The 57671-nt window shown below is 57.8% G+C and carries 54 protein-coding genes (2 of these 54 only partly in view); 29 read left to right on the top strand and 25 right to left on the bottom strand.

The window, feature by feature from the left end; genetic code table 11:
* Both AC0IXH_RS21800 and AC0IXH_RS21805 read left to right on the top strand, forming a co-directional pair.
* Positions 1-888, top strand: partial view of a PTS sugar transporter subunit IIC gene (locus AC0IXH_RS21800; RefSeq protein ID WP_471720998.1) — the 3' portion only. It extends 378 nt beyond the left edge of the window; only the last 888 of its 1266 coding nucleotides appear in the window; its start codon lies off the left edge, out of view; its stop codon occupies positions 886-888.
* Positions 889-898: 10 nt separating this feature from the next.
* Positions 899-1204 (top strand): hypothetical protein, encoded by a 306-nt coding sequence (locus tag AC0IXH_RS21805; protein ID WP_013203798.1) that lies wholly within the window; start codon positions 899-901, stop codon positions 1202-1204.
* 201 nt (positions 1205-1405) lie between these two features.
* On the opposite strand, the gene AC0IXH_RS21810 is transcribed toward AC0IXH_RS21805, so the two are convergent.
* On the bottom strand, positions 1406-1624 hold the full coding sequence (locus AC0IXH_RS21810; RefSeq protein ID WP_013203797.1) for a helix-turn-helix domain-containing protein: 219 nt from the start codon (positions 1622-1624) through the stop codon (positions 1406-1408).
* Between the two features lie 125 nt (positions 1625-1749).
* On the opposite strand from AC0IXH_RS21810, the gene AC0IXH_RS21815 reads away from it, so the two are divergent.
* The gene (locus tag AC0IXH_RS21815) at positions 1750-1962 is read left to right on the top strand and encodes a helix-turn-helix domain-containing protein (RefSeq protein WP_013203796.1); all 213 of its coding nucleotides are present in this window, start codon (positions 1750-1752) and stop codon (positions 1960-1962) included.
* Between the two features lie 79 nt (positions 1963-2041).
* Here AC0IXH_RS21815 and AC0IXH_RS21820 read toward each other — a convergent pair whose 3' ends face one another.
* Complete coding sequence (locus AC0IXH_RS21820; RefSeq protein ID WP_151036571.1) at positions 2042-3256, bottom strand: MFS transporter; 1215 nt, start codon at positions 3254-3256, stop codon at positions 2042-2044.
* 96 nt (positions 3257-3352) lie between these two features.
* On the opposite strand from AC0IXH_RS21820, the gene AC0IXH_RS21825 reads away from it, so the two are divergent.
* Complete coding sequence (locus tag AC0IXH_RS21825; protein ID WP_471720999.1) at positions 3353-4288, top strand: LysR family transcriptional regulator; 936 nt, start codon at positions 3353-3355, stop codon at positions 4286-4288.
* A gap of 32 nt (positions 4289-4320) precedes the next feature.
* On the opposite strand, the gene AC0IXH_RS21830 is transcribed toward AC0IXH_RS21825, so the two are convergent.
* The 9 genes from AC0IXH_RS21830 to AC0IXH_RS21870 all read right to left on the bottom strand — a co-directional run bounded on the left by AC0IXH_RS21830 (position 4321) and on the right by AC0IXH_RS21870 (position 14876).
* Positions 4321-5982: a methyl-accepting chemotaxis protein gene (locus tag AC0IXH_RS21830; RefSeq protein ID WP_471721000.1), complete on the bottom strand. Its 1662-nt coding sequence runs from the start codon at positions 5980-5982 to the stop codon at positions 4321-4323.
* Between the two features lie 109 nt (positions 5983-6091).
* The gene (locus AC0IXH_RS21835) at positions 6092-7594 is read right to left on the bottom strand and encodes a sugar porter family MFS transporter (protein ID WP_072134917.1); all 1503 of its coding nucleotides are present in this window, start codon (positions 7592-7594) and stop codon (positions 6092-6094) included.
* Positions 7595-7828: 234 nt separating this feature from the next.
* Positions 7829-10426, bottom strand: a complete 2598-nt coding sequence (pqqF, locus tag AC0IXH_RS21840) for a pyrroloquinoline quinone biosynthesis protein PqqF (protein ID WP_471721001.1) — start codon at positions 10424-10426, stop codon at positions 7829-7831.
* Complete coding sequence (pqqE, locus tag AC0IXH_RS21845; protein ID WP_471721002.1) at positions 10426-11565, bottom strand: pyrroloquinoline quinone biosynthesis protein PqqE; 1140 nt, start codon at positions 11563-11565, stop codon at positions 10426-10428. Before pqqE ends, pqqF begins: the two co-directional genes overlap by 1 nt.
* Positions 11552-11836, bottom strand: coding sequence for a pyrroloquinoline quinone biosynthesis peptide chaperone PqqD (gene pqqD, locus AC0IXH_RS21850; protein ID WP_013203789.1), 285 nt, complete (start codon positions 11834-11836; stop codon positions 11552-11554). The genes pqqE and pqqD overlap by 14 nt, the downstream gene beginning before the upstream one ends.
* On the bottom strand, positions 11836-12603 hold the full coding sequence (pqqC, locus tag AC0IXH_RS21855) for a pyrroloquinoline-quinone synthase PqqC (RefSeq protein WP_013203788.1): 768 nt from the start codon (positions 12601-12603) through the stop codon (positions 11836-11838). Before pqqC ends, pqqD begins: the two co-directional genes overlap by 1 nt.
* 10 nt (positions 12604-12613) lie before the next feature.
* Positions 12614-13525, bottom strand: a complete 912-nt coding sequence (pqqB, locus tag AC0IXH_RS21860) for a pyrroloquinoline quinone biosynthesis protein PqqB (RefSeq protein WP_053144730.1) — start codon at positions 13523-13525, stop codon at positions 12614-12616.
* 55 nt (positions 13526-13580) lie between these two features.
* On the bottom strand, positions 13581-13652 hold the full coding sequence (pqqA, locus tag AC0IXH_RS21865; RefSeq protein WP_071822147.1) for a pyrroloquinoline quinone precursor peptide PqqA: 72 nt from the start codon (positions 13650-13652) through the stop codon (positions 13581-13583).
* 183 nt (positions 13653-13835) lie between these two features.
* A complete protein-coding gene (locus AC0IXH_RS21870; protein WP_471721003.1) occupies positions 13836-14876 on the bottom strand; it encodes a dipeptidase in 1041 nt (346 codons plus the stop codon).
* Between the two features lie 175 nt (positions 14877-15051).
* On the opposite strand from AC0IXH_RS21870, the gene yghX reads away from it, so the two are divergent.
* A complete protein-coding gene (gene yghX / locus AC0IXH_RS21875; protein WP_013203785.1) occupies positions 15052-15939 on the top strand; it encodes a YghX family hydrolase in 888 nt (295 codons plus the stop codon).
* A gap of 16 nt (positions 15940-15955) precedes the next feature.
* On the opposite strand, the gene AC0IXH_RS21880 is transcribed toward yghX, so the two are convergent.
* Positions 15956-16924, bottom strand: a complete 969-nt coding sequence (locus AC0IXH_RS21880) for an AraC family transcriptional regulator (RefSeq protein ID WP_206403690.1) — start codon at positions 16922-16924, stop codon at positions 15956-15958.
* A gap of 113 nt (positions 16925-17037) precedes the next feature.
* Between AC0IXH_RS21880 and AC0IXH_RS21885 the strand changes: the two genes are divergently transcribed.
* Positions 17038-18234, top strand: a complete 1197-nt coding sequence (locus AC0IXH_RS21885) for an MFS transporter (RefSeq protein WP_471721004.1) — start codon at positions 17038-17040, stop codon at positions 18232-18234.
* Between the two features lie 40 nt (positions 18235-18274).
* On the opposite strand, the gene AC0IXH_RS21890 is transcribed toward AC0IXH_RS21885, so the two are convergent.
* A complete protein-coding gene (locus tag AC0IXH_RS21890; protein ID WP_071290346.1) occupies positions 18275-19489 on the bottom strand; it encodes an MFS transporter in 1215 nt (404 codons plus the stop codon).
* Positions 19490-19702: 213 nt separating this feature from the next.
* Positions 19703-19984: an Rdx family protein gene (locus tag AC0IXH_RS21895; RefSeq protein WP_013203781.1), complete on the bottom strand. Its 282-nt coding sequence runs from the start codon at positions 19982-19984 to the stop codon at positions 19703-19705.
* Positions 19985-20247: 263 nt separating this feature from the next.
* Here AC0IXH_RS21895 and AC0IXH_RS21900 point away from each other — a divergent pair, with 263 nt between their 5' ends.
* Genes AC0IXH_RS21900 through AC0IXH_RS21920 form a run of 5 tightly spaced genes read left to right on the top strand, consistent with a single transcriptional unit; the run spans position 20248 to position 26324 of the window.
* Positions 20248-22647, top strand: coding sequence for a TonB-dependent receptor domain-containing protein (locus tag AC0IXH_RS21900; RefSeq protein ID WP_471721005.1), 2400 nt, complete (start codon positions 20248-20250; stop codon positions 22645-22647).
* A gap of 57 nt (positions 22648-22704) precedes the next feature.
* Complete coding sequence (locus AC0IXH_RS21905; RefSeq protein ID WP_013203779.1) at positions 22705-23739, top strand: hemin-degrading factor; 1035 nt, start codon at positions 22705-22707, stop codon at positions 23737-23739.
* Positions 23736-24554 carry a heme/hemin ABC transporter substrate-binding protein gene (locus AC0IXH_RS21910; protein ID WP_471721006.1) on the top strand — a complete coding sequence of 273 codons (819 nt, stop codon included), beginning with the start codon at positions 23736-23738 and terminating at the stop codon, positions 24552-24554. The genes AC0IXH_RS21905 and AC0IXH_RS21910 overlap by 4 nt, the downstream gene beginning before the upstream one ends.
* Before the next feature lie 32 nt (positions 24555-24586).
* A complete protein-coding gene (locus tag AC0IXH_RS21915) occupies positions 24587-25552 on the top strand; it encodes a FecCD family ABC transporter permease (protein WP_404828670.1) in 966 nt (321 codons plus the stop codon).
* Positions 25545-26324, top strand: a complete 780-nt coding sequence (locus AC0IXH_RS21920) for a heme ABC transporter ATP-binding protein (RefSeq protein WP_346567125.1) — start codon at positions 25545-25547, stop codon at positions 26322-26324. Before AC0IXH_RS21915 ends, AC0IXH_RS21920 begins: the two co-directional genes overlap by 8 nt.
* Before the next feature lie 37 nt (positions 26325-26361).
* Here AC0IXH_RS21920 and AC0IXH_RS21925 read toward each other — a convergent pair whose 3' ends face one another.
* From AC0IXH_RS21925 to AC0IXH_RS21935, 3 genes are all read right to left on the bottom strand, one after another.
* Complete coding sequence (locus AC0IXH_RS21925; RefSeq protein ID WP_471721007.1) at positions 26362-28515, bottom strand: putative bifunctional diguanylate cyclase/phosphodiesterase; 2154 nt, start codon at positions 28513-28515, stop codon at positions 26362-26364.
* A 189-nt stretch (positions 28516-28704) separates the two neighbouring features.
* Positions 28705-30600 carry a penicillin-binding protein 2 gene (mrdA, locus tag AC0IXH_RS21930; protein WP_053144706.1) on the bottom strand — a complete coding sequence of 632 codons (1896 nt, stop codon included), beginning with the start codon at positions 30598-30600 and terminating at the stop codon, positions 28705-28707.
* Positions 30601-30767: 167 nt separating this feature from the next.
* Positions 30768-31280 (bottom strand): SRPBCC domain-containing protein, encoded by a 513-nt coding sequence (locus tag AC0IXH_RS21935; RefSeq protein WP_206403519.1) that lies wholly within the window; start codon positions 31278-31280, stop codon positions 30768-30770.
* A 137-nt stretch (positions 31281-31417) separates the two neighbouring features.
* Between AC0IXH_RS21935 and AC0IXH_RS21940 the strand changes: the two genes are divergently transcribed.
* On the top strand, positions 31418-32311 hold the full coding sequence (locus AC0IXH_RS21940) for a LysR family transcriptional regulator (RefSeq protein WP_013203772.1): 894 nt from the start codon (positions 31418-31420) through the stop codon (positions 32309-32311).
* A 163-nt stretch (positions 32312-32474) separates the two neighbouring features.
* On the top strand, positions 32475-33575 hold the full coding sequence (locus AC0IXH_RS21945) for an NADH:flavin oxidoreductase/NADH oxidase (protein ID WP_134822722.1): 1101 nt from the start codon (positions 32475-32477) through the stop codon (positions 33573-33575).
* A 95-nt stretch (positions 33576-33670) separates the two neighbouring features.
* Here AC0IXH_RS21945 and AC0IXH_RS21950 read toward each other — a convergent pair whose 3' ends face one another.
* From AC0IXH_RS21950 to AC0IXH_RS21960, 3 genes are all read right to left on the bottom strand, one after another.
* Positions 33671-33934, bottom strand: coding sequence for a hypothetical protein (locus AC0IXH_RS21950; protein WP_346595795.1), 264 nt, complete (start codon positions 33932-33934; stop codon positions 33671-33673).
* Between the two features lie 558 nt (positions 33935-34492).
* On the bottom strand, positions 34493-34834 hold the full coding sequence (locus AC0IXH_RS21955) for a hypothetical protein (RefSeq protein WP_134822720.1): 342 nt from the start codon (positions 34832-34834) through the stop codon (positions 34493-34495).
* A 104-nt stretch (positions 34835-34938) separates the two neighbouring features.
* On the bottom strand, positions 34939-35859 hold the full coding sequence (locus AC0IXH_RS21960) for a DMT family transporter (RefSeq protein ID WP_471721171.1): 921 nt from the start codon (positions 35857-35859) through the stop codon (positions 34939-34941).
* A gap of 259 nt (positions 35860-36118) precedes the next feature.
* On the opposite strand from AC0IXH_RS21960, the gene AC0IXH_RS21965 reads away from it, so the two are divergent.
* Genes AC0IXH_RS21965 through AC0IXH_RS21975 form a run of 3 tightly spaced genes read left to right on the top strand, consistent with a single transcriptional unit; the run spans position 36119 to position 38655 of the window.
* Positions 36119-36958, top strand: coding sequence for an ABC transporter substrate-binding protein (locus tag AC0IXH_RS21965; RefSeq protein WP_013203764.1), 840 nt, complete (start codon positions 36119-36121; stop codon positions 36956-36958).
* A gap of 9 nt (positions 36959-36967) precedes the next feature.
* Positions 36968-37672: a 5-oxoprolinase subunit PxpB gene (pxpB, locus tag AC0IXH_RS21970; protein ID WP_471721172.1), complete on the top strand. Its 705-nt coding sequence runs from the start codon at positions 36968-36970 to the stop codon at positions 37670-37672.
* Positions 37669-38655 (top strand): 5-oxoprolinase subunit C family protein, encoded by a 987-nt coding sequence (locus AC0IXH_RS21975; protein WP_346567121.1) that lies wholly within the window; start codon positions 37669-37671, stop codon positions 38653-38655. The genes pxpB and AC0IXH_RS21975 overlap by 4 nt, the downstream gene beginning before the upstream one ends.
* A 59-nt stretch (positions 38656-38714) precedes the next feature.
* Here AC0IXH_RS21975 and AC0IXH_RS21980 read toward each other — a convergent pair whose 3' ends face one another.
* The gene (locus tag AC0IXH_RS21980) at positions 38715-39917 is read right to left on the bottom strand and encodes a pyridoxal phosphate-dependent aminotransferase (protein WP_471721173.1); all 1203 of its coding nucleotides are present in this window, start codon (positions 39915-39917) and stop codon (positions 38715-38717) included.
* 353 nt (positions 39918-40270) lie between these two features.
* Here AC0IXH_RS21980 and nac point away from each other — a divergent pair, with 353 nt between their 5' ends.
* From nac to AC0IXH_RS22045, 13 genes are all read left to right on the top strand, one after another.
* Positions 40271-41194: a nitrogen assimilation transcriptional regulator NAC gene (gene nac, locus AC0IXH_RS21985; RefSeq protein WP_013203760.1), complete on the top strand. Its 924-nt coding sequence runs from the start codon at positions 40271-40273 to the stop codon at positions 41192-41194.
* 103 nt (positions 41195-41297) lie between these two features.
* Positions 41298-41729 (top strand): acetyl-CoA carboxylase biotin carboxyl carrier protein, encoded by a 432-nt coding sequence (locus AC0IXH_RS21990; protein WP_471721008.1) that lies wholly within the window; start codon positions 41298-41300, stop codon positions 41727-41729.
* Positions 41726-42523 (top strand): LamB/YcsF family protein, encoded by a 798-nt coding sequence (locus AC0IXH_RS21995; protein WP_134822716.1) that lies wholly within the window; start codon positions 41726-41728, stop codon positions 42521-42523. The genes AC0IXH_RS21990 and AC0IXH_RS21995 overlap by 4 nt, the downstream gene beginning before the upstream one ends.
* Positions 42524-42640: 117 nt before the next feature.
* Positions 42641-43393, top strand: coding sequence for an SDR family oxidoreductase (locus AC0IXH_RS22000; protein WP_471721009.1), 753 nt, complete (start codon positions 42641-42643; stop codon positions 43391-43393).
* Between the two features lie 26 nt (positions 43394-43419).
* Positions 43420-44115 carry an amino acid ABC transporter permease gene (locus AC0IXH_RS22005; protein ID WP_013203756.1) on the top strand — a complete coding sequence of 232 codons (696 nt, stop codon included), beginning with the start codon at positions 43420-43422 and terminating at the stop codon, positions 44113-44115.
* 4 nt (positions 44116-44119) lie between these two features.
* Complete coding sequence (locus tag AC0IXH_RS22010) at positions 44120-44869, top strand: amino acid ABC transporter permease (RefSeq protein ID WP_013203755.1); 750 nt, start codon at positions 44120-44122, stop codon at positions 44867-44869.
* Positions 44870-44882: 13 nt separating this feature from the next.
* Entirely contained in the window at positions 44883-45620 is a 738-nt protein-coding gene (locus AC0IXH_RS22015) for an amino acid ABC transporter ATP-binding protein (RefSeq protein WP_013203754.1), read from the top strand.
* Between the two features lie 180 nt (positions 45621-45800).
* A complete protein-coding gene (locus tag AC0IXH_RS22020; RefSeq protein WP_471721010.1) occupies positions 45801-46889 on the top strand; it encodes an ABC transporter substrate-binding protein in 1089 nt (362 codons plus the stop codon).
* A gap of 84 nt (positions 46890-46973) precedes the next feature.
* Entirely contained in the window at positions 46974-48743 is a 1770-nt protein-coding gene (locus tag AC0IXH_RS22025; protein WP_013203752.1) for an ABC transporter permease, read from the top strand.
* Positions 48736-49806: an ABC transporter ATP-binding protein gene (locus tag AC0IXH_RS22030; protein WP_013203751.1), complete on the top strand. Its 1071-nt coding sequence runs from the start codon at positions 48736-48738 to the stop codon at positions 49804-49806. Before AC0IXH_RS22025 ends, AC0IXH_RS22030 begins: the two co-directional genes overlap by 8 nt.
* 912 nt (positions 49807-50718) lie before the next feature.
* Positions 50719-51003: a hypothetical protein gene (locus AC0IXH_RS22035; protein WP_471721011.1), complete on the top strand. Its 285-nt coding sequence runs from the start codon at positions 50719-50721 to the stop codon at positions 51001-51003.
* The gene (locus AC0IXH_RS22040; protein ID WP_471721012.1) at positions 50931-53918 is read left to right on the top strand and encodes an autotransporter outer membrane beta-barrel domain-containing protein; all 2988 of its coding nucleotides are present in this window, start codon (positions 50931-50933) and stop codon (positions 53916-53918) included. Before AC0IXH_RS22035 ends, AC0IXH_RS22040 begins: the two co-directional genes overlap by 73 nt.
* Positions 53919-53993: 75 nt before the next feature.
* Positions 53994-54446, top strand: coding sequence for a CaiF/GrlA family transcriptional regulator (locus tag AC0IXH_RS22045; RefSeq protein ID WP_471721013.1), 453 nt, complete (start codon positions 53994-53996; stop codon positions 54444-54446).
* A 182-nt stretch (positions 54447-54628) separates the two neighbouring features.
* Here the strand turns inward: AC0IXH_RS22045 and AC0IXH_RS22050 are convergent, their stop codons facing one another.
* The 4 genes from AC0IXH_RS22050 to AC0IXH_RS22065 form a co-directional block, all read right to left on the bottom strand.
* Entirely contained in the window at positions 54629-55321 is a 693-nt protein-coding gene (locus AC0IXH_RS22050; protein ID WP_105760159.1) for an amino acid ABC transporter permease, read from the bottom strand.
* A 19-nt stretch (positions 55322-55340) separates the two neighbouring features.
* Complete coding sequence (locus AC0IXH_RS22055) at positions 55341-56033, bottom strand: amino acid ABC transporter permease (protein WP_197535592.1); 693 nt, start codon at positions 56031-56033, stop codon at positions 55341-55343.
* A gap of 69 nt (positions 56034-56102) precedes the next feature.
* Positions 56103-56933 carry a transporter substrate-binding domain-containing protein gene (locus tag AC0IXH_RS22060; RefSeq protein WP_053144669.1) on the bottom strand — a complete coding sequence of 277 codons (831 nt, stop codon included), beginning with the start codon at positions 56931-56933 and terminating at the stop codon, positions 56103-56105.
* Positions 56934-56949: 16 nt separating this feature from the next.
* Positions 56950-57671: the 3' portion of an amino acid ABC transporter ATP-binding protein gene (locus tag AC0IXH_RS22065; RefSeq protein WP_013203745.1), read on the bottom strand. The gene runs 19 nt beyond the window's last position; 722 of the gene's 741 nt are visible here — the last part of the coding sequence; the start codon falls outside the window, past its right edge — the gene reads right to left on this strand; the stop codon is at positions 56950-56952.

Below are 57671 nucleotides of genomic sequence, written 5' to 3' on the forward strand. Positions count from 1 at the left end.
TCGCTGTGGATGGCGACCGTCTGTTCGGTGATTGGGTATATGGGCGGTCTGCGTGGCGTCGAGCTGATCGTGTTGGGCGGGGTGATTGCCGGAATGATGGCGGTGTTTATGCCGGCGCTGGCTCAGCCGATTGTCCGCAAGATAACCGGCGGCGATGATTTCGCGCTCGGCCATTTCTGTACTGTCGGCTATATCGTGCAGGCTGGCGTGGCCAAAGTGACCGGCGACGTCAGCAAAAGTACTGAGGATCTGGAGCTGCCGCAGGCACTCTCTTTCCTGCAGGATACCTACCTGTCGATGATGGTGGTGATGATCCCGATCTACCTGATCCCGGCGATCGTTGCCGGCCCGGAAGTGGTCGCCGCCTTATCCAATGGCGTTAACTATCTGGTCTATTCCTTCCTGCAGGCGATTCAGTTTGTGGTTGGGGTATATGTGCTGCTGTCCGGGGTGCGTTTACTGCTGGCCGAAATTGTTCCGGCGTTCCGCGGTATCGCGCTGCGTATCGTACCGAATGCCGTTCCGGCTCTCGACTGTCCGGTACTGTTCCCGTATGCGCCAAACGCGGTGATTATCGGCTTTATCTCCACCACCATCGGCTCGGTGATCGGCATGCTGCTGTTCCCGTGGGTCGGTCTGGCGATGATCCTGCCGGGCATGTTAACCAACTTCTTTGCCGGCGGGACGGCCGGGATCTTTGCTAATGCGGTGGGCGGACGTCGCGGGGCGATCATCGGTGGCGTCTTCCACGGGCTGTTTATCACCTTACTGCCGGCGCTGCTGCTGCCGCTGCTGGGGCAATACGGTATGGCCAACGTCACCTTCAGTGACTCAGACGTGATCAGCGTCGGGCTGATCTTCGGCCACATTCTCAACTTCTTCCATTAACGGAGGCGTTATGGACCAGGCAATAGACGACATCATGCAACAAGGGCTTCCGGCCAAAGAGTGCGCCACTGCGCTTAACGAGCTGGGGAAACGTTTCCAGGAACAACAGGACAGCGACCGCGCGATTGCCTGCTGGGAGCAAAGCGTGACCTGTTACGGTAAACCCGGTTTTGCTCAGGCACAGCTGATGAAAGCCTACAACGCGAAACGTCGTGAATGTTCACAGGCGGGAGACGGGGCAGGTGTGGAGTTGTATTCATTGAAGATAGACGGATTAATGCAGCAAAGTAAGGATGCCATTCGTTACGGATTTTAGTGCTGACAGAACGAGCGGCCAGCGTGCCGCTCAGTTTTTTTAAAAAAAGGTGACGGGTAAAATCCGAAAAAATTAATTATTTTCGTGAGTAAAAACTGAAAAAGGTTTTTTTAACGTGTCAGAAAGGTTTTATTTTGGCGCTTACTTGCAACCGGATGAAATAGCTCAGTATAAAAAAATAAAAATATTTAGCTTCTGCGATTAAAACTCAATCAGATTTTTAAGTTCAATTCCCAAACCTTTGGCCAGAATGGCAATCACTTCCAGCGTCGGGTTGCGTAAACCTCGCTCAATTCCAGACACATAGGTGCGGTCCAGCCCGCATTTATGTGCGAATGCTTCTTGCGACAAGCCTGCCTGCAGTCTGAGTTGTTTAACTCTTTTTCCAAAAAGAACTTTGGTGGTGTTTAGCTTTTCCATCCGCTCAGCATTGCGCTTTGCAGTCTATTAGTCCACGGACTATTAGTCACATTAGGAAAATAACGTGATATGATTGTGACTCATCGTCTACAAGTGAGACTTTTATCTGCAGGTTGGGGAAGGCAATGAACAAAGATGATTGGCATCCCGCAGACATTATTGCGGCGTTAAAGAAAAGAGGCACGAATTTGTCGGCTTTATCCCGGGAATCCGGACTGGCCTCTTCAACCCTCTCCAATGCCTTGCGCCGTCCCTGGCCTAAAGGCGAGCTGCTGATTGCCGCCGCCCTGGATGCCCGGCCTGAGCAAATCTGGCCCACGCGTTACCGAAAGAAATAACGGCCAGCGTTTTCTGACTGACCGCTTCATGTTTACCCGCAGACGATGCCTGCGAGAAAGACTCGTCCTGAATTTGCCCTCAGTCCGCCTTTTGATGTAAGCCTTTACTCATCCAGCGCACCACCATGCTGCCAAATCCGGCCAGGGTTAACAGCGCGACCACGCCCTGCCAGCCCGCATGTTCCAGAATCACACTGCCTAATGCCGAACCTGCCGCCATGCCGATAAACACCCCGGTAAACATCAGCGCATTCAGCCGGCTGCGTGCTGCCGGTTCAAGACTGAAGATAATCGACTGGTGAGACACCAGCGTGGACTGCACGCCAAAGTCGAAGCCGATGGCCGAGATCACGATCAGCGCCAGCTGATAAGGCGCAGGCAACAGCGGCAGCAAAAACATCAGCGCGAACGAGACGGTGGCGAGCCCGGTGCCGATGCGGGTGACCAGCTCCGGGCCACGGCGATCGGCCAGTGAACCGGCTAACGGCGCGGCCAGTGCACCGGCGGCACCGGCCAGACCGAACATGCCGGCGGTGGCACTGCCCAGCTGATAGACGTCATGCAGCATCACCGCCAGCGTCGACCAGAAGGCGCTGAAGCCGACGGACAACAGCGCCTGTGCCAGCGTGGCTCTGCGCAGCGGTTTGTATTCGGTCCACAGATGACGCATTGAGGCCAACAGCGCCGGATAGCTCATGGTGGTGCTGGCCGGAATGGCAGGCAGGCTGCGCCAGATCACCAGCGTAATTGCCACCACCATCACCGCCGCCGCGCCAAACATGCTGCGCCAGCCGAAGTACTCCGCGACGAAACCGCTCAACACCCGGGATAGCAGAATGCCCAGCAGCAGGCCGGTCATCACCGTGCCGACCGTTTTGCCACGCTGTGCCGCTGGGGAGAGCGTGGCGGCGGCCGGCACGATATCCTGTGCCATCGTCGCCGCGATGCCCACCGCCAGGCTGGCAACCAGCAACATGCTGATGCCGCCACTGAAGGCGCTAAGCAGCAACGCCGCCGTGAGCAGCACGCCTTTCAGAATAATGATCTGACGGCGATCGTGGCGATCGCCCAGCGGTGCCAGCAGCAAAATGCCCAACGCATAGCCAATCTGGGTCAGCGTCGGCACCAGCCCGACGGTACTGACGCCCGCATGCAGTTCGTTAACCAGGATGCCAAGCATCGGCTGGCTGTAATAAATAGAGGCGACGGAAAAGCCCGCGCCGGTGGCGAGCATCAGGACCGTGCGGCCGGTGATGCCTTTTTCGTGGGTGTCGGCAGTCTGTGTCATGGACATGGTGTTAGCTCTGTTGTGCGATGATGATCACATTTTTACCGGATCGGTGATCAAAGGGTAGTCGCCCGATCGGTAAAACTGTTATACGTTTAACGTATGAAAGAATCCCTTCTGTCAGGCATTGACCGTATAGAGTTAATGCACACCTTTGTGCGCATCGTTGAATCAGGCAGTTTGTCTGCGGCTGCGCTGCGTCTGAGCACCACCCAGCCGACCATCAGCCGTCGTCTGCAGTCCCTTGAACGTCTGCTCGGGGTCAAGCTGTTGCAGCGCACCACCCATGTGATGAAGCTGACCGATGACGGCGAACGCTGTTTTGCCCACGCGCAGGAACTGGTCGAGCGCTGGCAGGCGATAGAGGATGACCTGCGCGGCGCGGCGGAAGAGCCGAAAGGCGTGCTGCGGGTGCTGGTGCCACATGCCTTTGGTCAGGATCAGATGATTGCGCCGCTGCAGGACTATCTGCAGCGCTATCCGAAAATGACCATCGAATGGATGCTCAGCGATCGTCGCCCGGACTTTATCGCCGAAGGGATCGAATGCGCGGTGCACGTTGGCGCGCTGACCGATCCGTCGGTGGTGGCGCTGTTAGTGGCGGAGGTGCCACGCATTGTGGTGGCCTCCCCGGCGCTCGCAGGCCTTGCATCCGACACCGACTCTCCTGCGGCGCTGGCCGAATTACCCTGGGTAGCGTTAAGTACCTTTTACCGTCAGGAAGTGGTGCTGAATAGTGAACAGGGCAATACGCAGCGCATAGATATTCGTCCGCAGCTGCTGACCGACAGTTTGTATGCCTTACGCAATTCGGTGCTGGCGGGAATGGGGGTGGGGATTGCCTCATCCTGGGCGGTGAAAGAGGATATTGAACAAGGCCGCCTGCGCCATCTCTGTCCGGACTGGCATGCGGCGCCGTTACCGGTGTATCTGGTTTACCCGTATGCGCGCTTTTATCCCGCCAAGCTGCGGCAGTTTCTGGCGCTGATGCGCGAGGTGCTGCCGGTTATCGGCGGCACGCAGCGCCCGGCAAAGTAGCCGGCCCCGGAGTGAGGCCGGACTGTCACAGCTTAAAAGGTTTCCCAGTTACCCTGATCGGTGCTGACGGTCAGCGCCTTACGGGGCAGGGTCGCTATCGCTTTCACCGGCTGGCTGACGGCGGGCAACAGCGTTTGCTGACCAATTTTGAACACCGCAACCGCCTGAGACAGACGGCTGGCCTGTTCTTCCAGCGAGGCTGACGCCGCCGCGGATTCCTGCACCAGCGAGGCGTTCTGCTGGGTTACCCGATCCATCTCGGTGACCGCCAGACCAATCTGATCGATACCGCGACTCTGTTCATCGGACGCCGAGGCAATTTCACCCATAATATCGGTGACGCGAACCACCGCGTTGACGATATCGTGCATGGTTTCGCCGGCCGTTTCGACCTGCAAAGAGCCGGCATTGACGCGGTTAACCGAATCTTCGATCAACGTTTTGATCTCTTTTGCCGCCTGGGCGCTGCGCTGGGCAAGGTTACGCACTTCGCCGGCCACCACCGCAAAACCGCGACCCTGTTCACCTGCACGGGCCGCTTCCACCGCGGCGTTCAGCGCCAGAATATTGGTCTGGAAGGCGATACCGTCGATCACGCTGGTGATATCGGCAATCTTCTTCGAGCTTCCGGCAATTTCGCTCATGGTTTTCACCACGCCATCGACTACCTTGCCGCCTTTTCCGGCGGTTTCGGAGGCGCTTTTCGCCAGCTGTGACGCCTGACGGGCGTTTTCGGCATTCTGTTTCACCGTGGCGGTTAACTGCTCCATGCTGGCCGCGGTTTCTTCCAGTGACGCCGCCTGCTGCTCGGTACGGGAAGAGAGGTCGTTGTTGCCGAGCGAGATTTCGCTGGCCCCGGTGAAGATGGCGTTGGAGCTGTCGCGCACATGGCCGACGGTGACAATCAGTGACTGCTGCATCGCCGTCAGATTACTCGCCAGCATCCCCATTTCGCTGCGGCCTTCCACCACCAGGGTTTCAGACAGATCGCCCGCCGCGATGCGCTGGATATGCGCCAGCACCTGTTTCAGCGGCGTCAGCAGCACGCGTTTAATCACCACCCAGACCGCCACAACCAGCAGCAGCAACACCACCACCACGGTCGCCAGCGTCCACATCATATGGCTGAAGCCCTGCTGGTTTTCGGTCATGCCCACCGCCAGCAGCTGGCGGTTCTGCGTACGCCAGCTCTCGTAGCTGTTTTCCAAATCGTCCTGGGCTTTCTGTGCATCCAGATTGCCGTAGGCTTCATAATTATTGGCACCCAGATACTGAATCGACATTTTCATCGTGTCGTACATCTGCTGGTAATTATTGGCCACGGTGGTGGCTAATTGAGCATTCTGGCCGCTTTGCTGTGGCGCTTTCTGATAGTTGGCAAAATGAAACGCCGCATCGTCCAGCGTGGTACCGGCGGTCGCCAGCAGCTTGGTGATCCCCGCCAGTGCGGCTGGATCGGTCTGTTTTTTCAGGATGCGGATGGCGGCACGGTTAATGGTGACGCGCGTTTTAATCAGCGTCTGCCAGGCATCGCTTAGCTGCCCCTGTTGCTCGGTCAGCACGCTGGCGCGGACGAAGTTATCTTTGTCCTGGTGAATGGCGTTAAAGGAGAGCCCGCTGGAGAGCAGCAGTAACGCACTGAATACAATCAACATAATGATGATGCTGGTGACGACTTTAATATTTTTAAGCATAGCGCGCACTCTGTAGGGAAGATAAGCCTGGTAAAAGGGTTATCGGTACAAAGTGAGTTAACTTTAAGCAGCCCCTGATGCGGATTCAGGGGCTGACGGGAAGGGACTGTTATTGCTGGGAAACGGCCTTCTGCTGCTGACGACCACGCGGGTAGAAGTGTCCTTCTTTCAGCGAGGTTTCGATCGCCTCCAGCGAGCGGCCTTTGGTTTCCGGCATCATAAAGAAGATAAACAGGAAGCCAATCAGGTTAAGCAACGCGTAGAACCACATGGCGCCACCGATGCCGAGGATATTCACTGTGGTCAGCGCGGTGGCAGTCAGCAGCAGGTTCGATCCCCACAGCATCGCCGCGTGCAGGCTGCTGGCTTTTTCACGGATCCCCAGCGGATAGACTTCTGAACCGATCAACCAGCCGATCACCTGGATGCCGCCGGCGTTAAAGATCATAAAGCCAAACAGGCAGATGACGATCAGCCAGCTATGATGGCTGACCCCGCCCGCCATGCGGAACACCGCACCCAGCAGGACCAGGCTGATAATGGCGCCGGGCATCATCCACAGGGTCAGGGTACGGCGGCCAACGTGGTCAACGATCAGCTTGCCGATCACCGTCATGATCAGATAAATCGCCGCAATACCCAGCGCGGAATGCAGCGCGGCATCGCGGCTAAATCCGGCGTTGGTCAGCAGGGTTGGCGTGTAGTAGATCATCATTTCGATGCCGGAAAGCTGGGTGAATGCGGCGATCCCCAAACCGACGATAAGCGCCGGACGCAGCCACGGCTGCTTCAGCTCTTTCCAGCCTCCCTGAGATTTACGATCCACCTTGTCATGCACACGCTGAATGGCGCGGATCTCGCGGCGCACTTCAGATTCTGTTTCCCGCACGGTATCCAGTGCAATATGCGCTTCTTTCAGCCGCTTTTTGCTGACCAACCAGCGCGGGCTTTCCGGCAGACGGATCATGCCCAGCAGCAGGATCACTGCCGGGATTGCCGCCACGGAAAACATGGTGCGCCAGGTCCAGATATCCTGCAGGAAGGTGCCGACCAGTGCCGCAGTCAGGATGCCGAGGCCGATGGAGATATTGAAGAAGGTCACCAGGCGGCCACGTTTATCCGCCGGGGCCAGTTCAGCGATATAAACTGGCACAATCTGCGAGGCACCGCCCACCGCGAAGCCCAACACCAGGCGCGATACGCCCAGCCAGGTGGGGCTGGGTGACATGCCGGACGCCAGCACGCCTACCGCAAAGATGCCGGCGACGATCATCACCGTATAGCGGCGGCCTAAAACGCTGGAGAGTTTGCCGCAGGTCAGGGCACCAATTACCGCACCGACCAGAATGGCGCTGGTCACTAATTCCTGCGCATGCGGTGACAGGGCGAAATCGGCGCTTATTTGCAGTAAGGCACCGGAAATAATGCCGGTGTCATAGCCATAGAGAAAACCGGCGATAGCGGAGATCATGGTTGCTGTTAATAAAAAGGCCTCAGCGCTTAAGAAGCTGGTTATTTCGCTGGTGGAACTCTCGGAGGTCTTTTCATTATCAGCGTTTACTGACAGGACGGGATCCTGATAATTTTCTTCGGGTTTTTTTTGTAATGGCATAAGTATCCTTGCTCTTTAAGTGATTATAAATCAGTAGGGTAGCGAGGAAGGGGGCACCATTTTTTTTGCTATCTGCGTCTCTTTTATCAAAGACTGTTTATAGCTATAACATGGCAAAAACGTGATGTCACTCACAAAACGGAAAACAGAATATTATCCTGCAATAAGCGATATCTTATTTTCACGGAGTTAAGGTGGGATAATTGAATCTATTTGTTGCCAGTGTTGACACTATTATTTGGCGTTATTTAGCCAGAATCCGCGCTGAATTTCTGTAGCAAACGCGCGGTAATACTGTTGAATTTTTTCCATTGAAAGGGTGGCGAAAATACCCGCCGTTAGCGGCGGTAAATTCAGTTGCTGCTGCTGCCAGCTATCGAGCACCTGAGTATGCGACTGCGGGGCGCTGGCGGGCAGGGCATCACTCAGCATGGTGGATTTCTCCCGCAGCTCATCGTCAGTGATTGTGTCGATAACCTCGGCCATATCCGCAATAAAATCGACGATATGCTGCGTAAGCTGTTGCTGGCTTAAGGTCGGGGATTGCAGGACAAACAGTATCCCGGCCACGCCAGCAGACTGATAGAAACGGCAGCTCACGACATAGCCGATATTCAGCTCGACACGCAGCTTCTGGAAGAAACGGGGTTCAAACAGCCCCGCCAGCCATTGCCAGGCAGCGAGGCACTGCGCGCTGTTTACTGCCAGCGGACAGAACAGCAATAACGCCGCCTCGTTACTCTCTGTTGGGAAGGAAAAGGGCGGGCGTTGAGGCATAAGGCCCGGCATGAGCCCGCCATCTGGGCACGGCGTGACCCGCCTGCCATCAGGGCACGGCATGACCAGCCCGCCAGGCCAGCGAGACAGAAGCTGTGACAGCGCCAGCTGCAGATCGTTATCGCCACCGTACAGCGTTGCCTGCCAGGGCGTACCGCTCAATCCCTCCGTGGCCGCCTGCCACGGCGTGGCACTTAACCGGTCCACTGCATCCTGCGGTTGAGACGAGCCGCTCAGCACCTCCGTTGATGTCAGCGGCTCAGACTTGGAGCCGTTCAGCACCTCCGGCAGCCGTCCCAGCAGCACGCGGATGGCAATCTCCGCACGCTCTGAACGCAGCGCTTTACGGTACAGCCGGTCGCCTTGCGCGGTAACCGCAGCCGATGGAGAACTCAGCGCCTCAATTATCGCTGCCACGCGATTCTGCATCAGGCTGGCACTGCCGCTAAGTTGGATCAGCCAGATGCCCTGGCGTTGCGTCAGGCTTAGCTCGCCGCCATGGTGCTGGCAAAGGCCGATAACCGGTTGCAGCGCGGCTTCAAGCGTCGCCGCATCCCGGCGGGAAAATGGCTGACCGGCCTGCGGATTCAGCAACAGCAACGGCTCGCAGTCGGCGTTAACCCGTTGCAGCGCAGCCGTTTCAACCGGCAGTGCAGGCAGGCTGAGCGACTGGCCGGGCGCATAAAAGGCCATCCGCGGGGCGTCGCACGACGCTTCAGGCCAGCTGAGTTCGCCGCTGTCCAGCGTGAATCCCTGCACCGTTTTACGACTGACTTCCACCCCAGGCGTCACCCATAGCCGGGTGAGGGATGCCGGTTGCATCGCCGCGCGTAAGGCCCGCCAGCCTTCCAGCAGGTTTAAAGATGGCTCAGCAGGCGCAAAACCGAAGGCACGCGCGCGCAGCCGATCGAGGCCGGAAAGCTGCTCGAAATACCGCTGGGCCAGCCTGGCATAATGCGCCAGCGCGTCATGACTCAGGCTGGCCGACTGGCGTAGCCACTGATTGAATACCGCTTCAACCCTCGCCGGACTGGCCGACTCGCACAGTTCGAACTGCACTGAAATCAGCGACTGCTGCGGGCTGCGATAGGGCTCCAGCAACGAAACGCCATCGCACAGGCTGAGTTCGCTGAGCGTCGCCAGCAGGCTGCCTGCCGCTTTATCGGTTAACAGCTGGCTGAACAGCGCCAGCATCTGCCGCTCGGCAGCCGGGATGACAACGCTTAACTGCAGGCGATGGGCTGAGGGCAGGCGTAAAGCATAATGGCGCGCGGCAGTGAGCGTCAGGGGGGAAAGCGGTTCAGGCTGCTGAGGCGCAGAAATCTGCTCAGCATCCTGACGCCTGGCGGCGGGTGGTTGCGCCAAACCGCTGCGGCCGTTATCGCCGTCAGCAAGTGCTGCGAACGCGGCCGCAACCTGCTCCGCCAGCTGCCCCAGCGCGTCCAGCGACTGCGGCCCGTGCAGCCACAGTTGCAGATTGGGCGCGTGAAAAAATCGCTGATGATAGTCGCGCAGCGCCTGCTGCAGCGCGCCAATATCCTCGCCAAAGGCCGACCGATTGCCGACATGGAAATCATGCAGGCGATGCGGCGCAGCCACCGCCTGGCTCAGGGCGACCTCACACAGGCTGTCGCTATGGCGGGTCAGCATCTGGAACTCGGCGTCGATCACCGTCGCTTCCTGAGCAATCGATTCGAGGCTTAACAACGGCCTGGCGAGCATATCCACCAGCCGCCGCAACCCCGCGTCGAAGCGCGCACTGGCAATATCAAAAAACCAGGCGGTGTGATGTGCAAGGGTGGTGGCATTTAAGCGGGCACCGTTCGCCGGTCCCCAGGCCATCAGCCGGTTTTCATCCCGGTAATTTTCGCTGCCGGCAAACAGTACGTGTTCCAGCAGATGCGCCAGTCCGGGCCACTGTTCAGGGGCCTGATGGCTGCCGGCGGAGAGTTGGAGCAGAGCAGCGGCCCGGCTGGCCGACGGATCGTGGATCAGCGCGATCCGCAAACCGTTGGCTAAGGTGCGATGTTGTTCGCCGGGCGCTGCCTGACTCATCAGGCCTCAGTCTTGAAGATCAGCTGAGAGTTGGTGCGGTTACGGAACTGCAGATGGCTGATCTGCATATTGGTGCAGTTCGCCTGCTCGCGCGCTTCGAGGATCTTGCCGTGATGCGGCGATTTCGAGCACACCGGATCGGTATTGTCGGCGTTGCCGGTCAGCATAAAGGCCTGACAGCGGCAGCCGCCGAAATCCTTCTCTTTTTCAGAGCAGGAGCGGCACGGTTCCGGCATCCAGTCAAACCCACGGTATTTGTTAAAGCCGAACGAGTCGTACCAGATTTCCTGCAGCGTGTTTTCCAGCACCGACGGGAATTCCACCGGCAGCTGGCGCGCGCTGTGGCACGGCAGCGCCATCCCTTCCGGCGTGACGCTTAAGAAGATCGCTCCCCAGCCGCCCATGCAGCCTTTCGGCCGCTCTTCGTAGTAATCCGGGGTGACGAACAGCAGGTTGGCGAGGTTGCCGCTGGCGGTCATCTTCTCGCGGTACTGATGCACCAACGCTTCGGCGTTGGCGATCTGCTCACGGGTTGGCAGCAGGCCTTCACGGTTGAGCTGTGCCCAGCCGTAGAACTGACAGGTTGCCAGCTCGACGTCGTCCGCTTCCAGCTCGATGCACAGTTCAATAATGCGATCGATCTGATCGATATTGTGGCGATGCAGCACAAAGTTCAGCACCATCGGATAGCCGTGCGCCTTCACCGCTTTGGCCATCGCCAGCTTGGTCTGGAAGGCTTTTTGCGATCCGGCCAGCGCGGCGTTCAGCGTTTCGTCGCTGGCCTGGAAACTGATCTGGATATGATCCAGCCCGGCTTCGGCAAACGCATCGATCTTTTTCTCGGTCAGGCCGATGCCGGAGGTGATCAGGTTGGTGTAAAAACCGAGATCCCTTGCGGCGCGGATCAGCTCAGGCAGATCCTTGCGCACCAGCGGCTCGCCGCCGGAGAAGCCCAGCTGAACGGCACCCATCTGGCGGGCCTGCTTAAACACCTCAATCCATTGTTCGGTGGTCAGCTCTTTATCCTGCTGAGCAAAGTCCAGCGGGTTGGAGCAGTAAGGACACTGCAGCGGGCAGCGGTAGGTCAGCTCAGCCAGCAACCAGAGCGGCGGATTGACCGAAGGTTTAAGCGGGTTCACGGAAAATTATCCACTTTTGTTCGTAAGCCTGACCAAAGAACTCTTTGACGTCGTCGTCCACGCCACCGGCATCCGGAAACTGCGCGTTCAGTTCAGCGATCAGGGCAGCCACAGAGCGTACGCCATCCACCAGTTGCAGAATGGCGGTCGCGCTCTCATTCAGTTTTGCCATGCCTTCCGGGTAAAGGATCACATGGCAGTCCTGCGCCTGTTCCCACTGCAGGCGATAGCCACGGCGAAAGGCGGGGATCTGCTGTTCGGTGATGAGCATTACAGTAATCTCTCTTTGTGCCAGGCCATTTTATCGGTCACGGTGTGGTAAGGCGGGCGATGCAGCGTATAGGCCATGGTCATCGCATCCAGCATGCTCCAGAGGATATCCAGCTTGAACTGCAGGATCTCCAGCATACGTTCCTGCTTCTCAACGGTGGTGCAATATTCCAGCGCCAGCTGTAAGCCATGCTCAACGTCGCGGTTGGCCTGGCTTAAACGGCCGCGGAAATAGCCGTAGCCTTCGGCTTCAATCCACTGATAGTGCTGCGGCCAGCTGTCGAGGCGCGACTGGTGGATTTGCGGCGCAAACAGCTCTGTCAGCGAGCTACAGGCCGCTTCCTGCCAGACGGCACGGCGGGCAAAGCTGACGTAAGCATCAACGGCGAAACGCACGCCCGGCAGCACCATCCGCTCGGAGAGCAGCACGTCGCGGTCCAGCCCGACCGCTTCACCCAAACGCAGCCAGGCTTCAATACCGCCTTCGCTGGCGTCGTGACCATCGTGATCCAGAATACGCTGCACCCACTTGCGGCGGGTTTTCGGATCCGGGCAGTTAGCCATGATCGCCGCATCCTTCAACGGAATGCTGGTCTGGTAATAAAAGCGGTTGGCGACCCAGCCCTGGATCTGCTCACGCGTGGCCTGACCGTTATGCATCGCAATATGGTACGGGTGATGGATATGGTAATACGCGCCTTTGTCGCGCAGCGCCTGTTCAAAGGCTTCAGGCGTCATCGGTTGGGCCGGGAAATTATCGGGTTTCATCTGCGTCTCGCTAAACCTCAATCACCATACCGTCCCAGCTGACTTCAATGCCCAGCGACGTCAGCATCTGACGTTCCGCGGACTCTTCATCGAGGATCGGGTTGGTGTTGTTGATATGAATAAGAATTTTACGTTCTGCCGGCAGTGAGGCCAGCAGCGCAATCAGCCCCTGTTCCTCTGCCAGCGCCAGGTGCCCCATATCCTTGCCGGTATTGCGGCCGACGCCGGTGTTAGCCAGCTCATTGTCCTGCCACAGCGTGCCGTCAATCAGCAGGCAGTCGGCTTTGTGCAGCCAGCCCAATAGCTCGCTGTCCGGTTCACCCAGGCCGGGCGCGTACATCAGCGTCTTACCGGTGCGGGTGTCTTCAATAAACAGCGCGATATTGTGGCCAGGCAGAGGCTTACCGCGATACGCCGAATAGGGCGGTGCGTTGCTCAACAGCGGGATCGCCGTAAATTTTAGCGCCGGACAGACCGCCACCGAGAAGGCTTCACCCGGCGTAATGCCGTGATGGATCAGCCCGCCGTTCCAGTGGGTCAGCATGGTGAACACCGGGAAGCCGGTGGTCAGATCGTCATGCACTTCCGGCGTACACCATACCTGATGCGGGCAGCCTTCGCGCAGGCTCAACAGCCCGGCAGTATGATCGATCTGGCTGTCGGTCAGAATAATCGAACCGATAGCGGTGCCGCGCAGCACCTCTTTTTTACTCAGCGCAGGCGTGGCCGCCAGCTGATGAGCAATGTCTGGCGAGGCGTTGCACAGCACAAAATTGATGCCATCGTCACTGAGGGCAATGGAGGATTGCGTACGGGCTGAGGTTTTCAGGGTGCCATTACGCACGCCCTGACAGTTCCTGCAGTTGCAGTTCCACTGAGGGAAGCCACCACCCGCCGCAGAACCGAGAACGTTAATCTGCATGTGTAGACCAGCTAAAGAAGAGAAGATGCCCACAGCAGGCTGTGGGCATAAAGGATTAACGGTTGGAGATGTACAGCGTCACTTCCAGACCTAAGCGCAAATCAACAAATTTAGGTTTAGTCCACATGGTGGGATCCTCACGGTGTTTATGAAAAATACAGGACTCTGCTCGTTAAGTTCGGCAGGTAATACGCTTGTTGTCAAATATCGAAAGATTTGGCGCGCAAATGTTGCGCCTAAGCTTTTGCGATATCAACCCTGTAAGCAGCAGGGATATTGAGAGAACAGTCACCAGAACGTTCCAGGTGGTTCATTCTCCCCATGTTTTCCGTAAAACAGCTAACCAGTTGCGCCAGCTAATTTTTTCGATCAATTGTTGCGAATAGCCCGCAGCGCGCATGGCGTCGACCAGACGCGGCAGTCCGGCCGCATCTTTCAGCGTCTCCGGTACGCTGATGCCGTCGAAATCCGATCCCAGACCCACGCGATCCTCACCCAGCACCGCCATCAGCCCTTCAAGGTGCCGCAGGATGTCGCCGAGCGGCGTGTCGCTGTCGCGTTTGCCGTCGCTGCGCAGGAAGGCATTGCCGAAATTCACGCCGACAAAGCCGTCGCTTTCGGCAATCGCCTGCAGCTGGCTGTCGGTCAGATTGCGCGGCTGCGGGCAAAGGGCGTGCACGTTAGAATGGGTGGCGACCAGCGGCGCGCTGCTGTGTTTGGCGGTCTGCCAGAAGGCTTTCTCATTCATGTGCGACAGGTCGATCAGCAGCTTTTTCTGGTTGCAGGTGCGTAACAGCGCCAGGCCCAGCGGCGTCAGCCCGTCGCCGGTATCGGGGGAGCCAGGGAAACTGCCGGTGACGCCGACACCAAACCGGTTCGCCAGATTCCATAACGGCCCGATGCTGCGCAGACCGGCATCAATCCAGCGATCCAACTGGCTGAGCTGGTCATCCAGCGCCCCGGCACCTTCAATATGCAGCACCATCGCCAGCACGCCCTGTTCAATACAGCGCTGGATCTCGCCCGCCGTGCGGCAAATTTTTGACCGACCAGCGGACTCCGCTTCAATCCTGTGCAGCAGCGCAATCTGCGCCTCGGTGATGGCTAACGGATCGTGCACGGCCTCGCTGTAAGCCTGATTGCTTTGCTGCACAAACTCGACCGGCGGGATAAATACCGCAAACAGGCCACCGGCGAATCCGCCCTGAACGATACGCGCCATATCCAGATGACCGGGCAAGGTGCCGTGCAAAAACTGCGTCACCGGATCCTGCTCCGCAGGCATCCACAGGCGCAATAGCAAATCGTTGTGGCCGTCAAATATCGGCGTCAGGGAAGCAGTTTCAGTCATGGCAGGGCTCAATGGCGTGATGAAAAGGGGTAAACAGCTGACGATCATACGCAGTTTAGCGCCCGCTGCGTCGTTAAAAAGTGCTCTCCGGGCCGTGAGGCTTGACGAAGTGGGCAATGTGCCTGACTGTTACTGAGCATCATTTCCCCTTCTCTGGCGTGTAAGGAGCATTGATATGTCCCGTTTAACCGCGAAAGATTTCTCCCCCGAACTCCTCGAAATTTATGACTACTACGTTCACGGCAAAATAAATAAGCGCGAATTTCTGTCGCTGGCGGGCAAGTTTGCGGTGGGCGGCCTGACGGCGGCGACGCTGCTGACCTCGCTCAGCCCTAACTATGCGCTGGCCGAACAGGTTGAATTTACCGATCCGGATATTCTGCCGGAATACATTCACTATCCTTCGCCCAATGGCAATAAAACCGTGCGCGGCTATCTGGTGCGTCCGGCGAAGGCCAGCGGCAAGCTGCCGGCGGTGGTGGTGGTGCATGAGAACCGGGGACTGAATCCGTATATCGAAGACGTGGCGCGCCGGCTGGCAAAAGCCGGCTTTATCGCGCTGGCACCGGATGGGCTGAGCGTGTTGGGTGGCTATCCTGGAAACGATGAGAAAGGGCGGGAGATGCAGGCGCAGATCGATCCGACCAAATTAATGAACGATTTCTTTGCCGCCATCGAATTTATGATGCAGGACCCGCGCACCACCGGCAAGGTCGGCATCACCGGCTTCTGTTACGGCGGTGGCGTGGCCAATGCCGCTGCGGTGGCCTATCCCGAGCTGGCTGCGGCGGTGCCGTTCTATGGCCGTCAGCCGGATGCCAAAGATGTCCCGCGCATCAAGGCCCCGTTGCTGATCCATTACGCCGGGCTGGATACGCGCATCAACGAAGGCTGGCCGGCCTACGAGGCCGCACTGAAGGCCAGTAACAAGGTGTATGAAGCACACATTTACCCGGAGGTGAATCACGGCTTCCACAATGACTCTACACCGCGCTACGACAAGAAAGCCGCCGATCTGGCCTGGGAAAGAACCCTCGGCTGGTTTAATAAGTATCTGGCGTAACGCTAAAAAAAGGTATTCAGGCGGCGCCCTGCGTCAGCCGTTGCGTTTCCTCGGTGCGAAGCGCGCCGGGGGTTTTGCCAACGGTGCGCTTAAAGGCCCGGCTGAAGGCGGCCAGCGAGCCGTATCCCAGACGCCAGGCCACCGTTTCAATCGCTTCGCCATCGCGGCCGATCCATTGCACGGCCAGCTGCATACGTAATTCGGTCAGATAGCGCACCGGCGTCATGCCGGTCACCGCAAGGAAGCGCTCGGCAAACACCGAGCGGGAGCTGCCCATCTCGGACGCCAGCTGCGCCACCGTCCAGTTTTTGCCCGGCTCGCGATGCAGCGCCACCAGCGCCTTACCCAGACGCGGATCGCGCAGCGCTTCAAGCCAGCCGCCGGCCTGTCCGCATCCCGATTCCACCCAACCGCGCACGATAAACGACGCCACCACGTCCGCCAGCCGGGACAGGATCCCCGCGTAACCCGCTCTGCGGCTCAGCGATTCGCGCTCCATCGCATCGAGCATCGGCTGAACTTCCGGGTATTTGTGGATCAGCGTATCGGCCAGCAGCACTTCCGGCATCGCGCTGATGAGCATCTGCATGCCGCCCAGATCGAACTCCATGCTGCCGCTGAAAATCAGCACCGACGCGGCTTCCGGCACCTCGGACGGGCAGGCCTTCACGCAGCGAACGTTGCCGCACACCGGCGTCGATTCAAACGACCGCACGTCTTTGCACGGCACATCCGGCGAGGAGAGCAGCATATGATCGGTGCCCTGCGGCAGCAGCAGCGCATCGCCGGTATTCAGGGTATACAGATTGCCGCCCTGGGTTTTCAGCATCACTGGACCGCGGCTGACAAAGTGAAACTGTGCCTGACCTGGCGCATTAATAAAGCCCACGCCGAACGGCGCCGCCAGCTCAATCCGCTTGTACTGCACGCCCATCAGGCGCATTCCCAGCAGCAGCTCGCTGGCAAGATCGTGGGTTTCTGTGATCACGGTGGCTATCCTTCCGGACGGAGAATCAATAAATACGGATTTAACATCATAGACCATCCGGCGGCAGCCCACTACTCTGTACACTCACTTCTTCTTACGGAAAGCATGCGATGAACACACTCAAACAGGCCGGCATGGCAGAGGAAAAGCCCCAGTGGGGCGCGGTATTTTCGATGGCGCTTGGCGTGTTTGGACTGGTGACGGCAGAATTTCTGCCCGCCAGCCTGCTGACGCCAATGGCCGCCAGTCTTGGCGTAACGGAAGGCGTAACCGGGCAGGCGGTGACCATTACCGCGGTGTTCGCGCTGCTGACCAGCTTTTTCAGCGCCTCAGCTACCCGTAATCTGGATCGCCGCTGGGTGATGCTGATGTTCTCGGTGATGCTGATCGTCTCCAATCTGCTGGTGGCCTTTTCACCGAACCTGGGCTTTATCCTCGCCGGCCGCGTGCTGCTGGGGATTGCCATCGGTGGCTTCTGGACGCTGGCGGCGGCGACCACCATGCGGCTGGTGCCGGAAGCGATGATCCCGCGCGCGCTGTCGATCGTCTTTAGCGGCGTGTCGGTTGCCACTATCGTTGCCGCGCCGATGGGCAGCTACTTTGGTCATCTGATTGGCTGGCGAAACGTGTTTGTCGCCGCCTCGGTGATTGGTTTGCTGGCGCTGGCCTGGCAGGTTGCCGCGCTGCCGAAAATGCCGTCGACGCAGGTGGGCAAAAGCAGTTCAATGTTTGCGTTGATCCGCCGTCCCGGCATGCAGACCGCGTTGCTGGCGATCATTCTGGTGTTCTCTGGCCACTTCGCCTTCTTCACCTATTTGCGTCCGTTCCTCGAAAGCGTCACCGGCGTGGGCGTCAACGGGCTGTCGGTGATCCTGCTGGGCTTTGGCGTGGCGAACTTCGCCGGGACGCTGATTGCCGGCATCCTGCTGGAGCGTAACCTGCACCGCACGCTGATCGGTATGCCGCTGGCGATGAGCCTGCTCGGTGTTGGTCTGGTGGTGATGGGATCGGCTCCGCTGGTGGATGCGGTGCTGGTGGCGCTGTGGGGCATGGCGTTTGGTGCCGTGCCGGTGGGCTGGTCCACCTGGATCACCAGGACCATGCCGGATGAGGCAGAAAGCGGCGGCGGTCTGCTGGTGGCGTCTATTCAGTTAGCGATTACCATCGGTGCGGCGGCAGGCGGCGTGATCTTCAATATTACCGGGGCGAAAGGGGTATTTATGGGCAGCGCCATGGCGTTACTGATTGCCACGCTGACGATTTATGCCGCATTGCGAACCAAACCGGTTGTGGCGGAGAAAGCGTAAACAGTGAATGGCCAGGCAGGGCGCCTGGCCATTAGCAACATCAGATCAAATCGGTCGATCCCACGCCGGTATTTTTACGGTCAGCCACTTCTTTCAGCAGCGCCACCATAAAGATCATCATGCCCAGTACTGGCAGGATGGCCCCGTAGGTGGCGGTCTGCGTCATCGGATAACCCTGCTGCACCACATACGCTCCCAGGAACGCACCCAGCGCGTTGGCGATGTTAAACGCCGAATGGTTCAGCGTGGCGGCCAGCGTTTGCGCTTTGCCCGCCACCTGCATCAGACGCACCTGCAACGGTGCGCACAGGGCGAGGTTAGTGCCGACCAGGAACGCGCCAAGCATCAGGCCGGTAATGGTGCCAATCAGCAGTGGGAAGATGGTCAGCACCACCACGCTCCACGCGAGGATGCTGAAGATCGACAGCATGATTTTGCCGTCAGCCATACGGCCACCCGCCAGATTGCCAATCACCATGCCCAGACCAAATGCGAACAGCACAAACGGCAGCCAGAAGGTGGAGAGGTGCGCCGCCATGGTCAGGATCGGGGTGATATAGCTGATCACCGCAAACATGCCGCCAAAGCCAATCGCCGCAATCCCCAGCGTTAACCACAGGCGCAGGTTCGCCAGGCCACGGATCTCTTTCAACGGCGAGCTCTGCTCACGCTCTTTCTGCACCGGGAACAGCTTGTAGATCAGCAGCGCATCAATCACGGTCAGCACCGAGACGCAGGCAAATGCCCAGCGCCAGTCGAGATGTTCGCCGAGCATGGTCGCCGCCGGGTTACCCAGCAACGACGCCAGCGTCAGGCCCAACATCACTCTGCCCACCGCCTGTCCACGGCGATTCTCTTCGACCAGTGACGCCGCAGCCAGCGCGGCTACACCGAGAAAGGCACCGTGCGGCAGCCCGCTCAGGAAGCGGGAAATCACCAGCATATGCGCATTGCTGGCCAGCATGCTGCTGAGGTTGCCGACCAAAAACAGCGAGATAAAAATCATCAGCTGATGTTTACGGCACAAACGGGCGGTGCTGAGGGAGAACAGCGGTGCGCCAACCACCACGCCAAGCGCGTAGTAGCTGATAAATTTGCTGCCTTCCGCCAGGCTGACGTTCATCGCGCTGGAAACCTGCGGCAGCAGTCCCATAATCACGAACTCACTCAGGCCGATGGCAAAGGCGCCCAACGCAAGGGAAAAGAGCAGCGGGCCGACGCCACGCACGGGTGTAGCTGAATCTAATGTATCCATAGAAAAGGGTGCACTTAATTAACGATGAGAAGTTACTCCAGCCACAGGCGGGAGCGCAGGTCTTCAGGCAGGGCAGGTAAGTGAGGGGTGTTTCTTGTTATCGGGCCTGTTCCGGCCCTTGTGTCATCTTTCTGCCAGCAAGGGCAGCGATGCGGCGCTAAGTTTAGCGTGAAGCCGCCGGATGACACAAGGATGATGCCGCCCGCGCAGGGGTTATTTCGTGTCGATATGTCCCAGTTCCCGCTCCGGGAAGCAGAAGTTCCGCACGCGCTGCTTCAACTCTTTGGCTTCCGGGAAGCCGCCGTCGGTTTTACGGTCCCAGATAATGTGCTCGTCAATCAAGATCTGATAAATGCCGCCGGTGCCGGGCACCAGGCTGACCGAGGCTAAATCGGTGCTGAACGTATGCAGTAATTCTTGCGCCATCCAGCCGGCACGCAGCAGCCAGTTGCACTGCGAGCAGTAGTGAATGGTGATGGCAGGAGCGGTTTTCATCGCGATGTCCTTCTCTAAAAACAGGCGCTCATCTTCCGGCGTTGGTTGCTGCACTGTCAAGTGGGTGTTGCTGACGCTTTTTTAACATTGTGAATTAATTGTGGAGGTTGTTGATATAGAGAATCGATCTCATTATCATTCGCGTTTGACAGTCGTCATGGAATGACCTACATAGCGCCGGATGCGTATGGAGTTTTCGCAATCTTGTTGGATTGCGGCCGCAATGTATGAGTCGATACTAATAAAGAATAAAGGCTTACTAAATGCGCAAATCTTTCAATTCTCAGGGGTTTATCCAGAAGTCCGTGCTGTTCGGCACGCTGGTTACCACCGGTTTTAGCATCGCTGCTGAAACACGCACCACCGCACCACTTCCTGAAGCCAGCCATTCTGGCACGCCACTGGCGATCTCCGGCAAGAAAAGCCAGTCGGAAGCCGTCATGACGGTGACCGCGCCCGAGCCGGAAAAACAGGCGGGCAGCAAAACCACCATTACCGCCGCAGAAATGCAGCAAAAGGGCACCAACGACTTTGGCTCGGTGATGCGCTATGAGCCGTTAATCAGCGCCACCGGCGTCAGCGGCGGATCGTCCGCTGGCAAAAGCGGCTTCGACCGCAGCGGCTATACCGGCTACAACATCCGTGGTCTGGAAAGTAACCGTGTTGGACTGGACGTGGACGGCATTCCGCAGCCGGATGCCACCGGCCGCAGCTACGTCAGCCGCGCCGGATTAAACACCTTCGGCATTGGCCGTGACTATCTCGACCCGTATATGTACGGCCAGGTGGACATTGAATCCGGTGCGACCTCAACGGCGACGGCCAACACCGCCATTGGCGGCGCGGTCTCCTTCCAGCCGAAATCCGCCGACGATTACCTGTCGCCGTACAAATCGACCTACTTTGGTTATCAGTCTGATTACGACTCGGCCAACCGCAGCTGGCATAACGGCATTACCGCCGCAGCCGGCGACGAAACGCTGCGTGGCGTGTTTGTTTACAGCCGCCGTGACGGCCAGCAAACCCGCAATAACAGCGGCACCATCGATGCCTATCCGGCCAACTGGCACTCCAACGCGCTGATGACCTCGGCGATCTGGCAGCCCAATGACGAGCACAAGCTGACCGGCACCGTCGATTATTACGACAAGACCAACCACACCCATTACGACACCTGGAACTCGGCGGGCAGCAGCATTCTCGGCACCTCGCAACAGCAGAGTAATACCCGCCGCTGGGGCGTCAGCCTGAAGGATGAGTGGACGCCAGCCAATGCGTTTATCGATTCCCTCAGCAACAAAGTCTATTACCAGCAGACCCAGGCGCACGACAATACCCTGATGCCCATCAGCACCAGCAGCCAGGAGCGCGTCTACTCAAACTATGACGTCGATACCTACGGCTTCGAAACGCAGCTGAGCAAGGCGCTGGGTCGCCATGAACTGAGCGCCGGCCTGAACGGCCGTGTCACCGAGACGAAACGTCCGTTCCGGGAAGATCCGGCCCCAAGCGTCTATTCGGCGATCATGCAGCCGGAGTCCGACAGCCGCAGCTATGCGCTGGGTGCCTTTGTGCAGGATGCAATCCAGTTCGATCTGGACGGTCACGGCTTCTCAATCGTGCCGGGCGTGCGGGTGGCGCATCAGACCACCAAGCCACAAAACCTCTCCAGCCTGACCACCGGCAGCACCGTGCTGGACGAGTCCGAGCTGAACACCCTGTATGGCAAAGAGAACTCGGACACCCAGGTTCTGCCGTCGCTGAGCTTCAACTACGACATCACGCCGTCACTGATGACCTATGTGCAGTACAAGCGTGGCGCGCAGTTCCCTAACGCCAGCCAGCTGTACGGCTCGTGGAACCTCGGTTCAAACTATGCCGGTCCGGCGCAGTATGCGTTGATTGGTAACAGCGATCTGAAAACCGAAACCAGTAACAACCTGGAATGGGGCATGAAGGGGCAGGTGGTGGATGGCGTCACGCTGAAAACCGCGGTGTTCTACAACACCTACGAAAACTTCATTGCCTACACGCGTTATACCCGCGCCGGCAGCCCGGCCCGCTTTACCAACGTGCCGTCCAATATCTACACTGTTTACCAGGCAGAAAACCGCGATAAGGCGTATATCTATGGCGGTGAAGTGACCACCAAAGTGAACTTTGGCACCTGGTTTGAAGAGGTAAACGGCCTGAGCGCCACCTTCGCACTGGGTTACAGCGAAGGTAAATCGAAGTCCAGCTACTCCGGCGACAGCTACGTCGATCTGGACAGCGTCGCGCCGATGAAAGCCATTGTTGGCGTGGCCTGGGACGATCCGGCCAAACGCTACGGTGCCGCAGTGACCGCCACCTTTGTGAAAGGGAAGCAGGCCACCGCCACCAACCGTGAAAGCTACACCAACGCGGCAGGCAGCACCTTAACCGATTCCAGTGAAGAATATATGCGCGTACCGGGTTACGGTATGGTGGATATGACCGCTTACTGGCAGGCGACGAAAAACGTCAAGGTCAGCGGCGGGATCTATAACCTGACCGACCGTAAATACTGGGATTACCTCAGCAGCCGCGAGCTGACCAACACCACCAACCAGGATGCGTATGACAACGCGCTGGCGGTGATGCCTGGCCGTACCTTCCAGCTGGGTGTGAACGTCGACTTCTGATTACCCTGTTTTATTACCCATTGCCCTGCACCGCGTGCAGGGCGTCAAGGAGAGCAAATGGAACTGAATACCCTCTATCAGCGTTATCAGTCGTTAAAAGCTGAACACCCGAAAAAGTATGCCCGCGACCTGGCGGATCTGATGAACATCAGTGAAGCGGAGCTGACCCAGGCCAGAACGCTGAACGATGCGGTGGCGCTGCGTCCTGACTTCACCGCGCTGCTGCCGGCGCTGGAAGCGGTGGGCGAAACCCAGTCGATCACCCGTAACGCTTACGCGGTACATGAGCAGGTGGGACGTTATGAAAACCTGCATCTGGGCGGCCATGCCGGACTGATCCTCAACCCGCGCGCGCTCGATCAGCGCCTGTTCCCGTCCCAGTGGAAGAGTGCTTTTTCGCTGGTGGAGAAAACGGAACGTGGCGAGCGTCACAGCATCCAGATTTTTGATGCACACGGCGATGCAGTACTGAAAATTTACACCACGGCGGCCACCGACAAGGCGGCGTGGGATGCGCTGATTGCCGCATTCACCCTGGCTGAAACCCCGGCGCTGACTCTGACGCCAGCCGTGCCTGTCCAGACCAACCAGCCCGATGCGGCGGTGATCGAGCAGGAATGGCGTGCGATGACCGACGTGCATCAGTTCTTCGGTTTACTGAAGCGCCACAATATCTCCCGTCAGCAGGCGTTCCGCTCGGTGGCCAGCGATCTGGCGCTGAAAGTCGATAACGGTACGCTGAACGCGCTGCTGAAACTGGCGCAGCAAGACGGCAACGAAATCATGATTTTCATCGGCAACCGTGGCTGCGTGCAGATCTTTACCGGCGCGGTTGAGAAGCTGGTGCCGATGGACAACTGGATCAATATCTTCAACCCAACCTTCACCCTGCACCTGATGGAAAACACCATCAGCGAAAGCTGGATCACCCGCAAGCCGACCGCTGACGGCTTTGTCACCAGCCTGGAACTGTTTGCCGCTGACGGCACGCAGATTGCCCAGCTGTACGGACAGCGCAGCGAAGGTCAGCCGGAACAACGCCGCTGGCGTGAACAGCTGGCTGAGTTGACCGGTGCAGGAGAAGCGGCATGAAACTGTGGCTGATTGCGCTGTTGGCGCTGCCTTTTTCACTGCTGGCCGAAGAGCGGGTAGTGTCGATTGGTGGCGACGTTACGGAGATCATCTATGCGCTGGATGCGCAGCAAAATCTGGTCGCCCGTGATACCACCAGTCTGCAACCGGCCGTGGCGACCAAACTGCCGAATGTGGGTTACATGCGCCAGCTGAATGCCGAAGGGATTCTGGCGATGAAGCCCACGCTGGTGATCGCCAGCGAACTGTCCAAACCCTCTCTTGCGCTGCAGCAGGTTGAGCAGGCCGGCGTCAAGGTTATTACCGTCACCGGCAAGCCTGAACTGAGCGCTATCCACAGCAAAATTGCTACCATCGCCGCCGCGCTGCACCGCGAAGAACAGGGCAAACTGCTGGAGGAGAAGCTGGATAAACAGCTGGCTGGCATTTCGGACAAACCGCTGCCGGTGAAGGTGCTGTATATCCTTAACCACAGCGGAATGAAAGCGATGGGCGCAGGCAGCGGCACCTCGGCCGATGGCGCGATCCGTGGCGCCGGGCTGCAAAATGCGTTGGGCAATATTCCGCATTATCAGCCGCTGACCCAGGAAGGGATTGTGGCCAGTGCGCCGCAGCTGATTGTGATTGGCGCGGACGGCCTGAAGGGCATGGGCGGCGAAGAGAATTTGTGGAAGCTGCCAGGTCTGGCGCTGACCCCGGCCGGTAAGCAGCAAAATGTGCTGGTGGTTGATGAAATGGCGCTGCTGGGCTTTGGCCTGCAAACGCCAGGCGCGATTGCCAAACTGCGTAAAGCGGCGGAAGCCCTCGCGCAATGAACGGACAGCATATTCAGCGACGCTTAGTGCTGATGGTGGTGCTGATGGTGGCCATCGTGGTGTTTGCCGCCAACATTGGCGCGATGCGCCTGTCATTACCGATGGTCTGGCAGTCAACCCGCGACAGCATGGTCTGGCAAATCTGGTGGAACATCCGTTTGCCGCGCGTGTTGCTGGCGGTACTGGTCGGTTCGGCGCTGGCGTTATCCGGCGGCGTGATGCAGGGACTGTTTCGCAATCCGCTGGCCGATCCGGGGCTGTTGGGCATCAGCAGTGGTGCCGCGCTGATGGTGGCAATTTCGGTGGTGATCCCACTGAGCCTGCCCGCGATGTTAGCGCTGTGGTGGCCAATGCTGGCGGCCTTTACCGGCAGCCTGGCGGTCACGGTGGTGATTTTTACCCTCAGCCGTTCTGGCAGCGGTACCCTTTCACGGCTGTTGCTGGTGGGCATTGCTATTAATGCCGTCTGCGGCGCGGCCGTGGGCGTCCTCTCGTGGATCAGCAACGATCAGCAGCTGCGCCAGCTCTCCTTATGGGGAATGGGCTCGCTGGGGCAGGCGCAGTGGTCCACGGTTATCGCCAGCGCGGTGATTATCCTGCCCGCCATGGTCGCCACCCAGTGGCAGGCCCGGCGGCTGAACCTGCTGCAGCTGGGCGATGAAGAGGCGCATTATCTGGGCGTGGACGTCAAGCACACCCAGCGCATTTTGCTGGTGCTGAGCGCGCTGATGGTGGCCGCTTCGGTGGCGGTGAGCGGGGTGATTGGCTTTGTCGGGCTGGTGGTGCCGCATCTGATGCGCATGTGCATTGGCAGCGATCACCGCTGGCTGTTGCCGGGTGCCGGTCTGGCCGGGGCGATCCTGATGCTGATTGCCGATACGCTGGCGAGAACGGTGGTCGCACCGGCGGAAATGCCGGTGGGGTTGCTGACCAGTCTGCTGGGTGCGCCGTGGTTTTTATGGTTGATTCTGCGCCGCCAGGAGGGCCGTTATGACTAAGCTGCTGGAAGGGAGAAACCTCAGCTGGCGCGTTGGTCAGCGGCTGCTGATTGATGATGTCTCGCTGAGTTTGCGCGCCGGCGAAATGGTGTCGCTGATCGGGCCAAACGGTGCCGGGAAATCGACGCTGCTGCGCTTACTGACCGGCTATCTGCAACCGGCGGCGGGCGATTGCCTGCTGGAAGGCAAACCGCTCGGCAGTTGGTCGCGCGAGCATCTGTCGCAGACCCGCGCGGTGATGCGTCAGCAAAGCCACGTCGAGTTTCCTCTGCCGGTGAGGGACGTGGTGGCGATGGGCCGTTCGCCGTGGCCGGGCCAGCGCACCAAAGCGGTGGTGGACGAGGTGATGGCCTTAACCGGCAGCGATACCCTTGCCGACCGCGACTATCGCCATCTGTCCGGCGGCGAGCAGCAGCGTGTTCAGCTGGCGCGCGCGCTGGCGCAGCTCTGGCACGATGATGGGCCGCGTGGCTGGTTGTTTCTGGATGAGCCGACCTCGGCGCTGGATTTGTATCATCAGCAACACGCGTTGCGCCTGTTGCATCAGCTCACCCGCAAAGGTCAGCTGACGGTGTGCTGCGTGCTGCACGATCTGAATCTGGCGGCGTTGTGGTCTGACAGTATGCTGTTGTTGCATCAGGGCAGGTTGGTGGCAGAAGGCACGCCCGCTGAGGTGATGACCGAAGCCACCTTAACCCGCTGGTATCAGGCCGATCTGCATGTTCATCACCACAGTCAGGATGCGGTGCCGCAAATCGTCCTGCGCCGTTAATGTTACTGCCTTGTTGAGGCTAATCTTGCCGCTCCGGTTACACCGCCTCGGCGGCAAACAGCACGTCTGCGGGTTGCGGGCGGCTGAGCAGGAAGCCTTGCAGCTTATCGCAACCTGCGGCGGCCAGCGCCAGCCGCTGCTCCTCGGTTTCCACCCCTTCCGCCGTCACCGACAGGCCCAGCGAGTGGCCAAGCTTAATCACCGACGAGACGATGGTGTTGGCCTGCGCCTGAATCCCCAGCAACTGGGTAAAGCAGCGGTCAATTTTGAGGGTATCCACCGGGAACTGCGTCAGGTAACTCAGGCTGGAGTAGCCGGTGCCGAAGTCATCCAGCGCAATGCTAAAGCCCGCCGCGCGCAGCGTCTGAATGGTATGCAGCGCCTGCTGCTTATCTTCCAGCATCACGCCTTCGGTCACTTCCAGCTCAATCTGCCTTGGGTTAACGTCATGCTGCTGCACAATCTCATTCACGCGGGCAATAAAATCACCGGCGAGGAATTGCAGCGGCGACACGTTGATCGACATCTTCAGATGCGGGCAGGTTTTCGCCCGCTTCACCGCCTGTTGCAGCACCCAGTCGCCCAGCGGAATGATCAGCCCGGTCTCTTCGGCGATGGGAATAAAATCGGCAGGGGAAACCGGCCCTAACGTCGGATGCTGCCAGCGTAGCAGCGCCTCAATGCCGAGCATTTTTGTGCCGCTGATATCCATAATCGGCTGATACCACAGCGCCAGCCCGCAGGTGTTTTCCAGCGCCAGCCGCAACTCTTCTGCCAGTTGCTGACGCTTAATCAGCGCGTCGTCCAGCGCCGGTACAAACATATGGTAGCGCCCGCGTCCTTCGGCCTTGGCCGCATATAACGCGATATCCGCCTTGCGCATCAGCTCCTGGCGTTGCGTACCATGCTGCGGCGCCAGCGCAATGCCGATGCTGACCCCCACCCACAGGCGATTGCCCTGCAAGGTGACCGGCGTGGTCAGGCAGGCAATAATCTGCTGACACAGCGCGGTGATCTGCCGATCGTCCTGCAGGTGATTGACCACCACCACAAACTCATCGCCGCCCAACCTGCCCACGGCATCTTCCGGCCTTAACAGCGCCGACAGCCGCTGACCAATTTCCACAATCAAATCGTCGCCGGTGTGATGGCCGTAGGTGTCGTTAATCATCTTAAAGCGGTCGAGATCCAGCAGCAGCAGGCCAATATTTTCTCCCTCTGCGGACAGGTTGCTCAATCGCTGCGTCAGCTGTTGTTCCATCGCCGCGCGGTTGGGCAAGCCGGTCAGCACGTCGTGCAGCGCCAGCTGTTGCGCCTGCGCTTCGCTGGCTTCCAGCTTCTGCATTGATTCGGAAAGCTTCAGCGACGAGGTCCACAGCCGGCGCGTCATCTTGATGCACATCAGCGTAATCGCCAGCATCGCCAGCAACACCAGCGGTCCGGTCACCATCAGCATCTGGCTGCCGGGCCGCATCGGTTGCCAGGAGACGTAGCTGACCGGGATATTCAGATGGGATTGCAGCAGGAAACCGGCGCTGTTAACACTGTCTGGCGAGCTGGGCGTAAAGCGGAAGGCGTTCACCACGCCACGGTGTTGCAGGAAGTCGACAAAGTTATAATGCAGATAGCGCAGGAAAATCAGCTTGTTGCCGCCGCTGCCCGGCACCTCGCCTAAGGCAACTTCGGCCACCCGTCCGTTGACCCGAATAAAGTCGCCGGTAAACGCCGGGGAAGCGGTGCGGGAAAGACGTTGCAGGCTGTCGAGCCACGGCAGCAGTGAGTTTCTGACGTCGAGGTAACGCTCGCTGGTCACCCGTTCGCCTTTGAGCCACACCGACTGAGGACGGTTTTGCGCATCCAACAGGTACACTTCGTCATCACCGGCCAGGGTATTCAGCCAGTGTCCGAAGGGATTGCTCACTGCCGGCGCGGCATTCAACTGCTGCAGCAACGCAGGCCAGCCCAACAGGCTTTGATGCTGTTGCAGATATTCAGCCAGATGCTGAGCAAAAATATTGCTGATGACCTGCTGCTGTTTTTCCAACGCCTTGGTATTGCTGATGGTGGTGACCCACCAGGCGGTAAATCCACAGGCAAGGAAGGTGAACAGCACCACCAGAATCATTGGCGTGACGACATGACGGATAAAGTGGCGTCGCAGCCCGTTTAACAGGCTAAGTTCGTTAGTCATTTACTTTCCAGCAAAACCGATTCAGTCGCCATTAAACGCTGGCCTCACGAAGATAAGACATTACCTCATTGTCGTTTATCGGCAAGGGGTAACGCCTTCTTTAACGAAGATTTTATGTCTGAATGTTTTCTGGAAACTACCGGAATATATCGCCCCACCAGCAAACGCGCTGGCAGGGCAGTAAACGGCTTATTGGGCGGTAAAGTTGCTGGTCGGATCGGCGGTGACCGGCATCGGGGCCACGTCTGGTGGCAGGAAGATGTGGTCGAGAATATTCCTCGCCAGCGGCGCGGCAGTCACGCCGTTGACACCACCGTTTTCGAGGATGATCGCCATCGACACTTTCGGGTCGTTAAACGGCGCAAAGGCGGTATAGAAGATATGATCGCGCAGACGGATCGGGATCATTTTGGCGTTATACACCTGGTTTTGCCGCAGGCCGAACACCTGCGAGGTCCCACTCTTCGCCGCAATGCCGTAGGGCGCGGTGTGGAAGTATTTATAGCCGGTGCCGTTGGGCGCATTGGCCATGCCGAACATGGCGTGGCGCACCAGGCTCCAGTAAGGCGATTTGGCATCGCCAATCTGCTGCTCCGGCAGGGTTTGTTTCCACGGGGTGATGCTCTTGCCCTGTTTGGCTTCATACAGCAGGTGCGGCTGTATCACCCGACCGTTGTTGATCAGCGTATCCAGCGCTTTCACCATCTGGATCGGGGTGGCAATCCAGTAACCCTGGCCGATGCCGACCGCGACGGTATCACCCTGATACCAGCCCTTTTTATGCACCTTCTGCTTCCACTCGCGGCTTGGCAGCAGGCCGCTGTACTCTTCATTGAGATCGATGCCGCTCGGTTTGCCGTAGCCAAACTGGCTGAGCATGGTATGAATGCGGTCGATGCCCATCATAAAGGCCACCTGATAGAAGAAGGTATCCGCCGACTCCTCGATGGCGCGGGTGACATCCAGCGTGCCGTGGCCGCTTTTTTTCCAGTCGCGATACTTACGATCGGTGCCCGGCAGCGTCCAGGTCGGTGCGCCGAAGAAGGTGGTTTGCGGCGTAATGACGTGGGTCAGCAGCGCGGACATCGCCATATACGGTTTTACCGTTGACGCAGGTGGATACAAACCTTGCGTCACGCGGTTAATCAGCGGCAGGTCTTTGTTCGCTAACAGTTCTTTATAGGCTTTGTAGCTGATGCCCTTCACAAACGGATTGGGATCGTAGCTCGGGCTGGAAACCATCGCCAGCACCTGGCCATCTTTCGGGTTCTCGATCAGCACCGCCGCACGCTGACCGACCAGCTGCGTTTCGACATACTGCTGAAGATGCAGGTCCAGCGTTAAGTAGAGGTTTTTACCCGCTACCGGCGGCACTTCTTTCAGCACGCGGATCACCCGACCGTGGTTATCCACCTCCACTTCCTGATAACCGGTTTTTCCGTGCAGCACCGACTCATAATAGCCTTCGATACCCTGCTTACCGATGTTGTGGTCGGCGGCATAGTTCTCGCCAACCCCTTCTTTATCAAGACGTTTGTAATCGTTGTCGTTTATTTTCGACACGTAGCCGATTACGTGCGCCAGGTCCGGCCCATAGGGATACTGTCGGTCTTCGTAGCTGCTGACGTTAACGCCGGTAAAGCGGTACTGGTTCACCGAGAAGCGGGCGACTTCTTCATCAGACAGCTCGGTTTTCAGCACCACCGGTTTATAACGGCTACCGGCATGTAGCGCGCGGGTAAAGGTATCGATATCGTCAGGCGACAGGTCGACAATCGGCGTCAGTTCGGTCAGCAGCGCCTTCATGTCCTGGATTTTATAGGGAATGATTTCAATGTCATGCCAGGTGACGTTTCTGACCAGCGGGATGCCATTGCGATCGAAAATGATCCCTCGCGTTGGGGCGATAGGGATCATTTTGATGTCATTTTGATTGGAGCGGGTCTGGTAATACTGATTCTGCTCAATTTGCAGGTGGTACAGATTGACCACCAGCGTAATAAACCCTGCCACTACTATCCCAAAGGCGACTAAGGCCCTGCGAACAAAAAGCTTTTCTTCTTCTTCAAAATTTCTGAATTTCATTAACCGGCAATCGCATTATTTTTAGTCGTTTTCTGGTCTCATGATAGAGATTACCGGCCAAATCACGACACGAAAGATGCATATGCGGGCACTAAAGTGTGACATTTGTTGAAGATGTTACAGAAAAGACATCTTAGCTAAGGCAAACTTTAGCGCCATGTTGCTGTTTATTGGGCTTTTTGCGCGGCTGATGCCAGTCCGTCGATCCATTCCTGATGCGCATTCAGCATCGGGTTAGGGCGGGTTTGCGCCAGTTCCTGCGCGGGTTTCCCGATCTGCGTTTCCTGGGTCAGGATGCGCACGCGGTTGCCCGGCAGATCCTCAAACAGCCAGGCATGATGCACATCCAGACGCGAATCCGCGTCGCCTTCCACCCAGCCATGCCACGCAATGCGCGCCGCTTCACCGGCCACCGGCGGCACGTATTCCGTCACTTCCGCTTCAACCGGGAAGCCAAAGGTGGTGAAGCGAAAGCGTGCACCGGCGCGTAATTCCGGGCCAGAGGCATCGTGAAAACGGATATCATCGGCATTGCTGTAATAACTGGCCCACAGCGCGGTGTTATTCAACTGCGCCCAGACCTGAGCCGCAGTAATGCCGGCGACGATAATTTCATTGGACACGCTGTTATCGGTGGTGCCTGGCAGATAGCCTTCAGGCCAGATGATGGCGTTAAGCATGGGAAATTCCTGTGTTCAGTGGTGAGAGAGTCACCCGCTGGCGTCGCAACGTTTCTGCCTGCAGCGAGTGGATAACCCACAGCATGCGTGTCAGACTGACATAAATCTAATCACCGTTTTTTATTTTGGTTATCACCATGGCTGATATCAGAACGCTGGATCTGAACCTGTTAAAAGCCTTCTCCGCCCTGCTGGAGGAGCGCAACGTCACCCGCGCCGCCCGTCGTCTGTCGCTGACGCAACCGGCGGTCAGCGGCATGCTGGCACGACTGCGCGAGAGCTTTAACGATCCGCTGTTTGTCCGCGCGCCGCACGGCATCGTGCCGACGCCGCGTGCGCTGGAACTGGCGGAGCCGGTGGCAAAAATCCTGCGGGATATCGACGGGATGCTGCAGCCCGCGGCATTCGATCCTGCGCAAAGCGAGATGCAGCTGACGATCGCCTCGACGGACTATGCGCTGCGGGCGGTGGTGGTGCCGTTTCTCGCCCGGTTGCGCACGCTGGCGCCTGGGCTACAGATCGCCGTCAGGCCGGTGGAAAACCGCCAGTTGCAGCAGCAGCTTGAACGCGGGGAAATCGATCTGGCTATCGTCACGCCGGAGAGCACGCCGCCAGAGCTGCACGCGCGTCGGCTGTTCGATGAAGAGTATGTCTGTATGCTGCGGGAGGGACATCCGGCGGCGGCGAAAAAGCTGACCTTAACGCGCTTTTGCGCGCTGGATCATGCGCTGGTTTCCTACGAAGGCGAGATGTTTTCCGGCGTGACCGACAGTGCGTTGCTGGCGTTGGGGCTGAAGCGCAAGGTGACGCTGTCGGTCACCAGTTTTCTGGTGCTGCCGGAAATCCTGCGCGACAGCGATCTGATTGCGGTGGTGCCAAAACGGCTGGCGGTGAATACCCACGGGCTGACGCTGCTGGCGCCGCCGCTGGCGATCCCCGGTTTTACCAAAACCGTCGCCTGGCATGAACGCACCCATACGTCGGCCGGGCATCGCTGGATACGGCAGCAGCTGTTCGACACCTTCTCCTGAGTCCGCACGAGGAAATGCGAATAAAGACCAAGCATTGCCGGAAAAAGGGATTGTTTACCGCGCGCAACGCCGCCGATGGCATTTGGTGCTACAGGTCGCAGTGCCATTGGGCGTTATGGTATCCCGCTATTTTCTGCGTTTGTTTTCGACTACTGAGGTTTCTATGCCAGGGCTATTTTCCCCGTTTGAATTGAAAGACGTAACGTTACGTAACCGTATTGCCGTGCCGCCAATGTGCCAGTACAGCGCTGTTGATGGCGTCAGTAATGACTGGCACCGCGTGCACTACAACAGCCTGGCGCGCGGTGGTGCGGGGCTGGTGATTGTGGAAGCCACGGCCGTTTCGCCAGAAGGCCGCATCACCCCGGGCTGTTTAGGTCTGTGGAATGACGAGCAGGCGGAAAAGCTGGCGCAGATTGCCCGCGAAATCAAAGCGGCCGGTGCCATCCCTGGCATCCAGATTGGTCATGCCGGACGTAAAGCCAGCGCCAACCTGCCGTGGGAAGGTGACGATCATATCGTTAAAACCGATCCGCGCAGCTGGGAGACCCTTTCCCCGTCCGCCGTGGCCTTTGGCAGCAACCTGCCGCAGGTCCCGCAGGAAATGACGCTGGCCGATATTGCCCGCGTGCGCAACGACTTTGCCGACGCCACCCGCCGCGCGCGTGAGGCCGGTTTTGAATGGCTGGAGCTGCATTTTGCCCATGGCTATCTGGCGCAGAGCTTCTTCTCGGTTCACGCCAACCAGCGTCAGGATCAGTACGGCGGCAATGCCGAAAATCGCGGGCGCTTCCTGCTGGAAACGCTGGATGCCGTGCGTCACCAGTGGCCGGAAAATCTGCCGCTGACCGCCCGTTTCGGCGTGATTGAGTACGATGGCCGCGATGAAGAGACGCTGAGCGAAGCCATCGACCTGACCAAAAAGTTCCGCGCTAACGGCCTGGATCTGCTGAGCGTCAGCGTCGGCTTCTCCACGCCGGACTCAAACATTCCGTGGGGACCGGCTTTCCTGGCCCCGGTTGCGGCCCGCGTGAAGCGCGAAGCGAACATTGCCGTGGCGTCCGCCTGGGGCATTGACGCGCCGCTTATTGCCAATCAAACCATTGAGAAAGGCGAGCTGGATCTGGTGATGGTCGGCAAGGCGCATCTGGCCAACCCGAACTGGACGTACCAGGCCGCACGCGACCTGAAGAAAGAGCAGGCGTCCTGGGTGCTGCCCGCACCGTATGCGCACTGGCTGGATCGCTACCGCGTCAGTCAGTAACGCCTTACGGGCAGGCGATTTCCCGCCTGCCCGTGTTCAGACCCAAACCGGTGACATCGCCCTGATGAAACCGGCCCGTATTGACCTTAGGCGTGTTATTTTCCCGAATGTTGCCGCGCGTGCATCTTGTCGGGCAGCGGCTTGTTCGCCTCATTTTGCGGGCGACAACAGATGAAACAGGCTTTGACCTGCTGCCCTACGCGCATTTTGGCCACGGTCATGGCCTGAGAGGCATCGTACAGGCTGCCAATAAAGTGCAGCGTCTCCTTTCTGGGCAGGGAAGGACATCCCGCCCGATGCAGCATGTGAAAATCAGATTTATCTTTTTGCTGTGTCACATAATAATATTCGGCAGGCATTTTATCGCCTCCTTCATAAAAGGGTCTGAATGACATGTGAGTTATTTTTAGTGGCTATTGTTTAACTGACATTCTATATCGCGCAGCCCGCCTGGCCGGATTTTACAGATTATGCCCTGACTGCGTGGTTAAGCCTGGGTAATCATTTCGCCTTATTCTGATTTGACTTGCTGATATTTCATTCATACCCACAGCGCGCGGCCTGCCGCAACATATCAGGCGTAAGCTACTGAAGTGTGGCACTAATAAAGAAATCTCCGGTATGGCAGTGGCGGGTTTTTTCTGATTACTGCAAGACGGGGTAACTGAATTACAAGGAATTAACCGCAATGCACGCAGAATAATTACGCCCAGCGGTTATTAATGATTTGGCGATCTTATTGAATAAATAGTCGGCTTTATCCTGGATGCCCAAAAACATCACTGTTTATTGCTATTGATACTATTCCTGAGACGCGGTCTTAATGCAGTAGGACTTTAATACTAATAAATTATATTTATGTCTCTGAAATAAAAATGACAGGCCAGAGATATTGGCCTGTCACTTAACCTCAACGATTACGGCCTGGCGGCGGGCAGCATCACCGCCAGACAATTATCCAGACCTTTGCGGGTATCAGCCTGCTGTGCCGGGCTCAGCGCGTAGTAACGCTGGCTGGCACCCTGCGCCGAATGGCGATCGAATTCCACCTTATCAAAGGCATAGGAGGCGTTTTCATTGACGATCACCGTCTGCAACTTCGCCATAAATTCATCCGGATTTTTCGGCTGGCCGATGTCGTTAATCATCACGCAGGCCGCCGCATAGTAGTGCGGATTCTGTGGGTGAGGCTTCAGCGCGAGGTAAAGACCAATGGCGATAACGACGAGGATCAGGATGGCGAGCAGTTTGGTTTTCATGGCGATCGGTTCTGGCTGTAAAAATTTGCGCAGAGCTTAACGTGTGACCTGGCGCGCTGCCAGTAAAACCTGTGCGCGGAGCGGTAAATGTCGGCACGGCGAACTCAGGTCAGGGTGCGGATCATCCTCAGCTTGCGCTTGCGCCTTTCGCTCCAGACGGTGAAGATCCCCGCCGAGGCGACAATCACCGCGCCAAAAATCGTCGACGACCCCGGCAGGCTGTTAAGAAACAGATAGCCAATCAGCATCGACCACACCAGCGTGGTGTAATCAAACGGCGCCAGCAGCGAGGCGTCGGCATAGCGCAGGCTGAGGGTGACCAGAATTTGCGCCATGCCGCCGAAAAAGCCGCAGCCCACCAACAGCAACAGCTGGGTGCTATCCGGCATCACCCAACCGAAAAACAGCGTCGACAGGCCAATCAGCATGGTCATCAACGAAAAATAAAACACAATCGCGCCGGGTTTTTCAATGCCGTTCAGAAAGCGGATCTGCACCAGCGACACCGCGGTGCACAGCGCGGCCATCAGCCCTAACAGAATGCCCAACCCGGCGGACAGGTTTAAGGCGTTACCGGCCAGTAACGAGCCGCCGTCGTTCAGATGGGCAGAGAGCATCACCAGAATGCCGGAGAAGCCGATGACCACCGCCAGCCAGCGATAGAGCTGAACGGTCTCTTTTAACAGTACCGCCGCCAGAATCACCGTGAACAGCGGCGCGGCGTAGCTGATGGCCGTGGCGTCGGCGAGTGACAGATAGACCAGCGCCATATAATTGAAATACATGCCGCCGGTGCCGGAAAAGCCGCGAATTAAATGGCCGAAGATATTCCGCGTTTTGATTTGCGGCAGAATATTGCCCTGCATTTTCAGCCAGATCAGCAGCGGAAACAGGGCGACGAACGAGCGGAAGAAAATGACTTCACCGGTCGGAATGGTGCCGCTCAGCCCTTTGACGCAGGCCAGCATTAATGTCGCGCAGAGGGCTGACAGTAATTTCAGCAACACACCCAGTTTGGAATTCATCATTACCTTCGCTTTTCATCGTGCAACCCGGTTCCCGCCACGGGGAAGTCCGTTTTACCTTAGAGCGTGCAGGCTATTTTCTGTCATATAAAATGCATATCCCCACACAGGGTTTCCCTCTTATACAAGGCAAAACGCGGCTTATATAGTCGGATCAGGGTGCCGAAAGCCGCCACCGTAAAAACGCTGCCAAACCCATTATTTTTGCTCATTCTGAGCCAGGGGACGAAAGTCATCGCTACCGACCAGGGAATTACTGATGAAACTGAAGCTACTGTCTTGTTCCGTACTTGCACTGCCATTAATGATGGCGTTTTCTTCCGCTAAGGCCGATGCCCTGTCCGATATCCAGGCGCGCGGTCAGCTGAACTGTGCCGTTTACTCAGACGTTCCTCCGTTTTCATCACCGGACCCGAAAACCCGCCAGCTGGTGGGAATGGATGTTGACCTTTGTACCGCGCTGGCACAGCAGATGGGGCTGAAGCTCAACCTGATGCCGACCTCGATTGAAGCCCGTATCGCGGTGATTGCCACCGGCCGTGCCGATGTGTTGATTGCCAACCTGGCGTACACCAAAACGCGCGGCAAGCAGATCCAGTTCAGCGACCCGTACTACGTGGCGAAAGAGATGCTGGTGGTGAAAAAGCCGGACGTCGACAAAACCAAAGCCGACTTTAAAGGTAAGCGCATCAGTGCCACCAAAGGCACCACTTCCGAGCAGTCAATCCATCTGGCGGGCGCCAAAGCGGTAACCTTCCAGGATGCGGCCTCGGCGTTCCTCGCGCTGGAGCAGAATAAAGCCGTCGGCTTTGTCACCAACACCATGACCGGCATCAAGATGATTACCCAGGCCGGCAAAGACGGCATCGAGCTGGGGATGATCAAAGAGCCAATGGCGCTGGAGCCGATTGGCATTGGCATGAAGCAGGGCGAGCCCGCGCTGCTGACCAAAGTGAATACCAGCCTGAAAGCGATGGACGATGACGGCACCATCGACAAAATCTGGGACAAATGGATTGGCCCCAACACCGACTACAAAATGGTGCGCGAAGAGAAGGTGCAGCCGCTGTCCAGCCTGAAATTCGAACCTCTGGAATAATCGATGACGATGCGGTTACGTGAGGCGCCTTCGAGCGCCTCTTTTCATCTGCACGGCCATGGCGACCGGGTGAAGATCTCGACCATCGGCAGCCGTGCGTGGCTGGTGGAAGCGCCGGGTGCCTTTGATTTGCCGGCGCAACGGCGGATCTGGTCGCTGGCGGCCTCGCTCAGCGACCGCCCGGACGTTGACTCGCTGATCCCCGGCGTCACCAATCTGCTGGTGGTGTTTGTGCAAACGCCGACCGATTACGACGCCACGCTGCGGATGCTCAGCGAGCTGTGGGACAAGGCCGAAGCGGTGGATCCTAACGGCAAGCTGATCGAAATCCCAGTGATTTACGGCGGCGAACATGCCACCGATCTTCAGGCCATCTGCCAGCACACCGGTTTAACGGCGGCGGAAGTGGTGCGTCGTCATGCCAACGGCCATTACACGGTATTTGCGCTGGGCAGCGCGCCGGGCTTTGGCTATCTGCACGGCCTCGATCCCTCGCTGGCCACGCCACGAAAAAAAGTCCCCTCGCTGCATATGCTGAAAGGCACGGTCACCATCGGCGGCGCGCAGGCGGGCGTCTCCGCGTTGACCGGGCCGAACGGCTGGAACGCGCTGGGGTTTGCGGAGCTTAACGTCTTCGATCCGCTGGCAGAAAATCCTGCGTTGATGGCACCGGGCGACAGCGTGCGCTTTATCCCTGCGAGGATTGAACTGTGATTGAAATTACTCAAACCGGCGCGCTCAATACCGTGCAGGATCTGGGGCGCAACGGCTACCGCCATATTGGCGTCTCGGTCAGCGGGGTGATGGATCCACTGGCGTTACGGGCCGGCAATATCCTGCTGGGCAATGACGAAAACGCCGCCTGCATTGAGGTGCAGATGTTCCCGTTCCGCGTGCGCTTTCTGGCCGATACCAGCATCGTGCTGACCGGCGCAGACTGCCGTGCGCAGCTTGATGGCGTTGACCTGCCGCCGTGGTGGGGATGCGCGGTGCGCGCCGGGCAGGAGCTGGAGTGCCGCTTTCCACGGCAGGGCGCGCGCAGCTATCTGTGCGTCGCGGGCGGCATTGATGTGCCGCTGGTGATGGGCTCGCGCAGCACCGCGCTGCGTGGCAATTTCGGCGGTCATCAAGGCCGACCGTTGCAGAAGGGCGATCGGCTGCCGCAGGGCGAGACGCTTTCACTGGCGTTGCCGGCCGCCGGAATGGGTATTGAGCCGCCTGCGGTCGCCATGGCGCACGCGTTTCCAACCAGCGCCAGCGGCGTGGTGCAGCTGCGTGCGATTCCGGCCGGAGAATACGCGCTGTTCGCCGCCGATCATGCACGCTTCTGGCAGCAGAGCTGGAAGGTATCGATGCAGAGTAACCGCACCGGCTATCGTCTGGCGGGCGAACCGATCCTGCCGGAAAAAGTGGTGGAAATGCGATCTTACGGGCTGGTGCCGGGCATTGTGCAGGTGCCGCCAGCGGGTGAACCGATTATTCAGCTCAGTGATGCCAATACCGCCGGAGGCTATCCGAAAGTGGCCGGGATCATTGAAGAGGATTTGTGGCGTCTGGCGCAGGTTCAGCCCGGCCAGTTTATCCAGCTGGTGAAGAGTGATGCGCAGGAAGCGATTCAGGTGGCCGCAGAGATCGCCCGCTGGCTGACGCGCCTGCGCGATTCCTGCCTGCCGATGAAACGCGTCGTTGGGCTGTAAGCGACAAAAAAAGCGGGCAACCCCAACAGGTTGCCCGCTTTTTTATTGCTGCTCAGCGCTTAACGCATGCCTTCGCAGAAGGCGGCCAGCCGGTTGCAGCCATCCTGCAGCACGTCCATGCTGGTGGCATAAGAGAGGCGGAAATAGGGGCTCATGCCATAGGCGGCACCCTGAACGGTGACCACATGCTGCTCTTCGATCAACGCCAGCACAAAGTCGGCATCGTTGCTGATGGTGCGGCCGCCGGCGGTGGTTTTGCCGATAAACGCGGCGATATTGACGAACAGATAGAACGCGCCCTGCGGCTTATGGCAGCGTAATCCGTCAATGGCGGTCAGACGCTCCAGCACGTAATCACGGCGCTGGCGGTAGATTGCCGCCCGCTCTTTCAGCAGATCCTGCGGGCCTTCCAGCACCGCCACCGCCGCCGCCTGGGTCAGGGTGGTGACGCCGCCGCTGTTCTGGGTATTGACGTTGCTCATGGCGTTAATCAGCGCCTGCGGGCCGCCGCAGAATCCCAGCCGCCAGCCGGTCATCGAGTAGGCTTTCGAGACGCCATTCACCGTCAGCACCCGGTCAAACAGCGCAGGCACCACTTCGGCGAGCGTACAGAAGGTCACGTCGTCGTAGATCAGATGTTCATAGATATCATCGGTCATGATCCAGATCTGCGGATATCGCAGCATCACCTCGCCGATTGCCTGTAACTCCTGGCGCGTGGCGACGGAACCGGTCGGGTTGCTGGGGTAATTGAGCAGCAGCCATTTGGTTTTGTCGGTGATCGCCGCGTCCAGATCGGCCGGATAGCGCTTAAAGCCGTTCTCCTGCGGACAGGCCACCGGCACCGGCGTGCCGCCCGCGAACTTAACGATATCGGCGTAGCTGATCCACGACGGCGACGGGATGATCACCTCGTCGCCGGGATTGATGGTGGCCAGCATGGCGTTAAAGATGATCTGCTTGGCGCCACCGGCGGTGAGGATCTGGCTCAGGGCATAGTGCAGGTGATTATCCCGCTGGAATTTTTTCTGGATGGCGGTGCGCAGCGCGGGGGTGCCGTCGGTCGGCGGATAGCGGGTATCGCCACCCAGCGCGGCGGCATAGGCGGCTTCGATGGCGTGCAGCGGCGTCGGGAAATCAGGCTCGCCGGTCGACAGCGCCACAACATGCACGCCTCCGGCCGCCAGATCGCGGGCTTTCTGGGTCATGGCGACGGACGCAGAGACGGAGACGTTCTTTAAACGGTCGGCAATATCAGGCATGGCGCTTGGGTTCCAATAGTAGGGCCAGAACGATCGCCATGCGTGTGGCCTGGCCATCTGGCTGAAAAGGGGAGCGGACCCAAGCAGGGTAATAATGAATGGCGCAGCCAGGCCAATAGCGCTTTGTTGTGGTGACATAACACAAAACAATAATAGCCCGCCGCGCGGTAGCCTTATGCACTGGTATGGTGCGTAACGGCCTGCACGGCCGAAAATCGGTGCGATGGCCGGAACCCGAACGCGACGCTTCAGGCGGTAACGGTCGGATAAACCGCACAATTTGTGCATTCAGCCCGTGCCTGGCATCAATTTTGCTTATATCAGACTCTGTTTCGCATTTTGAGGACGCGGTGATGAATCTCCGTCGGCTGAAGTACTTTATTAAAATTGTCGATGTCGGCAGCCTGACCCAGGCGGCTGACATTCTGCATATTGCTCAACCTGCGCTGAGCCAGCAGCTGGCGACGCTGGAAGGGGAAGTTAATCAGCAGCTGTTGATCCGCACCAAGCGCGGCGTGACGCCTACCGAGGCCGGCAAAACGCTGTATGTCCACGCGCAAACCATTCTGCGGCAGTGCGAGCAGGCACAAAGCGCCATCGACGGTTCCGGCCTGGCGCTCTCCGGCAGCGTGTCGGTTGGCCTGGCGCCGGGCACCGCGGCGCAGCAGCTGGCGTTACCGCTGATGGAAGAGGTGCATCGCCAGTTCCCCGGCATCATTCTCTACTTCAATGAAAACTTCGGCACCACACTCAGCGAGCTGATCATGAATGGCCGGATGGATATGGCGGTGATCTACGGCAACCGCGAAATTCACGGGCTGCGCTTTATGCCGCTGATTAAGGAAGACCTCTATTTCGTCTGCCCGCACAGCCTGGCAAAACCAGCGAAAACCGTCAGCCTTGCGGACGTCGCTAACGCCGAACTGTTCCTGCCGCGCATTTATAACATCATGCGCAAGGTGATCGATGAGGCCTTTATTCATCAGGGGCTGGCCTACCGCGTGAAGTGTGAAATCGAGTCGCAGACCACGCTGAATGCCGCGCTGGCGGCGGGCCTCGGCTGCACGGTGATGCCGGAATCGGCCGCCCGCGCGATGTTAAAAGCCTCCGATGCGTGGATGGCGAAGATTGAACAGCCGGATATCCAGGTCTCGCTGTCGTTCTGCATGTCCGATCACCTGCCGCTGTCGCAGCCGGCGGAAGCGGTGAAAGGCATTCTGCTGTCGCTGATGGCTAACCGCACGGTGGACAACCGTCCGCTGACGCTGGTGGGGTAATAAGTCTCCCTTATTACCGTAAAGCGAAACGCTCTTACCAGGCGCCGGGACGGCCACGCTACAGTGATCCCACGGTTTAGTCAGTCTTCCCGGCGGGATGGAAATGGAAAACAGAACACTAGCACTCCGCGATATCCGTCAGATCGCCCACAAGATGCGGGCGTCTGGCCTCAGCAGCATTGAACTCACCGACGGCCATTATCGCCTGCGGCTGAAAACGTCACCGCGGCCTGTGCCCCAGCCCTCTGCGGCGGTGCCTGCGCCTGTAGCCACGCCACAAAAAACCGAATCCCTGTGCGCGCCGATGCCTGGCGTGGTGCTGTTGCAGCATCCTTTAGCCGATCGGCCTTATATCACGCCCGGCGCGCTGGCGGAAAAAGACGCGCTGCTGGGATTGCTGAAGGTCGGGCCGGTCTATCTGCCGCTGCGCAGCCCGGTAAAGGGCGTGGTGGCGTCGGTGGCGATTGCTCAGGGCGAATGCGTGGAGTACGGCGAGCCGATCTTCACGCTGCTTCCCGCTGAGGAGGCCGCATGAAATATCTCGATTTAAATGCCGACATCGGTGAAGGCTTCGGCGATTACCAGATTGCCGATGATGCCACGCTGATGCCGTTAATCACCTCCGCCAATGTGGCCTGCGGTTTTCATGCCGGCGACGCGGCGATCATGGCGCGCACGGTGGCGCTGGCGAAACAACACGGGGTAGATTTGGGCGCGCACGTTGGCTTCCCGGACCTGCTGGGCTTTGGCCGCCGCCGGATGCAGATTGAGCCGGAAGTGATGGCCCATTACGTCACCTATCAACTCGGGGCGCTGGCGGCCTTTGCCGCAGCGGCGCGCTATCCGCTGACGCATATGAGCTTTCACGGCGCGCTCGGCAACATGGTTTCCGAAGACGAGGCGCTGGCGCGAACGCTGCTGCAGGCGGTGAAAACCTTCGATGCCAATATGATCATCAGCACCATGCCGGGCAATGCGGTCGATCGCATGGCGCAGGCGCTGGCGCTGCCGGTGGTCTGTACCTTTCTCGCCGATCGCGCTTACGAAAGCGATGGCCTGCTGGTCAGCCGCAGCAAGCCCGGGGCGGTGATCCACGATAAAGACCAGGTGCGCAGCCGCGTGCGTCAGCTGCTGCTGGACGGCACGGTGCAAAGCATTGATGGCGTCACGCTGCCGGTGAATGCCAGCTCGATTCTGGTTCATGGCGACACGCCGGAATCCATCGCCATGGTGCACACGCTGCGGGAACTGCTGGCCGAATTAGCCATCCCGCTGCTGTCGCCTTCCCGGCAATTACGTCAGCACAGCGCGGAGAACCCGGCGTTATAAGTCCCCCTTATTGCCTCACACCGTTTATGTCTTATGCCGGTTGGGGATTACTGGATACAGTCAGATTTATTGCTAAACCCGGCGAAATGGTTGGCCGGGAACGACAGGAGAGGCGAGATGCCATTTTCAGATTATAAGATCGCGCTGGTGACCGGCGCTTCCGCCGGAATGGGTGAAGCCATTGTGGAACGTCTGTGCCAGGAAGGGATCACCGTCCATGCCGTGGCCCGCCGCGCAGAGCAGCTGACGGCGCTGGCGGCCCGCACCGGCTGTATTCCCCACGCGTTAGACGTGGCCGATTTAGACGGCATCATCCGTCTGTGTAACGAGCTGGAAGTGGATATCCTGGTCAATAACGCCGGCGTGTCCCGTCCGGGGTCGATTCTGGATGCCGACGAAGAGGGCATTGATACCCAGGTGGACGTCAACCTGCGTGCGGTGCTGCACCTGTGCCGTCTGCTGGTGCCGGGCATGATGAAGCGTGACCGTGGCCATGTGATCAACATTACCTCGATTGCTGCCATCTATAACTTTAACGGCAACTCGATTTACCACGCCACCAAAGCGGGCGTGCATGCCCTGTCGCGTCAGCTGCGGGTTGATTGCTACGGCAAGCGCGTGCGCGTCACCGAAATCTGCCCGGGCCGCGTCGCCACCGAGATCTTCGGCAACGTTCTGGGCGATCAGGAAGAAGCGCGCCGCCGCTTTATCGACGGTTTCGAACTGCCGCAGGCGAAGGACATTGCCGACTGCGTTGCCTTTGCGCTGTCGGCTCCGGTGGCCGTCAATATCGGCAACATTGAAATTACGCCAACGCTGCAGGTGCCGGGTGGACTCTCCACCATGCGTCCCGGCGACCGCGCTGAATAACAGCTTTCACGAGGGGTGAACAGACGATGACACTTGATTTCAGTGCCGTCCTGACCGGCCAGTTTGGGCAGATGATCGTCGACGGCACGCTGGTCACCCTCAAGCTGGCGCTGGGGTCGTGGCTGCTGGCAATGGCCCTGGCGTTGCTGCTGGTGGTGATCCGCTTAACCAATAAACGCCTGGCGGTCTTTCTGGTCTCGGCGTATGTCTCCTATCACCGCAACGTGCCGACGCTGATCCAGCTGATGATGTGGTATTTCGCCATCCCGACGCTGCTGCCGGAGTCGGTGCAGATGTGGGTCAATGATTTCAACGCCGAATTCCTGTTCTCGATGTGCGCGCTGGGCCTGTGCCAGGCGGCCTATTTCTCCGAGGATATTCGCAGCGGCCTGCGCGCCATTCCTGACGGGCAAAACGAAGCCTCACGCGCGCTGGGCATGAGTTACGTGCGCTCAATGCGTTCGGTGATCCTGCCGCAGGCGATCCGCAATGCGCTGCCGTCGCTGCTTAACCACACCGTGCTGCTGTTTAAAAATACCAGCCTGGCGATGGTGATTGGCGTGGCCGAACTGACCTACGTCACCCGTGATATCGAGAACCAGACCTTCCGGACCTTCGAAGCCTACCTGGTGGCCTCCGTGGGCTATCTGTTCTTCTCACTGCTGTTGATGGCCGCGGGGGCGTTACTGGCTCGTCGCTTCCAGCGGGCTTACGCGAGGTAATCCGATGTCTGATTTCTTCACCATTCTGCACGATAACGGCATGCTGCTGCTGATGGGCCAGTATCCCAACGGCCCGCTCGGCGGCGTTCTCTGCACCTTATTGATCTCGGTACTGGCGGTGCTGCTGGCTTTCCCGATTGGCGTGTTGCTGGGCCTGGCGCGGATTTCTCCGTGGCGCTGGTTTAGCTGGCCCGCCGCCTGCTGGGTGTACGTGCTGCGCGGCATCCCGCTGTTGATGGTGGTGTTCTGGACCTACTTCTGCGTGCCGTTGCTGATTGGCCATAACATCAGCGGCTTTGCCACCATGCTGTGTACGCTGGTGATTTACGAGAGCGCCTATATCGCTGAAATCGTGCGTGGCGGCATTCAGGCGTTGCCGGGCGGCCAGTATGAAGCCTCCCGCGCGCTGGGGATGAGCTATCTGAAAACCCTGCGGGTGGTGATTTTGCCGCAGGCGCTGTACAACGCGCTGCCCAGCCTGGTCAGCCAGCTGGTGTCGATTATCAAAGACAGCACGCTGGGTTACGTGATTAACGTGCCGGAGCTGACCTATGCGGCCAACCAGGTGAATAACCAGCTGCTGACCAAACCTTTCCAGGTGTTTGCGATTGTGGCTATCAGCTATTACCTGATCTGCTTCAGCCTGACCTGGCTGGCCAACAAACTGGAAGAGCGCATTGCGCGCAAACGCCGCAATGTGACGCCCGATGCCGTGCAGACCGCGCAGGTCCTGCTTCTGACCAAGACTGACTGATAAAGGAAGGCAAATGAGACCCATGATATTGTTCAATCAGGTCAACAAGTGGTACGGCGAGTATCAGGCCCTGACCGATCTGAGTGCAGAAATTCAAAGCGGCGAAGTGGTGGTGGTGTGCGGCCCGTCCGGCTCCGGCAAATCGACGCTGATCCGCACGGTAAACCGCCTGGAGCCGATTGAGCAGGGCCAGATCCTGTTTGACGGCACCGATATTCACGGCACCAGCACCCGGCTGAATCAGCTGCGCACGCGGATTGGTTTTGTCTTCCAGAACTTCAATCTGTTCCCGCACGTTTCGGTGCTGGAGAACATCATGATGTCGCCAATGAAAGTGCTGGGCGTTAAGCGGTCTGAAGCCAAACGCCACGCCGGCGAACTGCTGGAAAGGGTCGGGCTGTCGCATAAGGCCAATGCCTATCCGGCGCAGCTCTCCGGCGGTCAACAGCAGCGGGTGGCGATTGCCCGCGCGCTGGCGATGAAGCCGCCGGTGATGCTGTTCGATGAGCCGACCTCCGCGCTGGATCCCGAAATGGTCGGCGAAGTGCTGAACGTGATGCGCGGCCTGGCGCAGGAGGGCATGACCATGATGTGCGTGACCCACGAGATGAACTTTGCCCGCGAAGTGGCCGACACCATCTGGTTTATGGATCAGGGCAAAATCCTGGAGAAAGCCAACCCGGAGCGCTTCTTCAGCAATCCGCAACACGAGCGCGCGAAGCGTTTCCTCAGCGATTTACGCCAGCACTGATCCCTCTGCTTTCGCCCTGCCTGCCTCCGCAGTGCAGGGCTGACTTCCCCGCCTTTAGGTCGTAAAACCGCCCCGAACCTCACAAAACCGAAAGATAAGCCGCCATGTTGATTGCACCTCGCCGCGCAAGGGCTATATGTTGGGATAAGGTTTTCCAAATGTAACCATGAGGTTAAATTTATGTCCGTAAAGTTGAGTGCGATGATGGTTTCCCTGGCAGCAGCCTGTGCTTCTCCGGTGTTCGCCGATCTGCCACAGGGCTATCCGGCGGATTACCAGAAGCTGGTCGAGGGCGGAGTGAAAGAGGGCAAAGTGGTGATCTATTCCACCACCGATACCAAGGCGGCCGCACCGCTGATCAAAGGGTTTGAGGCCACTTATCCCGGCATCAAAGTCGAATACAACGATATGAACAGCACCGAGCTCTATAACCGCTATATCAGCGAGCAGGCGTCCGGCGGCACCAGCGGTGACGTGGTCTGGAGCTCATCGATGGATACCGGCCTGAAGCTGGCCACCGACTATGCGGCGGAATATGCCTCGCCGGAAATCAGCAAGATCCCCAAATGGGCGGTCTGGCAGCAAAAAGCCTATGGCACCACCTACGAACCGGTGGTGTTTATCTACAACAAACGGCTGATCCCGCAGGGCGACGTGCCGGATTCCCATGTGGCACTGGCGAAACTGATCGCCAGCCAGACCGACAAATTTAAGAAGAAAGTCACCACCTACGACATCGAAAAATCGGGCCTCGGTTTTATGCTTTCCGTGCAGGACAGCAAGGCCGATGCGAACTATTTCAAAACCCTGGGCGACGTGGCGAAAGGCGGGATGGCGGTGCAGTCATCCACCGGCACCATGATGGAAAGGGTCTCGTCTGGCGAAAACCTGATTGGCTTTAACATCCTTGGCTCCTACGCCGAAGCGCGCGCCAAAGGGGATCCGTCGTTAGGCATTTCCTACCCGAAAGATTACACGCTGGTGCTTTCCCGCGTCTCCTTTATCAGCAAGGAAGCGGCGAACGCCAACGCCGCCAAACTCTGGCTGGATTATGTGCTGTCGGAAAAAGGACAAACCATTCTGGCCAGCCAGGCCGACATTCCCTCACTGCGTAACGATATTGAAGGCACCAACGATATCGACGGCATGACCAAACGACTGGGCAACGCGCTGAAGCCGATCCCGGTGGACGAATCGCTGCTGGAATACCTGCAGCCGAAAAAACGCCTTGAGTACATCAAACAGTGGCGCGAAGCCGCGGCGAAATAAGGCTCCTGTCCAGGCGCGCGCTGTGCTGGCGCGCCTGCGTTTCCCCGTCCGGCCAGTCTTAGCCGACCAACCAAGGGATGACTGATGATAGCATTGCGCAGAAAGTGGCAGGGCCTGCCGCGCAGCATCGTGGTACTGATAACCGCGCTGGTTATCTATGTGCCGCTGCTGTTTATTGTGGTTCAGAGCTTCCTCTCGGCCCCGTTCTTTTCCCCTTCGAAAGTGTTCAGCCTCGAATCCTTCGGGTTTATCTTTACCGATCCCGATTTTTATAAGGCGCTGAAATCCGGCTTTATTCTGGCATTCGGCCTGGTGATTATTGCCATTCCGTTAGGCGGCATCCTCGCCTTTCTGATGGTGCGAACCGATCTGCCCGGCCGGCGGCTGATTGAACCGCTGATCCTGGTGCCGATTTTCGTCTCGCCGATGGTACTGGGATTCGGCTATGTGGTGGCGGCCGGGCCGGTCGGCTTCTTCTCGCTGTGGGCGGAAAAGCTGATTGGCTTTGTGCCGTGGAATATCTACTCGATGCCGAGCATCGTGGTGATCGCCGGGTTGACCCACGTGCCGCATGCCTATCTGTATATCTCCTCGGCGCTGAGAAGCGTCGGTTCGGACGTGGAAGAAGCGGCGCGCATTGCCGGTGCTTCGCCGTTGCAGGTGATGACCGCGGTCAGCTTGCCGATGGTGCGACCTTCGATCCTCTACGCCAGCGTGCTGCTGTTCTTCCTCGGGCTCGAGGTGTTTGGCCTGATGCTGGTGCTGGGCGATCCGGAAGGCAATATGGTGCTGGCGACCTATCTTTATCAGCTGACCAACAAGCTGGGCACGCCGTCGTACCATCTGATGGCGGCGGTGGCGGTGGTGCTGATCTGCATTACCATTCCACTGGTGATGCTGCAACGGCGGCTGATGCGCACCGCGAACCGCTTTGTGACGCTGAAGGGCAAGGCATCGCAGGCCCGCGCGCTGCCGCTGGGAAAATGGCGCTGGGTGGCCGGTGCGGTGGTGGCGGCATGGCTGACCATCACCATTGGTGTGCCGCTGCTGGGCGTGGTGCTGCGCGCATTTATCTCCAACTGGGGCGTCGGCGTGTCGATCTGGGATGAGCTGTCGATCGGTACCTTCCGCACCATCTGGCAGCAGCCGAACCTGCTACGCGCCATCGTCAACTCGATGGCAATCGGCGTGTTCGGCGGCGCGCTGGCGGTGGCCTGCTACCTGTTTATCGGCATTGCCATGCACCGTAAGCCGGATAACGTCACGCGCTTTCTCGACTACAGCGTGCTGGTGCCGCGCGCGGTGCCGGGCCTGCTGGCCGGTCTGGCGTTTCTGTGGGTGTTCCTGTTCCTGCCGATGTGGCTGGATCAGTCGCTGAAGCATGGCTGGCTTTCGGCGTTGCCGATGGCGGAATGGCTGCGTGAACACTTTATCGTCTGGCTGAGGTCACTGCGCAGCACCATCTTCAGCGTCTGGCTGGCCTATACCGTGGTGTGGATGGCGTATGGCCTGCGGCTGATCTCGTCGACGCTGTTGCAGGTCGGGCCGGAGCTGGAGGAAGCCGCGCGCAGCACCGGTGCGTCCCGCGCGCAGATCACCCGCCACGTCACCATCCCGCTGGCACGCTACGGGCTGATCGGCTCCTGGCTGCTGATGTTCCTGATTTTCGAGCGCGAATATTCCACCGGCGTCTATCTGCTCTCGCCAGGCACCGAAACCATTGGCTCGATGCTGGTGTCGCTGTGGGCGGCGGGCGCGATCGATATCGTTGCGGCGCTCTCCTTTATCAATATCCTGCTGGTGGTGATTGGCCTTGGTGTCGCCCTGCGCTTTGGAGTGAAATTACATGATTGAGCTATCCGTAGAAAATCTGCATCTGACCTATGGCGACAATCCGGTGCTGAAAGGTGTCTCAATGCAGCTGAAAAAGGGCGAGGTGGTGTCGCTACTGGGCCCTTCCGGCAGCGGAAAAACCACGCTGCTGCGTGCGGTCGCCGGGCTGGAGAAACCGACGCAGGGCAACATTGTTATTGGCGACAAAACCGTTTATGCCGGCAATCCGCGCAGTGAGATCCCGGCGGAAGAACGCAATCTTGGGCTGGTGTTCCAGTCTTACGCGTTATGGCCACACAAGACGGTGTTTGAGAACGTCGCCTATCCGCTGAAGCTGCGCAAGGTCGCCTCGGCGGAGATTAAGCAGCGCGTGCAGTCGGTGCTGGAACAGCTGGGCCTCGGGCATCTGGGCCAGCGGCATCCGCACCAGCTGTCGGGCGGACAGCAGCAGCGCGTGGCGATTGGTCGTGCGCTGGTCTACAACCCGCCGGTGATTTTGCTGGATGAACCGCTGTCCAACCTGGATGCCAAGCTGCGTGAAGAGGCAAGGGTGTTTCTGCGTGAGCTGATCGTCAAGCTGGGGCTGTCGGCATTGATGGTCACCCACGATCAGAACGAAGCGATGGCCATTTCCGACCGCATTCTGTTGCTGAACAACGGCGTGATTGTACAACAGGGCACGCCGCAGGAGATGTACGGTTCGCCAGCCACGCTGTTCACCGCCGAGTTTATGGGCAGCAACAATCGCCTGCATGGCAAGGTGACGGAGGTCAGCGAGGGCAAAGCGCGGATTCAGGGCGTGGACTGGGCGTTATGGGGACGGGCAGCCGAAGGGGTGACCGTCGGACAGGATGCCACCGCGGTCATTCGCGTCGAGCGGGTACGCCTGACCGACGGCCCGGAGGAGAATGCGCTGGCCTTGCCATTGCTGACCAGCATGTACCTGGGCGATCGCTGGGAATACCTGTTCCGCACCGCGGGCGATGACTTTGTGATCCGCGCCTACGGCACAGAACTGCGCGACCCGGCGCACTGTCATCTGTCACTGCCGGCCGCGCACGTGTGGATTTTCCCGAAAGGCTAATCAGATCGGGGGCGACACTCGCCCCCGGTTTTCCCCGCGACAATTTCTTCCCGTCACCCAGACTTTCAAATGCGGCAGACGCCGCAATCAGCGTGGTATTTCCCGTCGCAGTGATGGCCGTTGGTCACAACCTGTTTAATCTGACCTTCACGTTAATGGAATGCGTAACAGGTGGCTTTGTTTAGACGGTCAGATGCTGTGTCAGTCAGGACAGGTGATTCATCCTGTTCTGAAGTCAGATTAAACGGATGAGGGTATAGAGTTAATTATTTTCTGAGGCGTTCGCTATTTAATTTTTTTAGTGTTAAATCGTCTTTTTTTAATTTTATCTCGCCAGCGGAAGGGATGCGGCGGTTTATTTTTAAAAGCTGTTCTGTGCTTATAAGGAAAAATATTATTGAGGTCATTTCTTTGCTTGAGAATATTCTTAGTGGCACCGATCGGTTATGCCGATGAATCGCCAATCCTATGCCGATTTAACTGTTAAGAATAATCTTGCATTATGGCGATTAATCAGCTCATGGGAAAGTTAAAGTAATTATTTGTCATTATTTGTCATTTGAAAGGATTATTTAATTTAAGCGCCACAAAACCAATTAATTCATCAAATACAATGATTTAAGTTTGTATGGTAATAAGTTACTTAGATCATTACGATAAAAAATATTTGTTTTACAGCTTTTATCTGCAATTCACATACTCGCCACGATATTTACTGCTGGCTGTAATAACGTCACGTAAATAACGAAAGGCCAAATCAAGATTTACCCCTAACAGGCCATATGTCATGGATGTTTTTTCGGAGTTAATAAATTGTGGACTGCGTGCCTTAATTGTTTAACTGCTGAAGGAATGCAGGGTTTATTTTGATAACCCTTTGTGCGTCTTTATATGTTAAAAGGAATTTCAGTAATGAAAAAATGCAGCTTCAGTCTGAGCGCTGTCGCATTATCCGTTTTATTTAGTCTTGGCGCTACCACGCTGACGGCTAATGCAGCCGCGATTGCTGTGCCGGATGTTAGCGCGCTGAGTAAAGATGGTAATGGACAGTATACTGGTGGCGGTGCGGTCTTTATTGGTGGCTCTGATTTAACCTGGAGCAAAGATGTGACCGCCGGTACGGCGTGGCAGAAGATCAATATCCAAACGCCAGGCTTGATGCGCTGGTTCGCAGCAGCGGCTATCTGGATTATCTGAACAGTGCTTCGGGCGTGCTGGAGTTTGATGCTAACTATCTGATTGAAGAAGGTTATCAGCGCTCTGTCCACGGGCAGCGTCTGGCCAATTCCTTAACGGAACAGGGCTATTCACGACCAACCAACGTGGTGCAGGGACTGCGCATGGGGTCGGCGGATAATCGCTATGTTAAAACTCAGGCGGTCACCCTGTATCAGCGTGACGCCAGCGGAAATATCGAATACCAGAAAAATGCGGATGGCACTTACGTCGTTGATTCGCAAGGCCATCAGATCCCGCTGACCGTCAGCAAAACCATCGAGCTGGATCGCAATTCCGATGTGTACCTGCGCACGGCCGAGAATGTCGGTGGTGTGGTGGGTCTGCTGGATGCAGAAATTTACTCTAAGGTGAAAAGCTTCGCGGCGGATGTCACGGCTGCGGTCACTTCGACCGGCACCCTGCATGAAAATGGCTGGAACGGTCACGCGCGTGATGTGGTGAGCATCCGCAACAGCATTATCAATAATACTCTGACTGATGACGCGTATGTCGTCAGTCCCGCCGTTGAAAGTGAGTCCGGCACCATTGAGCAAGCCTACAGTGAGCGTCCGCACGCCGTCGGCCTGTCCCTCAGCCACACCGGTGCGACCTGGCAGACTGACAGTGCCGGCAATCAGATTGACAGCAGTACGCTGACCAATGTGGTGCCTGCCACCGCGAATATCGTGCTGGATCAGGTGCAGATCACCGCGCAAAACCTCGCTGCGGTCCGTCAGGATAACCACACCTCCACCAATCAGAACACCTACGATCAGCTGGCCGACAAGCTGTCTACCGCGGTGAATATCACCGGTTCAGGTCTGTTTGCCACCATCAACGAGTCAACCCTGAACGGCGGGGTGAATGCTGCGGGTACGTCGCTGGCCCTGTCGGGACATGCCAACCGTACCGATATCAGCAGTTCAACGCTGAATGGGGATGTCACGATCAAACATGACGGTAACATCCCGGTGATTACCGTCGCGGTGAAAAGAGACTCGGCTGGCAACTATACGGCGGTTGGAGCAAGCCTCGGCACCACTGACGCCTCCGTGCTGGATCGTAGCCACAATGGCACCACGCTGAATGTGGCTGGCAGCACCATTAACGGCGATATCACCGCAGGCGGCACCACCGGCTTTAGCGTGCAGCTGGTGGACGTGACCGATGCCAACTCACAGTCCAACATTGCGCCAACCGTGCATGCCACCGCGCAGTCAATTTATAACAACGTGGTCAGCAGTACGAATCAAACCGTGTTGGCTAATGCCAACAGTGCCTGGACACCCGTGACCGTTAATCTGGACCAGAGCGTGTTAAACGGTAAGGTCACCGGCACCACCACGCTGTTCAATCCTGTCGATTATGCTCATCAAAGCGCTGAGCGGGTGCTGACGTGGAACCCGGATCTGACCGTGAAAAACGGCTCGGTATGGAATGCCGCTGCGCGTTCTACCACTCAGGGAACGGAAGTCGCGGTCAGCAATCTGCATGACCTGAACCTGACCGCCTCAACGCTGAATCTGGTGAACCTGAACAGCCAAACGTCGACCCTGGGCGGTAAAAATCGCTCCCAGGACCTCAGCACCGCGCGCGTGGTGGTGCATAACAACCTGACGCAGGATAAAGACGTTAACGGCAACTACCTTGGCTCGCAGATTATTATTGGTGACAGTATTGTCGCTCCGCTGCTGGACCTGGGCGGCGAATATGCCTGGGGTTCTCTGCAGGTGAAAGGCAGCACTTCGGGTAATTATCTGCTGCATATCGCCAGCTCCGGCATTGAACCTTACGTTTACAACGACTATCTGGACGATGCTCAAAACAATGCAGAAGTTGGCCACAGCTTTGTAAACTACAAAGACGCCAACAGCGATGCGACCTTCACCGGTAAAACCGAGCTGGGTGTATACCAGTACATCGCGTCAGATGAGTATGACGACACCTTACCGGGCGAGCGTAATGTCTACTTCAAACGCAGCGGCAAGCTCTCCAACTCTGCTGCCACCGCACTGAGCATCCCGGCGGCTCAGGTCAACGTAGCAACCTTAGAATCTGATGCACTGGCTAAACATCTGAACGCTTCCCGTAAGTCTAACGATGACGGCGGCGTGTGGATTTCTTACTTCGGCGGTAAAAACGAACAGCGTGTATCTGCAGGTGCTGACTATGACCTGAAGACCAACGGCGTGATGCTGGGTGTGGATAACCGTTTCGACATTGAGAAAAACGGCAGCTGGCTGGCCGGTTTAGCCTTCAGCTCCGCGCGTTCTAACCTCAGCGTAATGAACAGCACGGGCGACCTGGATAGCTACGGTGCGCAGTTCTACCTGTCCCGTCGCTTTGAGAATGGCCTGTTTGTTGATACCCAGGGTCAGTTCGATCACTTCAGCAACAGTGCCTCGGTGCGGATGCTGGACGGTCGCAAAGCGCATGCGGAGTTCTCCGGCAACGGTTACGGCCTCGGCATGAAGGTGGGTTACACCTGGGAAGACAACGGACTGTTTGTTGAACCTTACGTGAAAGCCACCGGACGCGCGTTCGACGGTGCCCACTACACCCTGACCAACGGCATGGTCGTCAACGGGAATGATTATAAATCCCTGCAGGGTGAACTGGGTGCAGATGTCGGCTACACCTTCGAGATGGGCGCGGGTCACCTGAAGCCTTACCTGCATCTGGCTGGCATCAACGAGTTTGCTGACAACAACAAAACTCGGGTGAATAACGCCACGCTGAACAACAGCATTGATGGCGCAGCCATTCAGCTTGGCCTGGGTGCCGAAATGAAAGTGACCGACAACTTTGGGGGTTACGTCGCCTATGACTACACCAAAGGCCATGATTCTGAACGTCCATGGCAGACCACCGTCGGTGTGAACTACAGCTGGTAATTTTTGAATCATCGTCCCTGCCTTAGCTTATTTTGAGGCGGGGATTTTTTTCATCAGGGAAAGGAGGAACAGGATGTGGACGTAAAAGACAGAAGTACTAAGTCTCCGCTGCGTAAAGTCGTGGCGCAAAGCAACCATGACAGTGCACAAGTCCCAGAACTTCTGGAGGAGTATGCGGATAAACCTCTCTATCTGTTGATCGCGTTGTGGTGCCGGCATCAGAACAGCTGGATAGACCGACAACAAATCTCCGACGCTTTTGCTATTACCGAACGGCGGGCGACCTTTCAGATCTCCTACATTTTGCGGCACAAGGAGATGATTGAATGTCAGAGCAGAAAATCGCGGGGTGATGACACCGGGAGATTACGCTTACAAATCAAAGTGCAGGAGGTGGACTTAAACAGACCCGCGCGCAGGACGTATGCCGAAATGCGTGGGGAAGTTAAAAAACCGCAGAGAGCAGAAAAAGAACCCGTAAACGACTGGCGTTGGGTGTTGATGAGACAGCCGCCAGGATGCAAATGATGCCGTCTCACTGCGTACCCAGCAAGCAGGTAACCTTAGCCTGACATAATGCCGGGGCGTGAATTACAGCGTTTTTACTTTTTATACTACGCCATACCAGGGAAATTTTGCTTGTGAATTACACGTAAAAAACCAGCCCGCAGGCTGGTTTCAGGGGTGAAGAAGATCGCTTAATCTGTTCCTCAGGTGCGAACCCGCAGAGCAGCTTCAATTTTATCAGCGACCTTCGTCACGACGTAGGCAATCACCATATAGAACACCACGGCAATCAGGAACGCCTCAAGATAGTAGAAGTTCAGGGCGGCGGTCAGCTGAGCCTGGGCAAAGATATCGACCACTTCAATCGCGAAGGCCAGAGAAAGCGCCTTCATGATCACCATAAACGAGTTCGCCAAATCCGGGATGGCGGCAACGATAATTTGCGGAAACAACACCCGACGGAACAGTTGTCCATTGCTGTAACCCAGTGAATGCGCGGCATCGGACTGACCACTGTCAAAGGAGTTGAGCGCCCCTTTCACCACTTCGGCCTGGAACGCGGCAACACATGCGGTCAGGGCAATGATAATGATCGCCCAGTTCGGCATGGCATGCGCGTTGATTTCTACCCCAAGCAGTGAACTGATCGATTGCAGCGCCAGCGGCAAACCGTAATAGGCGAGGAAGATCACCACCACCATCGGGATGCCTTTGAAGGTGATTTTGTACACCACCACCAGTTGACGCAGCACCGGGATCTTTTTGTGTTCGATGAACGCCAGCAAGCCACCGAGCAGCGTCGAGATAATAAAGATGGTAACCGCCATCGCCAGCGTGACCGGCACGGCATCCATAATGCTCCAGAAGTCCGGCAGCAGCACATCAAGATCAAACATATTCTGAGTCCTTATTCCTTCACACGCTTGCCGTGAACTTTATCTTGGCTGCGGCGCTTTTCGACGTGTACTTGGCATGACGCATCTCGAAGAAACGCACGATAAGCCAGGCCGCCAGGCACAGCAGGGAGTAGATCACCGCCAACACCAGATAGGTCCCGAACTGATACTGGTTATAATCCCGCTCCATAATCAGGTGCGCCGTCGCCATCACATCTGCCGCACCGATGTACATCACCAGCGCCACGTTGTGGATCAGGTAAATAATCGAGTTACCGTAACCCGGCAGAGCGATGTGTACCGCCTGTGGCCCAATAATGCGCGTCAGCTTCTGGCGGAAGGTATAACCCATGCTGTCCGCCGCATCATGCTGACCCCGCTCCACCGCAAGGTAGGCCGGGCGCATCACTTCAGACAGATAGCCGCCGTGATACAGGCTGAGTCCGACCATCGAGGCGATGTTGGCGGTGATAAAATCCGCCAGGCCAAACCCGCTGACGACCAGCGGCAGACCATAAAAGGCGACGAACAGTTGCAGCACCACCGGCACACTGCGCGCGTAGGAAACATAGAGATCGGCCAGCTGGCTGAGCACCGGTAACCTGCGCACGCGCAAGGTAGTGGCCACTATCGCCAGAAAGAATCCGGCGATCAGCGCGACAAACATAATCGCTAACGTCAGCGGCAAAGCCGAGAGCAGCTCGGGGATCATGGTAGAAAGATTCACGTTGAAACACTCCTGGGTGCAGCTTTGCCCGTCGGCGACAAAATGAGAACAGCCTTACTTCATGTATTTGACGACGTCTTCGCCAAACCATTTCTGTGAAAGCTTATCCAGCGTGCCGTCGGCCTTCAGCGCTTTCAGCGCGTTGTTGATGTCATCGTTCAGCGCCTGATTTTCCGCCGAGCGGTGGATCAACACATAGGTATTGTTGATAGAAATCGGTTCGCTTGCCTGGATAGCCAGCTTCTGGTTATCGATAACCGTCTGCTCGCCGAGGTTGGAAGGCAGGATCAGCGCATCGTACTTGCCGTTCTGCACTTCCTTCAGGCGATCCGGATAGGGCACACCGGCGCTTGACGCTTTGATGTTCACTTTGTCGTTTGGATTTTCCTGCTGCCACTGCGTGACCAGCTTGTAGACGCCGCCGCCTGCGGTCACCGGTACGATGTTCTTACCGACCAGATCTTTCAGGGTGTTGATATTGCTGTCTTTGCGGCTGTAAATTTTCATCAGGCTGGCACCCATCGGGCTGTCCGGGATCAGGAACTGCTTGCTACGGGCTGGCGCTTTATAGAAACCGCCGGTGGCCATGTCGTATTTCCCGGTCGCCAGACCGGTTTCCTGCGCGATGTCGGCCGCGCCGGTCATCACAAACTTATACTGTGGCAGTTTGGCATTGATCGCTTTTAATACGTCAGGCTCGTAGCCTTCTGGCTCAACGCCAATCGCGCCCCAGGACAGCGGCTTGGATTCAGCAGCAGTGGCGATTTTAATGGTGCGCACGGCGGTATCAGCAGACGCGGTGAAGCTCAATCCAGCGGAGGCCATGGCGAGCGTCACGCCGCCGATAACGGCCAGGCGACGTAAGGTAGTCTTGATTGCAGGCATGTCTTTATTCCTTTTATTAGTAGAGTGCGTGTTCAGAATTCAGGAACTGGGCGAGTCGTGGAAGGGACGGATTATCGAAAATTTCCGTCGGCGTGCCTTCAGCGGCGACAACGCCCTGGTCCATAAAGACGATTCGGTTAGAGATATTTTTGGCAAACTGCATTTCGTGGGTGACCAGCAGCGAGGTGATGCCTGACGAGGTGACGTCCTGAATCACTTTCAGCACTTCGTTAACCAGCTCAGGATCCAGCGACGAGGTCGGTTCATCAAACAGGATCACATCGGGTTTCACCGCTAACGCGCGGGCAATGCCGGTTCGCTGCAGCTGCCCACCGGAAAGCTGGGAAGGGTAGTGATCCTGTTTTGCGTCAAGGCCCACTCGCTTCAGCTCTTCCATTGCAATATCACGCGCTTCTTCTTTCGATTTGCGCTGTACGACCACCAGAGGATCCATCACGTTTTGCAGCACGGTCATGTTTTTAAACACGTTGAACTGCTGGAAGACCATTGCCGTCCGCAGGCGAATAGCCTGGATAGCCTGCTTATCGGGCGACTGATAATCCATTTTGACCTGGTCGAAGGTGATCAACCCTGAATTGGGCTTCGCCAGATAGTTTATGCAGCGCAGCAGGGTGGTCTTACCGGTGCCGCTTGGGCCGATAATCGACACCACATCGCCGCGTTTGACCGAGAGATTGACGCCTTTCAGGATCGGAGAACTGCCGTAAGACAGCTTAA

Source organism: Erwinia sp. AC075 (assembly GCF_979253995.1).

Coding starts and splice junctions, on each gene's coding strand:
- AC0IXH_RS21805 (WP_013203798.1), top strand. CDS start 899: ATGGACCAGGCAATAGACGACATCATGCAACAAGGGCTTCCGGCCAAA.
- AC0IXH_RS21810 (WP_013203797.1), bottom strand. CDS start 1,624: ATGGAAAAGCTAAACACCACCAAAGTTCTTTTTGGAAAAAGAGTTAAA.
- AC0IXH_RS21815 (WP_013203796.1), top strand. CDS start 1,750: ATGAACAAAGATGATTGGCATCCCGCAGACATTATTGCGGCGTTAAAG.
- AC0IXH_RS21820 (WP_151036571.1), bottom strand. CDS start 3,256: ATGTCCATGACACAGACTGCCGACACCCACGAAAAAGGCATCACCGGC.
- AC0IXH_RS21825 (WP_471720999.1), top strand. CDS start 3,353: ATGAAAGAATCCCTTCTGTCAGGCATTGACCGTATAGAGTTAATGCAC.
- AC0IXH_RS21830 (WP_471721000.1), bottom strand. CDS start 5,982: ATGCTTAAAAATATTAAAGTCGTCACCAGCATCATCATTATGTTGATT.
- AC0IXH_RS21835 (WP_072134917.1), bottom strand. CDS start 7,594: ATGCCATTACAAAAAAAACCCGAAGAAAATTATCAGGATCCCGTCCTG.
- pqqF (WP_471721001.1), bottom strand. CDS start 10,426: ATGAGTCAGGCAGCGCCCGGCGAACAACATCGCACCTTAGCCAACGGT.
- pqqD (WP_013203789.1), bottom strand. CDS start 11,836: ATGCTCATCACCGAACAGCAGATCCCCGCCTTTCGCCGTGGCTATCGC.
- pqqC (WP_013203788.1), bottom strand. CDS start 12,603: ATGAAACCCGATAATTTCCCGGCCCAACCGATGACGCCTGAAGCCTTT.
- pqqB (WP_053144730.1), bottom strand. CDS start 13,525: ATGCAGATTAACGTTCTCGGTTCTGCGGCGGGTGGTGGCTTCCCTCAG.
- AC0IXH_RS21870 (WP_471721003.1), bottom strand. CDS start 14,876: ATGACTGAAACTGCTTCCCTGACGCCGATATTTGACGGCCACAACGAT.
- yghX (WP_013203785.1), top strand. CDS start 15,052: ATGTCCCGTTTAACCGCGAAAGATTTCTCCCCCGAACTCCTCGAAATT.
- AC0IXH_RS21885 (WP_471721004.1), top strand. CDS start 17,038: ATGAACACACTCAAACAGGCCGGCATGGCAGAGGAAAAGCCCCAGTGG.
- AC0IXH_RS21890 (WP_071290346.1), bottom strand. CDS start 19,489: ATGGATACATTAGATTCAGCTACACCCGTGCGTGGCGTCGGCCCGCTG.
- AC0IXH_RS21895 (WP_013203781.1), bottom strand. CDS start 19,984: ATGAAAACCGCTCCTGCCATCACCATTCACTACTGCTCGCAGTGCAAC.
- AC0IXH_RS21900 (WP_471721005.1), top strand. CDS start 20,248: ATGCGCAAATCTTTCAATTCTCAGGGGTTTATCCAGAAGTCCGTGCTG.
- AC0IXH_RS21905 (WP_013203779.1), top strand. CDS start 22,705: ATGGAACTGAATACCCTCTATCAGCGTTATCAGTCGTTAAAAGCTGAA.
- AC0IXH_RS21910 (WP_471721006.1), top strand. CDS start 23,736: ATGAAACTGTGGCTGATTGCGCTGTTGGCGCTGCCTTTTTCACTGCTG.
- AC0IXH_RS21915 (WP_404828670.1), top strand. CDS start 24,587: ATGGTGGTGCTGATGGTGGCCATCGTGGTGTTTGCCGCCAACATTGGC.
- AC0IXH_RS21920 (WP_346567125.1), top strand. CDS start 25,545: ATGACTAAGCTGCTGGAAGGGAGAAACCTCAGCTGGCGCGTTGGTCAG.
- AC0IXH_RS21925 (WP_471721007.1), bottom strand. CDS start 28,515: ATGACTAACGAACTTAGCCTGTTAAACGGGCTGCGACGCCACTTTATC.
- mrdA (WP_053144706.1), bottom strand. CDS start 30,600: ATGAAATTCAGAAATTTTGAAGAAGAAGAAAAGCTTTTTGTTCGCAGG.
- AC0IXH_RS21935 (WP_206403519.1), bottom strand. CDS start 31,280: ATGCTTAACGCCATCATCTGGCCTGAAGGCTATCTGCCAGGCACCACC.
- AC0IXH_RS21940 (WP_013203772.1), top strand. CDS start 31,418: ATGGCTGATATCAGAACGCTGGATCTGAACCTGTTAAAAGCCTTCTCC.
- AC0IXH_RS21945 (WP_134822722.1), top strand. CDS start 32,475: ATGCCAGGGCTATTTTCCCCGTTTGAATTGAAAGACGTAACGTTACGT.
- AC0IXH_RS21950 (WP_346595795.1), bottom strand. CDS start 33,934: ATGCCTGCCGAATATTATTATGTGACACAGCAAAAAGATAAATCTGAT.
- AC0IXH_RS21955 (WP_134822720.1), bottom strand. CDS start 34,834: ATGAAAACCAAACTGCTCGCCATCCTGATCCTCGTCGTTATCGCCATT.
- AC0IXH_RS21960 (WP_471721171.1), bottom strand. CDS start 35,859: ATGAATTCCAAACTGGGTGTGTTGCTGAAATTACTGTCAGCCCTCTGC.
- AC0IXH_RS21965 (WP_013203764.1), top strand. CDS start 36,119: ATGAAACTGAAGCTACTGTCTTGTTCCGTACTTGCACTGCCATTAATG.
- pxpB (WP_471721172.1), top strand. CDS start 36,968: ATGCGGTTACGTGAGGCGCCTTCGAGCGCCTCTTTTCATCTGCACGGC.
- AC0IXH_RS21980 (WP_471721173.1), bottom strand. CDS start 39,917: ATGCCTGATATTGCCGACCGTTTAAAGAACGTCTCCGTCTCTGCGTCC.
- nac (WP_013203760.1), top strand. CDS start 40,271: ATGAATCTCCGTCGGCTGAAGTACTTTATTAAAATTGTCGATGTCGGC.
- AC0IXH_RS21990 (WP_471721008.1), top strand. CDS start 41,298: ATGGAAAACAGAACACTAGCACTCCGCGATATCCGTCAGATCGCCCAC.
- AC0IXH_RS21995 (WP_134822716.1), top strand. CDS start 41,726: ATGAAATATCTCGATTTAAATGCCGACATCGGTGAAGGCTTCGGCGAT.
- AC0IXH_RS22000 (WP_471721009.1), top strand. CDS start 42,641: ATGCCATTTTCAGATTATAAGATCGCGCTGGTGACCGGCGCTTCCGCC.
- AC0IXH_RS22005 (WP_013203756.1), top strand. CDS start 43,420: ATGACACTTGATTTCAGTGCCGTCCTGACCGGCCAGTTTGGGCAGATG.
- AC0IXH_RS22010 (WP_013203755.1), top strand. CDS start 44,120: ATGTCTGATTTCTTCACCATTCTGCACGATAACGGCATGCTGCTGCTG.
- AC0IXH_RS22015 (WP_013203754.1), top strand. CDS start 44,883: ATGAGACCCATGATATTGTTCAATCAGGTCAACAAGTGGTACGGCGAG.
- AC0IXH_RS22020 (WP_471721010.1), top strand. CDS start 45,801: ATGTCCGTAAAGTTGAGTGCGATGATGGTTTCCCTGGCAGCAGCCTGT.
- AC0IXH_RS22025 (WP_013203752.1), top strand. CDS start 46,974: ATGATAGCATTGCGCAGAAAGTGGCAGGGCCTGCCGCGCAGCATCGTG.
- AC0IXH_RS22030 (WP_013203751.1), top strand. CDS start 48,736: ATGATTGAGCTATCCGTAGAAAATCTGCATCTGACCTATGGCGACAAT.
- AC0IXH_RS22035 (WP_471721011.1), top strand. CDS start 50,719: ATGAAAAAATGCAGCTTCAGTCTGAGCGCTGTCGCATTATCCGTTTTA.
- AC0IXH_RS22050 (WP_105760159.1), bottom strand. CDS start 55,321: ATGTTTGATCTTGATGTGCTGCTGCCGGACTTCTGGAGCATTATGGAT.
- AC0IXH_RS22055 (WP_197535592.1), bottom strand. CDS start 56,033: ATGATCCCCGAGCTGCTCTCGGCTTTGCCGCTGACGTTAGCGATTATG.
- AC0IXH_RS22060 (WP_053144669.1), bottom strand. CDS start 56,933: ATGCCTGCAATCAAGACTACCTTACGTCGCCTGGCCGTTATCGGCGGC.